68 protein-coding genes, 1 rRNA gene, 3 pseudogenes and 1 other annotated feature (1 of these 73 cut by a window edge) are annotated in these 56,623 nt (G+C 45.1%); of the genes and pseudogenes, 70 read left to right on the top strand and 2 right to left on the bottom strand.

Features of this window, described 5'->3' with window-relative positions; genetic code table 11:
* From clpC to C400_RS0118700, 67 genes and pseudogenes are all read left to right on the top strand, one after another.
* Positions 1–633, top strand: the final stretch of a protein-coding gene (gene clpC / locus C400_RS0119040) for an ATP-dependent protease ATP-binding subunit ClpC (protein ID WP_016818634.1). The gene continues 1,812 nt to the left of window position 1, outside the view; only the last 633 of its 2,445 coding nucleotides appear in the window; its start codon lies beyond the left edge, outside the window; its stop codon occupies positions 631–633.
* A 241-nt stretch (positions 634–874) separates the two neighbouring features.
* Positions 875–2,248: a DNA repair protein RadA gene (gene radA / locus C400_RS0119035; protein WP_013373291.1), complete on the top strand. Its 1,374-nt coding sequence runs from the start codon at positions 875–877 to the stop codon at positions 2,246–2,248.
* A gap of 12 nt (positions 2,249–2,260) precedes the next feature.
* Positions 2,261–3,337: a DNA integrity scanning diadenylate cyclase DisA gene (disA, locus tag C400_RS0119030; RefSeq protein WP_013312183.1), complete on the top strand. Its 1,077-nt coding sequence runs from the start codon at positions 2,261–2,263 to the stop codon at positions 3,335–3,337.
* Between the two features lie 54 nt (positions 3,338–3,391).
* Positions 3,392–4,138, top strand: coding sequence for a CDP-diacylglycerol--serine O-phosphatidyltransferase (gene pssA, locus C400_RS0119025; RefSeq protein WP_016818635.1), 747 nt, complete (start codon positions 3,392–3,394; stop codon positions 4,136–4,138).
* A 190-nt stretch (positions 4,139–4,328) separates the two neighbouring features.
* Entirely contained in the window at positions 4,329–5,414 is a 1,086-nt protein-coding gene (locus tag C400_RS0119020) for a PIN/TRAM domain-containing protein (RefSeq protein WP_017427900.1), read from the top strand.
* Positions 5,415–5,484: 70 nt separating this feature from the next.
* A complete protein-coding gene (ispD, locus tag C400_RS0119015; RefSeq protein WP_017427899.1) occupies positions 5,485–6,183 on the top strand; it encodes a 2-C-methyl-D-erythritol 4-phosphate cytidylyltransferase in 699 nt (232 codons plus the stop codon).
* Positions 6,180–6,656, top strand: a complete 477-nt coding sequence (gene ispF / locus C400_RS0119010; RefSeq protein ID WP_016818638.1) for a 2-C-methyl-D-erythritol 2,4-cyclodiphosphate synthase — start codon at positions 6,180–6,182, stop codon at positions 6,654–6,656. Before ispD ends, ispF begins: the two co-directional genes overlap by 4 nt.
* A 39-nt stretch (positions 6,657–6,695) precedes the next feature.
* Entirely contained in the window at positions 6,696–8,156 is a 1,461-nt protein-coding gene (gene gltX / locus C400_RS0119005; protein ID WP_017427898.1) for a glutamate--tRNA ligase, read from the top strand.
* Positions 8,157–8,637: 481 nt separating this feature from the next.
* Complete coding sequence (gene cysE / locus C400_RS0119000; RefSeq protein WP_013373284.1) at positions 8,638–9,318, top strand: serine O-acetyltransferase; 681 nt, start codon at positions 8,638–8,640, stop codon at positions 9,316–9,318.
* Between the two features lie 24 nt (positions 9,319–9,342).
* Positions 9,343–10,746, top strand: a complete 1,404-nt coding sequence (gene cysS / locus C400_RS0118995) for a cysteine--tRNA ligase (protein ID WP_017427897.1) — start codon at positions 9,343–9,345, stop codon at positions 10,744–10,746.
* Positions 10,743–11,201: a Mini-ribonuclease 3 gene (locus C400_RS0118990; protein WP_017427896.1), complete on the top strand. Its 459-nt coding sequence runs from the start codon at positions 10,743–10,745 to the stop codon at positions 11,199–11,201. Before cysS ends, C400_RS0118990 begins: the two co-directional genes overlap by 4 nt.
* A 55-nt stretch (positions 11,202–11,256) precedes the next feature.
* Complete coding sequence (rlmB, locus tag C400_RS0118985) at positions 11,257–12,003, top strand: 23S rRNA (guanosine(2251)-2'-O)-methyltransferase RlmB (protein ID WP_013373281.1); 747 nt, start codon at positions 11,257–11,259, stop codon at positions 12,001–12,003.
* A gap of 4 nt (positions 12,004–12,007) precedes the next feature.
* A complete protein-coding gene (locus tag C400_RS0118980) occupies positions 12,008–12,529 on the top strand; it encodes an NYN domain-containing protein (RefSeq protein ID WP_016818643.1) in 522 nt (173 codons plus the stop codon).
* 162 nt (positions 12,530–12,691) lie between these two features.
* Complete coding sequence (gene sigH, locus C400_RS0118975; protein ID WP_016324748.1) at positions 12,692–13,336, top strand: RNA polymerase sporulation sigma factor SigH; 645 nt, start codon at positions 12,692–12,694, stop codon at positions 13,334–13,336.
* Between the two features lie 333 nt (positions 13,337–13,669).
* A complete protein-coding gene (gene rpmG, locus C400_RS26955) occupies positions 13,670–13,819 on the top strand; it encodes a 50S ribosomal protein L33 (protein WP_013373278.1) in 150 nt (49 codons plus the stop codon).
* A 20-nt stretch (positions 13,820–13,839) separates the two neighbouring features.
* Positions 13,840–14,031, top strand: a complete 192-nt coding sequence (gene secE / locus C400_RS0118970) for a preprotein translocase subunit SecE (protein ID WP_013312170.1) — start codon at positions 13,840–13,842, stop codon at positions 14,029–14,031.
* Positions 14,032–14,053: 22 nt separating this feature from the next.
* Positions 14,054–14,587, top strand: coding sequence for a transcription termination/antitermination protein NusG (gene nusG, locus C400_RS0118965; protein WP_007432596.1), 534 nt, complete (start codon positions 14,054–14,056; stop codon positions 14,585–14,587).
* Positions 14,588–14,660: 73 nt separating this feature from the next.
* Complete coding sequence (gene rplK / locus C400_RS0118960) at positions 14,661–15,086, top strand: 50S ribosomal protein L11 (RefSeq protein ID WP_007432595.1); 426 nt, start codon at positions 14,661–14,663, stop codon at positions 15,084–15,086.
* Between the two features lie 87 nt (positions 15,087–15,173).
* Entirely contained in the window at positions 15,174–15,866 is a 693-nt protein-coding gene (rplA, locus tag C400_RS0118955) for a 50S ribosomal protein L1 (RefSeq protein WP_016818644.1), read from the top strand.
* Between the two features lie 68 nt (positions 15,867–15,934).
* Positions 15,935–16,086, top strand: a sequence feature (ribosomal protein L10 leader region).
* Positions 16,087–16,159: 73 nt separating this feature from the next.
* Complete coding sequence (gene rplJ / locus C400_RS0118950; RefSeq protein ID WP_016818645.1) at positions 16,160–16,663, top strand: 50S ribosomal protein L10; 504 nt, start codon at positions 16,160–16,162, stop codon at positions 16,661–16,663.
* Positions 16,664–16,731: 68 nt separating this feature from the next.
* Positions 16,732–17,097, top strand: a complete 366-nt coding sequence (gene rplL / locus C400_RS0118945) for a 50S ribosomal protein L7/L12 (RefSeq protein WP_013373275.1) — start codon at positions 16,732–16,734, stop codon at positions 17,095–17,097.
* A gap of 156 nt (positions 17,098–17,253) precedes the next feature.
* Positions 17,254–17,868, top strand: a complete 615-nt coding sequence (locus tag C400_RS0118940) for a class I SAM-dependent methyltransferase (RefSeq protein ID WP_016818646.1) — start codon at positions 17,254–17,256, stop codon at positions 17,866–17,868.
* A gap of 343 nt (positions 17,869–18,211) precedes the next feature.
* Positions 18,212–21,757 (top strand): DNA-directed RNA polymerase subunit beta, encoded by a 3,546-nt coding sequence (rpoB, locus tag C400_RS0118935; protein ID WP_016818647.1) that lies wholly within the window; start codon positions 18,212–18,214, stop codon positions 21,755–21,757.
* A gap of 140 nt (positions 21,758–21,897) precedes the next feature.
* A complete protein-coding gene (gene rpoC / locus C400_RS0118930) occupies positions 21,898–25,512 on the top strand; it encodes a DNA-directed RNA polymerase subunit beta' (RefSeq protein WP_016818648.1) in 3,615 nt (1,204 codons plus the stop codon).
* Positions 25,513–25,732: 220 nt separating this feature from the next.
* The gene (locus C400_RS0118925) at positions 25,733–25,984 is read left to right on the top strand and encodes a ribosomal L7Ae/L30e/S12e/Gadd45 family protein (protein WP_016818649.1); all 252 of its coding nucleotides are present in this window, start codon (positions 25,733–25,735) and stop codon (positions 25,982–25,984) included.
* 144 nt (positions 25,985–26,128) lie between these two features.
* Positions 26,129–26,551 carry a 30S ribosomal protein S12 gene (gene rpsL / locus C400_RS0118920; protein WP_007432587.1) on the top strand — a complete coding sequence of 141 codons (423 nt, stop codon included), beginning with the start codon at positions 26,129–26,131 and terminating at the stop codon, positions 26,549–26,551.
* Between the two features lie 50 nt (positions 26,552–26,601).
* Positions 26,602–27,072 carry a 30S ribosomal protein S7 gene (gene rpsG, locus C400_RS0118915; protein WP_007432586.1) on the top strand — a complete coding sequence of 157 codons (471 nt, stop codon included), beginning with the start codon at positions 26,602–26,604 and terminating at the stop codon, positions 27,070–27,072.
* A gap of 47 nt (positions 27,073–27,119) precedes the next feature.
* On the top strand, positions 27,120–29,198 hold the full coding sequence (gene fusA / locus C400_RS0118910; RefSeq protein WP_016818650.1) for an elongation factor G: 2,079 nt from the start codon (positions 27,120–27,122) through the stop codon (positions 29,196–29,198).
* 92 nt (positions 29,199–29,290) lie between these two features.
* Positions 29,291–30,481 carry an elongation factor Tu gene (gene tuf / locus C400_RS0118905; RefSeq protein WP_013373267.1) on the top strand — a complete coding sequence of 397 codons (1,191 nt, stop codon included), beginning with the start codon at positions 29,291–29,293 and terminating at the stop codon, positions 30,479–30,481.
* A 340-nt stretch (positions 30,482–30,821) separates the two neighbouring features.
* Positions 30,822–31,130, top strand: a complete 309-nt coding sequence (gene rpsJ, locus C400_RS0118900) for a 30S ribosomal protein S10 (protein WP_005544556.1) — start codon at positions 30,822–30,824, stop codon at positions 31,128–31,130.
* Between the two features lie 32 nt (positions 31,131–31,162).
* Positions 31,163–31,786: a 50S ribosomal protein L3 gene (gene rplC, locus C400_RS0118895; RefSeq protein ID WP_013312161.1), complete on the top strand. Its 624-nt coding sequence runs from the start codon at positions 31,163–31,165 to the stop codon at positions 31,784–31,786.
* A 26-nt stretch (positions 31,787–31,812) separates the two neighbouring features.
* Positions 31,813–32,436: a 50S ribosomal protein L4 gene (rplD, locus tag C400_RS0118890; protein WP_013312160.1), complete on the top strand. Its 624-nt coding sequence runs from the start codon at positions 31,813–31,815 to the stop codon at positions 32,434–32,436.
* Positions 32,436–32,726 carry a 50S ribosomal protein L23 gene (gene rplW / locus C400_RS0118885; RefSeq protein WP_013373266.1) on the top strand — a complete coding sequence of 97 codons (291 nt, stop codon included), beginning with the start codon at positions 32,436–32,438 and terminating at the stop codon, positions 32,724–32,726. Before rplD ends, rplW begins: the two co-directional genes overlap by 1 nt.
* 30 nt (positions 32,727–32,756) lie before the next feature.
* The gene (gene rplB / locus C400_RS0118880; protein ID WP_016818651.1) at positions 32,757–33,587 is read left to right on the top strand and encodes a 50S ribosomal protein L2; all 831 of its coding nucleotides are present in this window, start codon (positions 32,757–32,759) and stop codon (positions 33,585–33,587) included.
* Positions 33,588–33,659: 72 nt separating this feature from the next.
* The gene (gene rpsS / locus C400_RS0118875) at positions 33,660–33,938 is read left to right on the top strand and encodes a 30S ribosomal protein S19 (RefSeq protein WP_007432579.1); all 279 of its coding nucleotides are present in this window, start codon (positions 33,660–33,662) and stop codon (positions 33,936–33,938) included.
* Positions 33,939–33,973: 35 nt separating this feature from the next.
* A complete protein-coding gene (gene rplV / locus C400_RS0118870; RefSeq protein ID WP_007432578.1) occupies positions 33,974–34,306 on the top strand; it encodes a 50S ribosomal protein L22 in 333 nt (110 codons plus the stop codon).
* Positions 34,307–34,319: 13 nt separating this feature from the next.
* Entirely contained in the window at positions 34,320–34,985 is a 666-nt protein-coding gene (gene rpsC, locus C400_RS0118865) for a 30S ribosomal protein S3 (protein WP_007432577.1), read from the top strand.
* Between the two features lie 2 nt (positions 34,986–34,987).
* The gene (rplP, locus tag C400_RS0118860; protein ID WP_007432576.1) at positions 34,988–35,422 is read left to right on the top strand and encodes a 50S ribosomal protein L16; all 435 of its coding nucleotides are present in this window, start codon (positions 34,988–34,990) and stop codon (positions 35,420–35,422) included.
* Positions 35,412–35,609 (top strand): 50S ribosomal protein L29, encoded by a 198-nt coding sequence (rpmC, locus tag C400_RS0118855; RefSeq protein WP_007432575.1) that lies wholly within the window; start codon positions 35,412–35,414, stop codon positions 35,607–35,609. Before rplP ends, rpmC begins: the two co-directional genes overlap by 11 nt.
* Positions 35,610–35,659: 50 nt before the next feature.
* Entirely contained in the window at positions 35,660–35,923 is a 264-nt protein-coding gene (gene rpsQ / locus C400_RS0118850; protein ID WP_007432574.1) for a 30S ribosomal protein S17, read from the top strand.
* A gap of 34 nt (positions 35,924–35,957) precedes the next feature.
* Positions 35,958–36,326, top strand: a complete 369-nt coding sequence (gene rplN / locus C400_RS0118845) for a 50S ribosomal protein L14 (protein WP_007432573.1) — start codon at positions 35,958–35,960, stop codon at positions 36,324–36,326.
* A 36-nt stretch (positions 36,327–36,362) separates the two neighbouring features.
* Positions 36,363–36,717, top strand: a pseudogene (gene rplX / locus C400_RS0118840) (50S ribosomal protein L24).
* Between the two features lie 31 nt (positions 36,718–36,748).
* On the top strand, positions 36,749–37,294 hold the full coding sequence (gene rplE / locus C400_RS0118835; RefSeq protein WP_007432571.1) for a 50S ribosomal protein L5: 546 nt from the start codon (positions 36,749–36,751) through the stop codon (positions 37,292–37,294).
* A 75-nt stretch (positions 37,295–37,369) separates the two neighbouring features.
* A complete protein-coding gene (locus C400_RS0118830; RefSeq protein WP_010348808.1) occupies positions 37,370–37,555 on the top strand; it encodes a type Z 30S ribosomal protein S14 in 186 nt (61 codons plus the stop codon).
* 32 nt (positions 37,556–37,587) lie between these two features.
* Positions 37,588–37,986: a 30S ribosomal protein S8 gene (gene rpsH, locus C400_RS0118825; protein ID WP_007432570.1), complete on the top strand. Its 399-nt coding sequence runs from the start codon at positions 37,588–37,590 to the stop codon at positions 37,984–37,986.
* 33 nt (positions 37,987–38,019) lie between these two features.
* Positions 38,020–38,562 carry a 50S ribosomal protein L6 gene (rplF, locus tag C400_RS0118820; RefSeq protein ID WP_016818652.1) on the top strand — a complete coding sequence of 181 codons (543 nt, stop codon included), beginning with the start codon at positions 38,020–38,022 and terminating at the stop codon, positions 38,560–38,562.
* A gap of 114 nt (positions 38,563–38,676) precedes the next feature.
* Positions 38,677–39,045: a 50S ribosomal protein L18 gene (gene rplR, locus C400_RS0118815; RefSeq protein ID WP_007432568.1), complete on the top strand. Its 369-nt coding sequence runs from the start codon at positions 38,677–38,679 to the stop codon at positions 39,043–39,045.
* 27 nt (positions 39,046–39,072) lie between these two features.
* A complete protein-coding gene (gene rpsE / locus C400_RS0118810; protein WP_013373261.1) occupies positions 39,073–39,570 on the top strand; it encodes a 30S ribosomal protein S5 in 498 nt (165 codons plus the stop codon).
* A gap of 12 nt (positions 39,571–39,582) precedes the next feature.
* A complete protein-coding gene (rpmD, locus tag C400_RS0118805; protein ID WP_013373260.1) occupies positions 39,583–39,768 on the top strand; it encodes a 50S ribosomal protein L30 in 186 nt (61 codons plus the stop codon).
* 43 nt (positions 39,769–39,811) lie between these two features.
* Positions 39,812–40,252 (top strand): 50S ribosomal protein L15, encoded by a 441-nt coding sequence (gene rplO, locus C400_RS0118800; RefSeq protein ID WP_013312149.1) that lies wholly within the window; start codon positions 39,812–39,814, stop codon positions 40,250–40,252.
* Positions 40,252–41,550 carry a preprotein translocase subunit SecY gene (gene secY / locus C400_RS0118795; RefSeq protein WP_013373259.1) on the top strand — a complete coding sequence of 433 codons (1,299 nt, stop codon included), beginning with the start codon at positions 40,252–40,254 and terminating at the stop codon, positions 41,548–41,550. Before rplO ends, secY begins: the two co-directional genes overlap by 1 nt.
* Positions 41,551–41,640: 90 nt before the next feature.
* Positions 41,641–42,283: pseudogene (locus C400_RS0118790) on the top strand (adenylate kinase).
* 5 nt (positions 42,284–42,288) lie between these two features.
* On the top strand, positions 42,289–42,828 hold the full coding sequence (locus tag C400_RS0118785; RefSeq protein ID WP_038978280.1) for a M24 family metallopeptidase: 540 nt from the start codon (positions 42,289–42,291) through the stop codon (positions 42,826–42,828).
* 9 nt (positions 42,829–42,837) lie between these two features.
* Positions 42,838–43,146 (top strand): KOW domain-containing RNA-binding protein, encoded by a 309-nt coding sequence (locus tag C400_RS0118780; protein WP_013373256.1) that lies wholly within the window; start codon positions 42,838–42,840, stop codon positions 43,144–43,146.
* 2 nt (positions 43,147–43,148) lie between these two features.
* The gene (infA, locus tag C400_RS0118775; RefSeq protein ID WP_006212898.1) at positions 43,149–43,364 is read left to right on the top strand and encodes a translation initiation factor IF-1; all 216 of its coding nucleotides are present in this window, start codon (positions 43,149–43,151) and stop codon (positions 43,362–43,364) included.
* 118 nt (positions 43,365–43,482) lie between these two features.
* Positions 43,483–43,596, top strand: coding sequence for a 50S ribosomal protein L36 (gene rpmJ / locus C400_RS0118765; RefSeq protein ID WP_003333770.1), 114 nt, complete (start codon positions 43,483–43,485; stop codon positions 43,594–43,596).
* A gap of 21 nt (positions 43,597–43,617) precedes the next feature.
* Complete coding sequence (gene rpsM / locus C400_RS0118760) at positions 43,618–43,986, top strand: 30S ribosomal protein S13 (protein ID WP_007432560.1); 369 nt, start codon at positions 43,618–43,620, stop codon at positions 43,984–43,986.
* 19 nt (positions 43,987–44,005) lie between these two features.
* Positions 44,006–44,401 (top strand): 30S ribosomal protein S11, encoded by a 396-nt coding sequence (gene rpsK / locus C400_RS0118755; RefSeq protein ID WP_007432559.1) that lies wholly within the window; start codon positions 44,006–44,008, stop codon positions 44,399–44,401.
* Between the two features lie 135 nt (positions 44,402–44,536).
* Positions 44,537–45,481 (top strand): DNA-directed RNA polymerase subunit alpha, encoded by a 945-nt coding sequence (locus C400_RS0118750; protein ID WP_013373254.1) that lies wholly within the window; start codon positions 44,537–44,539, stop codon positions 45,479–45,481.
* A 34-nt stretch (positions 45,482–45,515) separates the two neighbouring features.
* The gene (rplQ, locus tag C400_RS0118745) at positions 45,516–45,881 is read left to right on the top strand and encodes a 50S ribosomal protein L17 (RefSeq protein ID WP_013373253.1); all 366 of its coding nucleotides are present in this window, start codon (positions 45,516–45,518) and stop codon (positions 45,879–45,881) included.
* A 151-nt stretch (positions 45,882–46,032) separates the two neighbouring features.
* Positions 46,033–46,818, top strand: coding sequence for a tRNA pseudouridine(38-40) synthase TruA (gene truA, locus C400_RS0118740; protein ID WP_017427894.1), 786 nt, complete (start codon positions 46,033–46,035; stop codon positions 46,816–46,818).
* A 183-nt stretch (positions 46,819–47,001) separates the two neighbouring features.
* Positions 47,002–47,439 carry a 50S ribosomal protein L13 gene (rplM, locus tag C400_RS0118735; protein ID WP_013373251.1) on the top strand — a complete coding sequence of 146 codons (438 nt, stop codon included), beginning with the start codon at positions 47,002–47,004 and terminating at the stop codon, positions 47,437–47,439.
* 20 nt (positions 47,440–47,459) lie between these two features.
* Positions 47,460–47,852: a 30S ribosomal protein S9 gene (gene rpsI / locus C400_RS0118730; protein WP_013373250.1), complete on the top strand. Its 393-nt coding sequence runs from the start codon at positions 47,460–47,462 to the stop codon at positions 47,850–47,852.
* A 1,161-nt stretch (positions 47,853–49,013) separates the two neighbouring features.
* Positions 49,014–49,706: a phosphoadenylyl-sulfate reductase gene (locus C400_RS0118715; RefSeq protein WP_017427891.1), complete on the top strand. Its 693-nt coding sequence runs from the start codon at positions 49,014–49,016 to the stop codon at positions 49,704–49,706.
* A gap of 55 nt (positions 49,707–49,761) precedes the next feature.
* The gene (sat, locus tag C400_RS0118710; RefSeq protein ID WP_016818657.1) at positions 49,762–50,931 is read left to right on the top strand and encodes a sulfate adenylyltransferase; all 1,170 of its coding nucleotides are present in this window, start codon (positions 49,762–49,764) and stop codon (positions 50,929–50,931) included.
* A gap of 68 nt (positions 50,932–50,999) precedes the next feature.
* The gene (gene cwlD / locus C400_RS0118705) at positions 51,000–51,776 is read left to right on the top strand and encodes an N-acetylmuramoyl-L-alanine amidase CwlD (protein ID WP_017427890.1); all 777 of its coding nucleotides are present in this window, start codon (positions 51,000–51,002) and stop codon (positions 51,774–51,776) included.
* A gap of 59 nt (positions 51,777–51,835) precedes the next feature.
* Positions 51,836–52,942 carry an Mrp/NBP35 family ATP-binding protein gene (locus C400_RS0118700; RefSeq protein WP_017427889.1) on the top strand — a complete coding sequence of 369 codons (1,107 nt, stop codon included), beginning with the start codon at positions 51,836–51,838 and terminating at the stop codon, positions 52,940–52,942.
* 34 nt (positions 52,943–52,976) lie between these two features.
* Here the strand turns inward: C400_RS0118700 and gerD are convergent, their stop codons facing one another.
* Together gerD and pdaB are read right to left on the bottom strand one after the other, a co-directional pair.
* A complete protein-coding gene (gene gerD / locus C400_RS0118695) occupies positions 52,977–53,708 on the bottom strand; it encodes a spore germination lipoprotein GerD (RefSeq protein WP_016818660.1) in 732 nt (243 codons plus the stop codon).
* A 106-nt stretch (positions 53,709–53,814) separates the two neighbouring features.
* Entirely contained in the window at positions 53,815–54,594 is a 780-nt protein-coding gene (pdaB, locus tag C400_RS0118690; protein WP_016818661.1) for a polysaccharide deacetylase family sporulation protein PdaB, read from the bottom strand.
* A 95-nt stretch (positions 54,595–54,689) separates the two neighbouring features.
* On the opposite strand from pdaB, the pseudogene C400_RS0118685 reads away from it, so the two are divergent.
* From C400_RS0118685 to C400_RS28070, 3 genes and pseudogenes are all read left to right on the top strand, one after another.
* A pseudogene (locus C400_RS0118685) lies at positions 54,690–55,305 on the top strand (stage II sporulation protein M).
* 195 nt (positions 55,306–55,500) lie between these two features.
* A complete protein-coding gene (locus C400_RS0118680) occupies positions 55,501–55,731 on the top strand; it encodes a hypothetical protein (RefSeq protein WP_013312131.1) in 231 nt (76 codons plus the stop codon).
* 366 nt (positions 55,732–56,097) lie between these two features.
* Positions 56,098–56,623: ribosomal RNA gene (locus C400_RS28070) — 16S ribosomal RNA — on the top strand; the annotation flags it as partial.

Raw genomic sequence — 56,623 nt, 5'->3', positions numbered from 1 at the left:
AAGGTACGTCGTAAGCCTTACTCTGTTGTGTTGCTGGATGAAATTGAAAAAGCACACCCGGAAGTATTCAATATTCTGCTGCAAGTGTTGGAGGATGGACGTCTGACGGATTCCAAAGGACGTGTTGTTGACTTCCGTAACACACTCATCATCCTAACATCCAACGTTGGTGCACAGGCAATCAAACGTAACTCCACGCTTGGTTTTACAGCTGTTGTGGACGCTGGGGCGGATTACGATAACATGAAAGGCAAAGTGATGGATGAGCTGAAGAAAAGCTTCCGTCCTGAGTTCTTGAACCGGATAGACGAAATTATCGTTTTCCATTCTCTCGAAGAAAAACATATTGCCGAAATTGTTTCACTCATGTCCGAAGAGCTGCGTAAGCGTCTGAATGAATATGAGGTGGACTTCGAGTTGACAGACAAGGCTAAGAATTTCCTTGCCAAGGAAGGCTTCGATCCAGCGTATGGTGCGCGTCCATTGCGTCGTGCAATCCAGAAGCATATTGAAGATCGCCTGTCCGAGGAACTGTTGACTGGAAACATTTCTAAAGGCGACTCTCTCTATATTGATGAAGAGAACGGTGCATTGACAGTAACGAAAAAGGATAATGTATCCGCGAAGTCCTAAAGCAGTTTAGTAAATAAAACATTAGAAAAGGGTGTCTCGCAGGCTGGAAAGCTATTGCGAAGGCACCCTTTTTGTGATTGAACACCTTGAAAGGGTAGGGTAAAAGCTTTGGGAAAGTTTGTGATATTGCTTTACGTCCGCCAAGCTTCAATGGTAAACTTTTATTGTTACAGCTCTTTCAGGTGCTGTGTGAAGATAAATTTGACATCATCGTTGTCAAGAAGGAGCCAGGGAATAAAGTATGGCTAAAGTGAAAACTAAATTTTCCTGTACAGAATGTGGCTATGAATCGCCTAAATGGTACGGAAAATGTCCTGGATGCCAGGCATGGAATTCCATGGTCGAAGAAACGGAAAGCGTTGTAAAAACTCAAGGAATGGGATCTTCCCTTCTTACTCATAGCACAAAAGACAAACCGCTTCCTATTATTGAAGTGGAGAGTGGCAAAGAAACACGAATTTTGACGGGAATTGGTGAATTAAATCGTGTACTCGGTGGAGGTGTGGTGCCAGGTTCACTTGTTCTGGTGGGTGGTGACCCGGGGATCGGTAAGTCTACGCTTATGCTGCAAACCTCTAATGAGCTGGCTTTAACTGGTTTAAAGGTACTCTACGTGTCTGGTGAGGAATCCGTCCGCCAAACGAAGCTACGTGCAGATCGCCTCGGTGCTTTGTCTCCCAGTCTGTACGTATTATGTGAGACGAATTTGGAGACGATTGAAGAAGCAGTGGACAGCTTGAAGCCGGAGTTTTTGGTCATCGACTCGATACAGACTGTATATTTGCCTGAGGTGACAAGTGCGCCTGGTAGTGTAGCTCAGGTGCGCGAGTGTACTTCACGATTTATGCGGATTGCCAAGGGATTAGGTATTGCTACAGTACTGGTAGGGCATGTGACCAAAGAAGGCGCTATTGCAGGTCCGCGTTTGTTGGAGCATATGGTCGATTGTGTACTTTATTTTGAAGGAGAGCGCCATCATACGTATCGGCTGTTGCGTGCGGTTAAGAATCGTTTCGGTTCTACGAATGAAATTGGTATTTTTGAAATGGCCGAAAGTGGTTTGCGTGAGGTGGCGAATCCTTCTGAGCTCTTCCTGTCCGAACGGCCACTGGGGGTGGCTGGTTCCACAGTCGTTGCCAGTATGGAGGGAACCCGGCCTGTGTTGGTTGAATTGCAAGCATTAATTGCGGCTACGCATTTTCCATCTCCACGCCGAATGGGTACGGGGATTGACCATCATCGGATGGGATTAATCATTGCCGTATTAGAAAAGCGGATGGGCATGTTTTTGCAAAACCAGGACGCTTATCTCAATGTTGCTGGAGGCGTAAAGCTGGATGAACCAGCGGTGGATTTAGCCATAGCGGTGAGCATTGCTTCCAGCTTTAGGGATGCTCCTACCAAGCCGTACGATGTGATTTTTGGTGAAGTAGGACTGACAGGCGAGGTGCGGGCTGTATCCCGAGCAGAACAGCGAGTGCGAGAAGCAGAGAAATTAGGTTTCAAACGGGTGATCATGCCCGAGAAAAGCTTGAAGGGCTGGACACATCCAAAAGGGATACAAATTATAGGAGTTGGAACGGTGGCAGATGCACTGGCAGCCGCATTAGATTAGGGGGCATTGAGGATGAAGGAAGCGAGCCAACTGGATAAAATGAACGATTTGCTACGGCTTGTGGCACCGGGAACTCCCTTTCGCGACGGATTGGAAAACGTTTTGCGTGCCAAAACGGGTGCTCTTCTGGTCGTTGGCTATAGCCCGGAAGTAATGGAAGTCGTGGATGGCGGTTTCTCTATTAATTGTGACTTTTCGCCGAACTATTTGTATGAGCTGGCTAAAATGGACGGCGCAATCATATTGAGTGAGGATTTAAAACGAATTTTATATGCCAATACGCAATTGATTCCCGATTCTTCCATTTCGTCCATAGAAACAGGGATTCGGCATCGGACGGCGGAACGAGTTGCAAAGCAGACTGGCAAACTGGTTGTGTCTATTTCCCAGCGTCGTAATATTATTACGTTGTATCAGGGGACTTTACGGTATGCGCTCAAGGAAATCGGGGTTATTTTAACGAAAGCTAATCAGGCTATTCAGACGTTAGAAAAATATAGATCCGTATTGGGGCAAGCCTCAACGAATTTAACTGCATCTGAATTCGAAGAACTGGTTACCATGCCGGAGGTCGTTAATGTCATTCAACGGATCGAAATGGTGCTGCGCATCAAAATGGAGATCAAACGATTTATTAACGAGCTCGGGAATGAGGGCAGGCTGATTAGCATGCAGATGGAGGAGCTTGTCAGTAATATCGAGGAAGAAGCTTGGTTGCTGTATAAGGATTATGCCAAAGACGACAGCGACGAGAAGATCCGTGAAATTATATTGGGACTCAAACGTTCTACGGACGACGAATTACTGGATGTGAATCATATAGTACGTTTATTAGGCTACCCTTCTTCAGCAGCGACATCAGAAGAATATATTGCTGCACGCGGATATCGGGTGCTGAACAAAATACCTCGTTTGCCAAATGTGATTATTCATAATCTGGTAGAGCGGTTTGGACGTTTTCCACATGTCATCACTGCAACGATAGAAGAACTGGATGAAGTGGATGGTATAGGAGAGGTTCGTGCACGTACGATTAAAGAAGGGCTTAAACGTTTACAGGAACAAGTTTTTATTGACAGACAAATGTAAATGTAATACAGTGAAAGGATTATAATGGAACAATTCATACATTGAGGTGAAGAGATGATTACCAAATCAATTCCGAACATGTGTACCTTGGGTAACTTGTTTCTCGGAATGATCGCCATTTTATTGGCCGTAGACGGAAAATACAGTCTTGCCGCTATTATGGTTATTGTCGCCATGTTGTTGGACGGACTGGATGGAAGGATGGCCCGGGCTTTGAATGCCCAGAGCGAATTCGGTAAAGAACTGGACTCCTTATCAGATATGATATCTTTTGGTGTTGCTCCCGCAGTTATTATGTACATGGTTGCTTTTCATGATGCGAATTCGGCTTTGGCTTGGACGGTTACAGCCATTTTTCCGATGTGCGGAGCATTGCGTTTGGCTCGATTTAACGTACGTCCCGGTGTACCAGGTTATTTCACAGGTTTACCCATTCCGGCAGCAGGTGGCGTATTAGCCACGTTGTCCTTATTCCATAACGAGATTTCATTGTTATACATGTCGATTGCCATGTTGCTAGTCTCTTATTTGATGGTTAGCTCCATGAGATATCCAAATTTCAAAAAGGTCGGCCTTCCGAAAAAAGCGATCTGGGTTGCTCCGTGGGTCGTAATTGCAGCGGTGGTTCTAGCTGTTAAATTTCCTGATCAGCTGTCGAAGCTGATTTTTGTACCACTGGTGCTTTATGCGTTGTACGGTATGAAGCTGAACATTCGGAAGTTATCACGCAGACGTGGACGTGAGCGGGATCGTTCTAAACAGGAAGAACAGGACGATCAATATCGTCATTCGCAACGTTAGTGTCAGACAAGGACTACAAGAAGCATTTATTTCCTTGATTCATTCAAGGGGATAAATGCTTTTTTTATGCATAAAAAGTGAAAACACAGGGTTAGTTATGTGGGAAATGGACCATACTGGTAAGGGAAGTGCTATGTATCCAATAAATAGCAGACTGTTGAAAAGAAAATAAAGGAGGTATAGAAACTCAATGTGGAGAAAGGCTATTTTAACTTTTACAGGATTGTGCGGCGCGTGGTTTGGCTATACGTTATACCAGCGGATAGGAGGCTTAGTAACGTGGATGCCACAATGGTTGAGTGATGGTTCTTTACCAGGAATGGCTGTTTGGATGTTAGCGGGAGCGGTGGTATTTATGGTTGGCTGCTCATTCGCAGGGGCGTCCGTGGCGAATCGATTGCAGCAGGGTATTGAAGGTTTGGTACGAATTCCGATGAATGAGATGATGGCAGGTGTCATGGGGCTAGCAGTGGGGCTGATCCTTTCCTTGGCAGTTTATCCACTCTTTTCAGGGTTAGGGGCACCTGGTTTACTTATCCAGACCGCGGTTACCTTGGTATGTGGATATGTGGGGTTGATGGTTGGGCTAGAAAAACGGGACGAGTTGTCATCCTTTTGGAGTTCAGGCTTTTTTGGTCGGGGAACGGATGTAGAAGAACGCAAGCTGGAGGAACATAAAATTTTGGACACCAGCGTCATTATAGATGGGCGTATTGCGGATATCTGCAAGACAGGTTTTATTGAAGGGACCATTGTGATTCCTGAATTTGTGTTGGAGGAGCTTCAGCATATCGCAGATTCTTCAGATTTACTTAAGCGTAATCGTGGGCGGCGGGGTCTGGATATTTTGAATAAAATCCAAAAAGAGCTAGATGTGAATGTGCTGATTTATGAGGGAGATTTTGAGGAAATTTCAGAGGTCGACAGTAAGCTGGTTAAGCTTGCAAAGGTGTTGCAGGGTAAGGTTGTAACTAATGATTTTAACCTGAATAAAGTATGCGAACTTCAAGGTGTGTCTGTGCTGAACATCAATGATTTGGCGAATGCAGTGAAGCCTGTCGTACTGCCCGGTGAGGAGATTATGGTGCAGATTATCAAAGATGGCAAGGAGCATGGGCAAGGTGTCGCTTATCTGGATGATGGTACGATGATTGTTGTGGAGGGTGGACGTGACTATATTGGATCTCTCATGGAAGTACTGGTCACGAGCGTACTTCAGACCTCTGCGGGCCGCATGATCTTTGCTAAACCGAAATTATTGGAAAAAGCTCAATAAACGAGGTATGATGAAGTAGATGTGTTATCATACGGATCGTCCAAGTACGATCAGGGCAGGAGTTATTTGAATGAACAATCAGGTAGGAGTCGTGATTGTGGCGGCCGGGCGCGGCTCCCGTATGGGAACGCAGGAGAGCAAGCAATTTCTGCTTTTGCGAGACAAGCCCATCTTCATACATACACTTGAAATATTCGCAGCAATGCCTGAAGTGGATGAAATGGTGATGGTTACTGGAACTGGAGATGTGGAACGCTGCAGAGACTGGATTCATCAATACAAGATTGGTAAAAATGTACGGGTGGTGGCTGGTGGCAGTGAACGCCAGCATTCGGTTTATCGCGGTTTGCGCCACTTGCGAACAGATTGGGTGATGGTGCATGATGGTGTGCGGCCATTGATTCAACCTGAGCTTGTACGTTCATGCCTGGAGGCTGCTCAGCGTACTGGTGCTTCTGTAGCGGCAGTACCTGTAAAGGATACGATCAAGCAAGTGAACGGGGATGGTATCATTACAGCAACGCCGGATCGCCGAAGTCTGTGGACTATTCAAACGCCACAGACTTTTCGTCTTTCCGATCTGCTGCGGGCTTATGAGGAAGCGGAGCAGACAGGATTTTTGGGGACAGATGATTCCATGCTGGTGGAGCGAATAGGCATTCTAGTTACTGTCGTTCAGGGCAGCTACAAGAACATCAAAATTACTACGCCTGAGGATTTGGAGATGGCGGCGTTATGGGTAAAGACAGAGGGAGAGGATATCAAATGATTAGAGTGGGGCAAGGATTTGACGTCCACCAGCTGGTGGAAGGAAGGCCATGCATCATCGGAGGCGTAAATATTCCGTATGAAAAAGGTTTGCTGGGTCATTCCGATGCAGACGTGCTGCTGCATGCCATTAGCGATGCTATCCTGGGTGCGCTTGGCTTGGGAGACATCGGAAAGCATTTTCCAGATAATGACCCTGAATTTAAGGACGCGGATAGTCTTAAGCTACTGGAGCATGTGTGGGGGCTGGCTAAAGAGCGGGGATACCGATTGGGGAACATCGATTCTACAATTATTGCGCAGAAGCCCAAGATGGCATCGTACATCCCGCAGATGAATGAAATCATCGCCCGGGTGCTGGAAGCAGAGGAGTCATCCCAGGTAAATGTCAAGGCGACGACGACGGAGCAACTCGGGTTTACCGGGCGAAGCGAGGGAATCGCGGCTCAGTCGGTTGTCTGTCTAATCAAGTAAATGCTATCATCTTGAGTAATTCTATTTGGAGGAGATTATATGAGCACGGAAGTTCGTGTACGCTATGCACCAAGTCCAACAGGACATCTGCATATTGGAAATGCCAGAACGGCATTATTTAATTATTTGTTTGCCCGCAATCAAGGCGGGAAATTTATTATTCGCATTGAAGATACAGATGTGAAGCGCAATATTGAGGGCGGAGAAGAAAGCCAGCTTAAATATTTGAAATGGTTGGGTATGGACTGGGATGAAAGTATAGACGTGGGCGGCGAGTTCGGACCTTATCGCCAGACCGAGCGCTTGGACATCTACAAAACATACTGGCAGGACTTGCTGGATCGCGGTTTGGCATACCGCTGTTATTGTACGGAAGAAGAACTTGAACGCGAGCGTGAAGAACAGATGGAACGTGGGGAGACACCGCGTTACTCAGGAAAACACCGTGATTTAACAGAAGAACAGTGCCAGGCATTTGAAGCAGAGGGCCGTGTACCGAGTATTCGATTTCGCGTACCAGAAGATCGTGAATATACGTTTGATGATATTGTTAAAGGTCAAATTACGTTCAATTCCAAAGAAAGCGGCGATTTTGTTATCGTCAAAAAAGACGGTATTCCGACATATAACTTCGCTGTAGCGGTTGACGACTATTTGATGAAAATATCACATGTACTACGGGGTGAGGATCATGTATCCAATACACCGCGGCAGTTGATGATTTTTGAAGCTCTCGGCTGGGAGCCTCCACGCTTTGGTCATATGACGCTGATCGTAGGCGAGGATCACAAAAAGCTCAGCAAACGAAATGAATCCATTATTCAGTTCATGGAGCAGTACGATAAGCTGGGCTATCTGCCGGAAGCTATATTCAACTTTATTGCATTGTTGGGCTGGTCTCCGGAAGGCGAGGAAGAGATCTATGATCGGGAACAATTAATCTCGATTTTCGATCCTAATCGTTTGTCCAAAAGCCCAGCTGTATTTGATACAAACAAGCTTGCTTATTTGAATAATCATTATATTAAAAAAGCTGATCCTGAACGGATTGCCAGCATGGCAATTCCACATTTGCAGGCAGCAGGACTGTTGCCGAATGATTTATCGGCTGAACAACAGGATTGGGCTAAAGCTCTTGTCCGCTTATACCAAGAACAAATGACTTCAGCGTCTGATATTGTGGCGTTGTCTGAGTTGTTTTTCCGTTCACATCTGGAGTTGGATGCTGATGCGGCGGCTGTTCTGGCTGAAGAACAGGTTCCTGATGTACTTAGAGCCTTTGCAGCTAAGGTTGAAACGAGCGAGGAATTTACAGCTCCACAAATGGCCAAGCTGATCAAAGAAGTCCAAAAGGAAACTGGTTTTAAGGGGAAACAGCTGTTCATGCCGATTCGTGTGGCCCTTACAGGTCAAACTCATGGACGGGATCTGAACGAGACCATCTATCTACTTGGACGTGACAAGGTATTGGACCGTCTTAAGGCACAAATTAAAGGCTGATATTTCTTGTCAATTTGTTGTCTTTTCGCTATAATGACTCCATTGATATGGATTGATACTTACGTGTAAAGGCTGCGAACAGGAGAAGTACACTGCATAAGGGCATCTGCCAGAGAGGACGGTCGAGGGGAAACCCCAGGCTGAGAACCGTCTAGATGACCTGCGGAGGAAATGCGCCTGGGAGCCGTGCGCCCGAACCCTCGTTAGCCTACAATGCTAATGTGGCAAGGGCTTGCCGATTCGTTCCCGTTACAGGACGCCAAAGACGGACTTTTCTGCTTTTTTTGTAGCAGATATGTTCGAAGCAGAGTGGGACCACGTATATGCGTCTCTGCAGCCTAGGCTGCAGAGACGCTTTTTCATTTTTATCAGATTCAGACTCGCTGTAGACTGAAAATTGTCGAAGAATGCTGGTGACTACGAAAATTGGCGAAATGTGAAGTGTGATGCGGCAAGGATATGGAGGGAATAGGAGGGCGACATGTTCAGGCATTTCAAATCCGATATTCAAACTGTTTTGGATAATGATCCGGCCGCCCGGAGTAAGCTGGAAGTCATTTTTACGTATTCTGGCGTTCATGCCCTTTGGGCACACCGAATTGCACATTGGTTTTATTTGCGAAAGTGGTGTACTCTAGCCCGTGTTATATCCCAGGTATCGAGGTTTATGACAGGAATTGAAATTCATCCTGGCGCTCGTATTGGAGATCGGCTGTTCATTGACCACGGCATGGGTGTTGTCATTGGCGAAACCTGTGAAATTGGCGATGATGTCGTATTGTATCAGGGGGTTACTCTTGGAGGAACTGGAAAAGAGAAAGGGAAGCGCCACCCCACCATTGGGAATAATGTCGTTATAGGCTCCGGTGCAAAAATATTGGGTTCATTTACGATTGGGGCGCAATCCAATATTGGCTCCAACTCGGTTGTGCTAAAAGAAGTTCCGCCAAACAGTACGGTAGTGGGTATCCCCGGGCGAGTGGTCAGACAGGATGGCAGACGTCCAGATCGACTTAGTCACCAGTTGCCTGACCCGGTCGTCGATTCCATACGGTCTCTTCAAATGGAAATAGAACGATTACGAGCAGAATTGTCTGATTTGAAGGAGGAGCAATCTGCTCAGAAACATCAGGTGACCCAAGAGAATAAATTACAAGGATAATTTTCATGAGGGAGGAACATAACGATGTCGCTTCAAATTTATAATACAATGACGAGGAGCCGGGAGCCTTTTGTGCCACTGGAGCCTGGAAAGGTTAAAATGTATGTATGTGGTCCTACAGTGTATGATTACATTCATATTGGTAATGCACGACCTGTAATTGTGTTCGACGTGGTACGCAGCTACTTGGAGTATTTGGGCTATGATGTAAACTATGTGGTGAATTTTACGGACGTTGATGATAAGTTGATCCGCAAAGCTCGGGAACTTAATATGGAGGTTCCGGCAGTTGCCGAGAAGTTTATTGCTGCCTATCATGAGGATCTGACAGGATTGAATGTTCCTGCTGCCAGCATAAATCCTCGTGTAACCGAAAGCATGGATCTGATTATTGATTTTATCAAGGACCTGGTAGACAAAGGCTATGCTTACGAGAATGATGGTGATGTCTTCTACCGGACCAAAATGTTCAAAGACTACGGACAGCTGTCAGGCCAAAAATTGGAGGAACTCCAGTTTGGGATTCGCATCAATGTGGATGAACGCAAGGAGAATGCCGAGGATTTTGTACTCTGGAAAGCAGCGAAACCGGGAGAAATTTACTGGTCAAGTCCTTGGGGGGATGGACGCCCAGGCTGGCATATCGAATGCTCTGCTATGGCTCGTCACTATTTGGGGGATACACTGGATATTCACGGAGGCGGACAGGATCTGCAATTTCCGCATCATGAATGTGAATGCGCACAATCCGAAGTGATTACGGGTAAACCATTATCTCGCTACTGGATGCATAACGGATATATTCGCATAGATAATGAAAAAATGTCGAAATCACTCGGTAACGGTATTTTGGTTAAAGATCTGCGTGCTCGTCACAAGCCCGAAGCTTTACGTTATTTTATGCTGTCGACACATTACCGCAACCCTTTGAACTACAACCAAGTGACGATGAGTCAGGCGGAGAATAGTGTCGAACGGATTGCCAATGCAGTCGCCAATGTAAAGCATCGTTTATCCATGGCTTTGAAAGGTAATGAAGAAGTATCGGCTGAGCTGCAAATGAAGCTTGACGGGATATTACAGCAATTTGGCGAAAAAATGGATGATGATTTCAATACGCCTGATGCGATTACTGCGGTGTTCGAATGGGTCAGCGAAGCCAATCTTTTGTTGCAGCGTGATGTTGTCAATCAGGCGGAATTGCAAGCGGTGCTGCATACCTTCTATTCGATGAATACGGTGCTTCGCATTTATTCGGAACCGAGTGAAGAACTGCTGGATGACGAAATTGAGCAGTTAATTGCAGAACGTGTCGAAGCTCGTAAAACCAAAAACTGGGGTAGAGCTGACGAAATTCGTGATCTGTTAGCTACTAAAGGCATTGTGCTTGAAGATACGGCGCAGGGTATGCGGTGGCGGCGGAAATGAGTAATAAGCCACTGAACTCAGAAGCTGTGGAAGGCGCAGGAAACTGGTTTCCGTATCCTGCGTCCAAGCCGGCTCGCTTGATGCCCCCCATTGCGTTAGCTTACATTGGTGATGCAGTGTATGAGGTGGCTGTCCGGCAATATCTGTTGGCACAGCCCAACCTGCGTCCCAATCATTTACATCGACGAGCTACAAAATTTGTCTCCGCCAAGGCACAGAGCCGTATGTTGGGATTGCTAGAAACGGTGCTGACGGATGAAGAACGTGATATTGTCCGACAAGGAAGAAATGCCAAATCAGGGAGCCTGCCCAAAAATGCTGATGTGCTTGAGTATCGGCATGCCACGGCGCTGGAAGGCTTGATTGGTTATCTTTATTGTGATGGACATTTGGACAGATTGAGAGAGTTGATTACGTACGGAATTGCACAAATGGAAAATGCAGAAAAATCATAAATTGGAGACGGATTGAACGAATTGATATCGACCGTTTTCCGGGAGGAAACTAGAGATGGAAGAAGAATGGATTGCCGGTAAGCATTCGGTAACAGAGGCGTTGCGTTCAGGCAGGACGATAAATAAGATATGGATTGCGGATAATGCACAAAAGCATTTGACACTGCCGATTACAGCTGAGGCGAAAAAAGCAGGAATCATTGTTTTGCAGGTAGACAAGCGTAAGCTCGATCAAATGGTTCCAGGCATTCAGCATCAGGGAGTGGTCGCGCAAGCTGCACCTTTTGCCTACGCTGAGGTGGAGGACTTGCTTGCTAGTGCTCGCGCTAAGGGAGAAGAGCCGTTTTTGATTTTGCTGGATGAGATTGAAGACCCTCATAACTTGGGCTCTATCCTTCGTACGGCGGACTGCACTGGAGCACACGGTATTATAGTGCCGAAAAGGCGTTCAGCAGCTGTAACTGTAACGGTGTCTAAAACATCGGCAGGTGCTGTGGAGTACGTCCCGGTGGCGCGTGTGAGCAATTTGGGACAAACCATTGACCGTCTTAAAGAAGAAGGTGTATGGGTAGTTGGCACGGATGTTACAGCAACCGATCCCGTCTTTGGGAATGGAGTATTCACCGGTCCCGTAGCGATTGTCATTGGTAACGAAAATAAAGGAATGGGCCGTTTGATCCGCGAGAAATGTGATGTACTCGTCAAGCTGCCAATGGCGGGACAAATCAATTCCCTCAATGCTTCTGTAGCTGCAGGTGTCGTCATGTACGAAGTTTTGCGCGGACGACAGGCACGGAGCTAACGATATGGCTGACACGCGGGATGTTCTGCTTGTGGACGGTTACAACATGATTGGAGCCTGGCCCGAACTTTCCGCACTGGTACAATCTGGTATGCAGGAAGCGAGGGACAGACTTCTTGAACGACTGGCGGATCATCAGGCGTATTCGGGCAGAAGAGTCATCGTCGTATTTGATGCTTACAGGGTGCCAGGATTAGGTAAAACCTTTGCCCAGAGCAAAGTCCAGATTTATTTTACGAGAGAAAAAGAGACAGCCGATGAGTGCATCGAGCGATTAGTTCGTGAACTGAGCAGCAAGAGGAGAAGCATTTACGTAGCGACAAGTGATCAGGTAGAGCAGCATGTGGCCTTTGGCCAGGGAGCACTCAGAGTATCGGCACGAGAATTACTGATCGAGATTGAGGAATCTGAAAGGGAAGTCCAGAAGCGAATCCAGCAGGATAACGCCAAATTGTCCCGCAATTCGCTGGATGGCAAGCTGAGTCCGGAGCTTCGAAAGTTGTTTGAACGCTGGAGAAGAGAATGATCCAGTAATTGGGATACTCTCCATTTTGAAACCATTGACAATTTTGTTAGCGCTCTTCTTTTTTAGGTTGTTGTGGTTGACGGTATCAGGTTACATCGCGTATACTTGTCGTATATTTGAGAGAGTAACGGGTACCTTGCGTTGCAGCCGGAGGGATTGTTAGTGAGTGTGGACCTCAAGGATATCATGTTGTCAAAGTTTGATTACAAAAATGATGAAGACATTGTCGGAGCAGTCCATGAAGGTGATGGGGAAGCGCTGGAGTTTCTGATTAACAAATATCGAAACTTTGTGCGGGCCAAGGCCAGATCCTACTTCCTGATTGGGGCTGATCGCGAGGATATTATTCAGGAGGGCATGATTGGTCTCTACAAATCCATCCGTGATTTTAAGGGAGACAAGCTTGCTTCGTTCAAGGCTTTCGCCGAGTTGTGCATAACACGACAGATTATTACGGCAATTAAGACGGCTACACGACAAAAGCACATTCCTCTGAACTCTTACGTATCTCTGGACAAGCCCATCTATGATGAAGAGTCAGACCGGACGTTGCTCGATGTGATTTGCGGAACACAAGTAAGTGATCCTGAAGAGCTGATAATCAATCAGGAAGAGTTTGTGGGTCTTGAGGACAAAATGTCCGAGATTCTGAGCGAGCTAGAACGCAAGGTACTTATGTTGTATCTGGACGGTCGTTCGTATCAAGAGATTGCTGAAGATCTGGATCGTCATGTGAAATCCATTGATAACGCGCTGCAACGGGTCAAACGTAAACTTGAAAAGTATCTGGAAGTAAGGGATAGTTGAAAGTAGAGGCTGACATGGAAAAGGCTCGAGTTTGAGTCTTTTTTTTATTCGTTTTGGGTATGCTGTGCAGGTTTATAAGTGTTGTAAATGATTTATACTAAAAAAGATGAATAATAGATATCGCTTTGATTTTGAAGCAGTATTTCAGAGAATAGCTTCAAAGGATGGACAGATGTAAAAATGCACCACAACCGGGACTGCGAAATGTATGCAAACATTCGTTGACATGGAAAACCCCGTGTGATAAAGTGTTTTAGGTAGGCCTAAATTCGCGGTTTTTTTAGGATCAATTATGAGACTTCCGGTGTTGGATGTCTTCGGGAGGTGCACATCATGCGGGTAATTATTACTTTGGCTTGTACAAATTGCAAACAAAGAAATTACACAACGACGAAAAACAAGCGTAATCACCCCGACCGCATGGAGATGAAGAAATTCTGTAAGTCCTGTAACGAACAGACTTCTCATCGGGAAACCAGATAGTTTTTGGAGGTGTAGTCGGCGTGAAACGCAGTTTCAAGTCTCTGTTTTCCTTTTTCTCTGAAAGCTGGGCTGAACTCAAGAAAGTTCGCTGGCCCAATCGTAAAGAACTGACCAACTATACGCTGATTGTCATAGGGACGATTGCGTTCGTCACGATTTATTTTTGGGTTCTCGATATCGGCATTTCCGCTGTGATCGAAGCGATTATCTAGGAAGGGTTCCAGGTGGCTTGATATGGAAAAAAGATGGTACGTCGTTCATACCTATTCAGGGTATGAGAACAAAGTCAAAGCCAATTTGGAAAAACGCGTTGAGTCCATGGGCATGGAAGACAAGATATTCCGTGTTCTTGTTCCTATGGAAGAAGAACTGGTAACCAAGGACGGTAAGAAAAAAACCGTTATGCGTAAAGTCTACCCTGGTTATGTCTTGGTCGAAATGGTCCAAACCGATGATTCTTGGTATGTTGTACGCAACACACCAGGTGTTACGGGATTTGTAGGATCGACAGGCTCGGGTTCCAAGCCGACGCCATTGCTTCCAGAAGAAGTTGAACAGATTCTGAAGCATATGGGCATGGTAGAGCCGAAACCGAAGATTGAATTCGATGTTAAGGAATCCGTGCGAATTAAAGTTGGTCCTTTTGCGAATTTTGTGGGCTCCGTGGAAGAAATTTTGGTTGAGAAGAGCAAGCTTAAGGTTCACGTCAACATGTTTGGACGGGAAACCCCGCTTGAGTTGGATTATACTCAAGTGGAGAAAATATAGATTTTTCTTACAGGTTTCTTGTGGGAGGATCAATAGGTCCGTCTACCACTATTGAGTCAAGGAGGTGTCATCCATGGCAAAAAAGGTAATTAAAATGGTAAAACTGCAGATCCCTGCAGGGAAAGCTAATCCAGCGCCTCCAGTAGGTCCAGCTTTGGGTCAAGCAGGTGTCAACATTATGGCATTCTGTAAAGAGTTCAATGCTCGTACTGCTGATCAAGCAGGCCTGATTATCCCGGTTGAAATTTCGGTATTTGAGGATCGTTCTTTTACGTTCATCACCAAAACTCCACCGGCTGCTGTTCTGTTGAAAGTTGCTGCTAAAATCGAAAAAGGTTCCGGTGAACCGAATAAAACGAAAGTTGCAACTGTAAATCGCGCTGCTGTTCGTCAAATTGCAGAGCAAAAAATGCCTGACCTTAACGCAGCTTCCGTAGAATCGGCAATGCGTATGGTTGAAGGTACTGCTCGCAGCATGGGTATCACCATCGTAGATTAATTTTATTAATCTACGTGTGCCGGCGGTTTGACTGTCCGGTAAGTGTGGGAGGAATATCCGCTAATACCACATAAGGAGGAAAAGATAATGGCTAAACATGGTAAGAAGTACCTTGAAGCTGCTAAGCTGATTGACAGCGAAGCAACTTATGAGCCTTTGGAAGCCGTTGAATTGGTGAAAAAGGCTGCAACTGCTAAATTCGACGAAACCGTTGAAGCTGCAGTTCGTCTGGGCGTAGATTCCCGTAAACAAGACCAGGCTGTTCGTGGTGTTGTTGTCCTGCCACATGGTACGGGTAAAACACAACGTGTTCTGGTATTTGCAAAAGGTGACAAAGTGAAAGAAGCGGAAGCGGCTGGCGCTGATTTTGTTGGCGATCAAGATATGATCAACAAAATCCAACAAGGCTGGTTCGAATTCGACGTCTGCGTTGCGACACCTGATATGATGAGTGAGGTTGGTAAACTGGGTCGTTTGCTCGGTGGTAAAGGTTTAATGCCTAACCCTAAAGCAGGCACAGTTACTTTCGACGTTGCCAAGGCTGTTCAAGAAATTAAAGCCGGTAAAATCGAATACCGTCTCGACAAAGCAGGTCAAATTCACGCACCAATCGGCAAAGCATCTTTCAGTGCTGAGCAACTGAACGAGAACCTTAAAGCCTTGATTGAAGCCTTGAACCGTGCGAAGCCAGCGGCTGCTAAAGGTGTATACCTGAAAAACATCGCTATTTCTTCGACTATGGGACCAAGTGCACGTGTGAACACATCTGTTTACAGATAATATTTCGGTTGACACGTTCAATCAAATTTGTTATTCTGTAAAAGTTGTGAGTCCTTGTGACTGACCGTTAAAGTTGAATATGCTTACCGTAGACAGTAGGTGCTTTCGGGCTTAATTTCCTACCGAGGTGTTATGATAGAACGTTTCATGCGACGGGCTTGTCCCGTCCATGTGGATTTATCAAGCCTTCGTACTCTACGGAGGCTTTTTTCATGCTCATGAAAACGACTTTGGTAGAACGCCAGAATGGGTGTTTCTAACAAAGTAGATAAATTGATCAGGAGGTGTACAGTTTGGCAAATGCAAAGGTGATTCAAGCAAAACAAGAAGCTGTTGAAGTTGTAGCTGCAAAATTGCGCGAGAGCGTAACAACTGTAGTTGCAGACTATCGCGGTCTGAATGTTGCCCAAGTAACTGAGCTGCGTAAGCAGCTTCGTGAAGCCGGAATCGAATTTCAAGTGCTGAAAAACACACTGCTCCGCCGTGCAACTGCGGCAGCAGAATTGACTGAACTGGACGCAGTATTGACAGGTCCTACTGCAATCGCGTTCGGCAAAGATGATGCAGTGTCTGCAGCTAAAATCTTGAACGATTTCGCTAAGAAAAACAATGCATTGGAACTGAAAGGTGCAGTTGTAGAAGGTCGTGTAATCGGTGTTGAGGAAATCAAAGCGCTGGCAGAACTGCCATCCCGCGAAGGTCTCCTTTCCATGCTCCTCAGCGTGCTTCAAGCTCCTATGCGCAACTTCGCGCTTGCGGTTAAAGCTGTTGCAGATAAAGAAGAGCAAAGTGCATAAGTTGGGATTTAAACCTGCTGTATAGCAGTTAAGAACAAAAAAATACGAATTTAAATGGAGGTTCAACCATGAGTAAAGAGCAAATCTTGGAAGCAATTAAAGGTATGTCCGTATTGGAACTGAACGATCTCGTGAAAGCAATCGAAGAAGAATTCGGCGTAACTGCAGCAGCTCCAGTAGCTGTAGCAGGTGGCGCAGCAGGTGGCGCAGCAGAAGCTGAGCAATCCGAGTTCGACGTAATCTTGACAAGCGCTGGCGCTTCCAAAATCAACGTTATCAAAGCAGTTCGCGAAATTACAGGTCTTGGCCTGAAAGAAGCAAAAGAACTGGTTGACAACGCTCCAAAACCATTGAAAGAAAAAGTTGCAAAAGAAGAAGCTGAATCCGTTAAAGCAAAATTGGAAGAAGCAGGCGCTTCTGTAGAAGTAAAATAATTGACTGCTCTTTAGCAGACAATGAATTAAAACAAACCCCTTGAGGTGATCTTCAAGGGGTTTGTTGCTGTAAAGCGGTAGTACAAACAGGTCTGAAATATTATTCTAAAGGCTATGATGTTAGTATAACCGTACAACCGAAAGAGGTGGGCGTGAATGGCTGATCATTATTACTCCAGACGGCCAGAGACGGCACATGAACGGCGAAGTCTAGAGACGGTGCTGCGTGGACGTTCCTATCGATTTGCCAGCGATTCAGGCGTTTTTTCAAAGCAGGGGATTGATTATGGGAGTCGTGTGTTGATTGAAGCTATGCAACTTCCTGCAAATGCCTCGGTATTGGATGTAGGATGTGGTTACGGGCCGATTGGTTTGACGGCGGCTACGCTTGTCCCGGACGGACACGTTACAATGGTTGATATTAACGAGCGAGCCGTTCAACTAGCGATAGAGAATGCGGAGCGTAATGGAATTAAAAATGTCACCATTAAGCAAAGTGATTTGTTTGCAGAAGTGCAACACGAACGTTTTGACGTGATCTTGACGAATCCTCCTATACGTGCAGGGAAAGAAACGGTTCATACCATATTTGAGCTTGCGTATGAGCATTTAAATGAGGGTGGAGCTTTATGGGTCGTCATTCAGAAAAAGCAGGGTGCTCCTTCGGCGAGCGCTAAAATAGAGAGCCTTTTCGGTCATGTGGAAGAAGTTACGAAGGATAAAGGTTATCGGATTTTAAAGGCTGAAAAAAGTTTTAGAAAAATGCAATAGGACCATTGACTTGAATCCTGGTCTGTGATATCATTATAAAATGTCAGTATTAGGATGCCCTCCATGGCTTTAGTTTGTTGAAATGTCAATAGATTTATGCGTAACAGGGTATAGTATTTATATCTCTTACGTATAATATAACCATTTTGGGCAAATCTACAAGTGATGAAGATCTTCCGGTATGAGGATTCTGCAGATACGTCGCTCTTTTTTCGAATGCATTCGAGTAAGGGCTTTTCTGTATTTGTAAGATCGAATCATCTGTATGTGTCTTATTATAAGGTCACAAACAGAGGTTCGCAATGTATTTTTAAAGTGAGTAGACATGAGGGGTGAGTTTAAGTTGGCAGGACATCTTGTTCAATATGGTCGACGCACTCGGCGCAGTTATGCACGTATTAATGAGGTACTCGAGGTTCCCAACCTGATTGAGATCCAACAAAAATCCTATGATTGGTTTTTGGAGGAAGGATTACGGGAAATGTTTCGGGATATTTCTCCAATTCAAGATTTCACAGGAAATCTGATTCTGGAGTTTATCGATTACTCTCTCGGAGAACCCAAATATACCGTTGACGACGCAAAGGAACGCGACGTTACGTATGCAGCACCGCTTCGGGTAAAAGTCCGGCTTATTAATAAAGAAACCGGGGAAGTGAAAGAGCAGGAAGTATTCATGGGAGACTTCCCGCTGATGACTGAAACGGGTACGTTTATTATTAACGGTGCGGAACGGGTTATTGTCAGCCAGTTGGTTCGCTCTCCCAGCGTCTATTTCAGCACAAAAGTCGACAAGAATGCGAAAACAACATACACCGCAACGGTAATTCCTAACCGGGGGGCTTGGCTCGAACTGGAGATGGATGCGAAGGATATTATCTATGTCCGGATTGACCGTACCCGTAAAATTCCGGTTACGGTGTTGCTGCGTGCGCTTGGCTTTGGCACTGATGCTGAGATTCTGGATTTGCTCGGCAATGACGAATATATCCGCAACACACTTGATAAAGACAACACGGATTCCACGGAGAAAGCGCTGATTGAAATTTATGAGCGTCTTCGTCCGGGTGAGCCACCGACATTGGATAACGCAAAGAGCTTGCTTGTTGCACGCTTCTTTGATCCAAAACGGTATGATCTGGCCAACGTAGGCCGTTACAAAATCAATAAAAAGCTTCACATCAAAAACCGTCTGTTCAATCAACGTCTTGCTGAGACACTGATTGATACGACAACTGGTGAAATCATCGCTGAAGCAGGACAAATGGTAGACCGTCGCCTGTTGGACGAGATTTTGGCACAACTAGAAGAGTCGGTTGGACATCGTACGTATCATGTTGCTAGTGGCGTATTGGAAAGCAACGATATTCCGCTTCAAACGATCGATGTATTCTCACCGATTGAAGACGGTAAAGTAGTAAAACTGATTGCCAATGGAAATATCGATAAATCGGTTAAAAACATTACGCCTGCCGATATTATTTCCTCCATCAGTTATTTTATTAACTTGCTTCACGGAATCGGAAGTACAGACGACATTGACCATTTGGGTAACCGTCGTTTGCGTTCTGTAGGTGAGTTGCTGCAAAATCAGTTCCGTATTGGTCTGTCTCGTATGGAACGCGTGGTACGCGAAAGAATGTCAATTCAGGATGCTAATGTAATCACGCCACAGGCGCTGATTAACATACGTCCGGTCATTGCGTCGATTAAAGAGTTCTTTGGTAGCTCCCAGCTGTCTCAGTTCATGGATCAGACAAACCCGCTTGCTGAATTAACGCACAAACGTCGTCTGTCTGCACTCGGACCCGGCGGTTTGACGCGCGAACGCGCGGGCATGGAAGTGCGTGACGTCCATCCGAGTCACTACGGCCGTATGTGTCCTATCGAGACACCAGAGGGACCAAACATTGGTTTGATCAACTCTTTGTCCACTTTCGCACGTATCAACGAGTACGGATTTATCGAAGCTCCTTATCGCTGGGTAGATCCGAAAACCGGAAAAGTTACAGATCAGATTGATTACCTGACTGCTGATGAAGAAGATAACTACATCGTTGCTCAGGCAAATGCGGAATTGACGGAAGAAAACACCTTTAAGGATGAAATCGTTATTGTCCGCTATAACAAGCAGTCTGATAACATTATTCCGATGGCAAGTAGCCGTGTTGATTACATGGACGTATCGCCTAAACAGGTCGTATCAGTCGCTACTGCACTGATTCCGTTCCTGGAGAATGATGACTCGAACCGCGCATTGATGGGTTCCAACATGCAGCGGCAGGCTGTTCCACTACTGATTCCGAAAGCGCCTTTGGTAGGAACAGGGATGGAACATAAGTCTGCAAAAGATTCTGGTGTTTGCGTTGTGTCCAAGTACAACGGGGTAATTGAACGTTCTTCGGCTAACGAAATTTGGTTGCGTCGTATTGAAAATGTAGATGGTACTGAAGTAAAAGGCGATATTGTTAAGTATAAATTACACAAATTTATGCGTTCTAACCAAGGAACATGCATCAACCAGCGTCCAATCGTAAACAGAGGCGATATTGTCAAGGTTGGCGATATTCTAGCGGATGGTCCATCCACAGAAATGGGCGAGTTGGCATTGGGACGTAACGTTGTCGTAGCGTTCATGACTTGGGAAGGTTACAACTACGAGGATGCGATCTTGCTGAGCGAGAAGCTGGTTAAAGAGGATGTATACACCTCGATCCATATCGAGGAATACGAATCCGAGGCTCGTGATACGAAGCTTGGACCAGAAGAAATCACTCGTGATATTCCGAATGTTGGTGAAGAAGCACTTCGTAATCTAGATGAGCGCGGCATCATTCGCATCGGTGCGGAAATTGCCGCAGGTGACATTCTTGTTGGTAAAGTAACACCTAAGGGTGTGACTGAGCTGACAGCTGAAGAACGTCTCTTGCATGCAATCTTTGGTGAGAAGGCGCGCGAGGTTCGTGATACTTCCTTGAGAGTTCCTCACGGAACCGACGGGATCGTTGTAGATGTTAAAGTATTTACACGTGAAAATGGCGATGAGCTGCCACCGGGTGTAAACCAGTTGGTACGCGTATACATTGCTCAAAAACGTAAAATTTCTGAAGGCGATAAAATGGCTGGACGTCACGGTAACAAGGGTGTCGTTGCCCGTATTCTGCCTGAAGAAGATATGCCATTCTTGCCGGATGGCACCCCAGTGCAAGTCGTACTGAACCCGCTGGGCGTACCTTCACGGATGAACATCGGACAGGTGCTTGAAGTGCATCTGGGTATGGCTGCAATGCGTCTTGGTATTCATGTGGCAACTCCAGTATTCGATGGTGCCAAGGAGTATGACGTATTTGATACGATGGAAGAAGCGGGTATGCAACGCAATGGTAAAACGGTGTTGTATGATGGACGTACAGGTGATCGTTTTGAACGTGAAGTTACTGTCGGTGTCATGCACATGATCAAACTGGCGCACATGGTCGACGATAAGATCCATGCCCGTTCTACAGGTCCTTACTCTCTCGTTACGCAACAGCCGTTGGGTGGTAAAGCCCAATTCGGTGGTCAGCGCTTCGGGGAGATGGAAGTATGGGCACTGGAAGCCTACGGTGCAGCATACACGCTTCAGGAAATTTTGACTGTGAAATCCGATGATGTGGTTGGACGTGTTAAAACTTACGAATCCATCGTCAAAGGTGAAAATGTCCCTGAACCGGGTGTTCCTGAATCATTCAAGGTCTTGATCAAAGAGCTGCAAAGCTTGGGTATGGACGTGAAGATTCTGTCTGAAGACGAACAAGAGATCGAAATGAGAGAGCTTGATGATGAAGATGACACAACTGGCGATAAGCTGAGTTTGAATCTGGAAGGCTCTGAGGTTGGCGTAGAGTAATTTGACTGCTGACTGACTCATATCAGCTTTGTTATATGCCTCGATCCATTTTTGGATGGATCAGGCTTCTTGATACCGCCCGGTGCTGCCGGGCGGTATCAAACCTAAAAACTCAGGATTTGGTTAAGGAGGGTTGCTCCTTGTTGGACGTTAACAATTTCGAATATATGAAAATCGGGCTTGCTTCCCCCGAAAAGATTCGTTCTTGGTCCCGCGGAGAAGTCAAAAAACCGGAGACGATTAACTATCGTACGCTTAAACCGGAAAAAGAAGGACTATTTTGCGAGAAAATTTTCGGACCTACGAAAGATTGGGAATGTCACTGTGGTAAGTACAAACGTGTACGCTATAAAGGTGTTGTCTGTGACCGTTGTGGAGTAGAAGTTACTCGCGCTAAGGTTCGCCGTGAGCGTATGGGCCACATTGAGTTGGCAGCTCCTGTATCGCACATTTGGTACTTCAAAGGCATTCCGAGTCGTATGGGTCTTGCTCTTGATATGTCTCCAAGATCTTTGGAAGAGATCATTTACTTCGCATCTTATGTTGTAACCGATCCAGGAGATACGCCTTTGGAGAAAAAGCAACTCCTGTCCGAGAAAGAATACCGCAGCTATCGTGAGAAATATGGCTACGGATTCCAGGCAGGAATGGGTGCTGAAGCGGTTAAAAAGCTTCTTCAAGATTTAGATATAGACAAAGAATTGGAATTTTTGAAAGAAGAGCTGCGTACAGCTCAAGGGCAACGTCGAAACCGTGCGATCAAGCGCCTTGAAGTTATTGAGGCATTCCGTAACTCTGGCAACCAACCGGATTGGATGATCATGGACGTACTGCCTGTTATTCCTCCTGAGCTTCGTCCAATGGTACAGTTGGATGGTGGACGTTTTGCTACTTCTGACCTTAATGATCTGTATCGTCGTGTTATTAACCGTAATAACCGTCTGAAACGCTTGTTAGATCTGGGTGCGCCAGATATTATCGTGCAAAATGAAAAACGGATGCTGCAGGAAGCTGTTGACGCTCTGATTGATAATGGTCGTCGTGGTCGCCCTGTTACAGGTCCGGGTAATCGTCCTTTGAAATCCCTCAGCCACATGCTGAAAGGTAAACAAGGACGTTTCCGTCAAAACTTGCTCGGTAAACGTGTTGACTACTCCGGTCGTTCCGTTATCGTAGTAGGTCCGTACTTGAAGATGTACCAATGCGGTCTGCCAAAAGAGATGGCGCTGGAGCTGTTCAAGCCTTTTGTTATGAAAGAACTTGTTAACAAAGGTTTGGCACACAACATTAAGAGTGCGAAGCGTAAAGTAGAGCGTGTGAGTGCTGAAGTATGGGATGTGCTCGAAGAAGTAATCAAAGAACATCCGGTTCTTCTAAACCGTGCCCCTACGCTGCATAGATTGGGTATTCAAGCGTTTGAACCGATCTTGGTTGAAGGTCGTGCGATTCGTTTGCATCCACTCGTATGTACGGCGTATAATGCCGACTTTGACGGTGACCAAATGGCGGTTCACGTTCCGTTGTCTGCAGAAGCTCAAGCGGAAGCTCGTTTGCTCATGCTGGCATCCGGCAATATTTTGAATCCAAAAGACGGCAAGCCTGTTGTTACCCCTTCCCAGGATATGGTCCTCGGTTCATTCTATTTGACTATGGACAACAAGGAAGAAGAGGGAAGCAACATGATCCTTCGCAACCCGAATGAGGCTATCTCGGCTTATCAACGTGGAACAGCGGGTCTTCATGCTCGTGTAGCTATTCCGGTTAAGGCTTTGAATAAAACTAGCTTTACAGAGAAGCAACAGGATGCAATGTTGATTACAACCGTGGGTAAAATTATCTTTAATGAGATTTTCCCGGCAAGCTTCCCGTACATCAATGACGCTACTCGTGCCAACCTGCTCTATGGTACTGCTGAAGAGTTCTTTGTTTACGATAAGGGTGTAAACCTCACTGAAGCCATCCAGAACGCTCCGCAAGCTAGTGGAGTGGGCAAGGATTACCTTGGTAATATCATCGCCCGTTGCTTTGAGATTTACCATACGACAGAAACTGCTGTGATTTTGGATAAAATCAAACAGCTTGGCTTTACGTATTCTACTCGTGCAGGTGTGACGGTTGCTGTGGCAGACGTAGTTGTACCTCAAGAGAAACAGGATATTCTTAAAGCGTCTGATGATAAAGCACAAGTCGTGACCAATCAGTACCGTCGTGGTCTGATTACGAACGAAGAACGCTATGATCGGATTATTGATATTTGGTCCAAGGCCAAAGACGATATTACAGACATTTTGATGAAATCCATGGATCGCTACAACTCTATCATGATGATGGTTGACTCCAAAGCGCGTGGTAACAAATCGCAGATTACCCAGCTTGGCGGTATGCGTGGACTGATGGCGAATCCATCGGGTCGTATTATCGAGCTCCCAATTAAATCGAATTTCCGTGAAGGTCTGACAGTACTCGAGTACTTCATCTCCACTCACGGAGCGCGTAAAGGTTTGGCGGATACAGCGTTACGTACGGCTGACTCCGGTTACCTGACTCGTCGTCTCGTTGATGTGGCACAAGATGTTATCGTGCGCGAAGATGACTGCGGAACGGATAAAGGCTTTACAGTAAGCCGCATCCAAGACGGTAAAGAAGTCATTGAGGACCTGTACGATCGTCTGGAAGGTCGTTATTGTTTCGAAACCGTACGTCATCCTGAGACGGGTGAGATCTTGGCTAGACGCAACGAATTGATTGACTCCAACAAAGCTGAGGCGATCGTCAAAGCTGGTGTGGATAAAGTTCAAATTCGTTCCGTGCTAAGCTGCCGTGCCAAACATGGCGTCTGCAAAAAATGTTACGGCCGTAATCTGGCTACTGGCAAACACGTTGAGATTGGTGAAGCGGTTGGTATTATCGCGGCTCAATCCATCGGTGAACCAGGGACACAGCTCACCATGCGTACGTTCCACACAGGTGGTGTAGCGGGCGACGATATCACACAAGGTTTGCCTCGTATCCAGGAGCTTTTTGAAGCACGTAATCCTAAAGGTCAGGCAACCATCAGTGAAATTGACGGTGTAGTTAAAGAAGTTCGTGAAGGGAAAGACCGTCGCGAAATCGACATTCAGGGTGAAGCTGAAACAAAAACCTATTCGGTCACTTATGGTTCACGTTTGCGCGTAAGCGAAGGAATGACTGTTGAAGCTGGGGACGAACTGACCGATGGTTCGATTGACCCTAAAGAAATGCTGCGTATTAAAGGTATTCGCGGGGTGCAGAACTATATCCTTCAGGAAGTTCAACGTGTTTACCGGAACCAAGGTGTTGAAATCAACGACAAGCACGTAGAAGTTATGATTCGTCAAATGTTGCGTAAAATTCGTATCATTGATGCGGGTGACACAACACTACTTCCAGGTTCATTTGTGGATGTGCATGAGTATGAAAATGCAAACAAGATAGCGATTCTCAGCGGCCAAGAACCAGCGGTAGCCAAACCGGTTCTCCTTGGTATTACCAAGGCCTCTCTGGAAACGGACTCCTTCTTGTCAGCAGCTTCCTTCCAGGAAACTACTCGTGTCCTGACAGATGCAGCTATCAAAGGAAAAGTCGATCAGTTGCTTGGATTGAAAGAGAATGTAATTATCGGTAAATTGATCCCTGCGGGAACAGGTATGAATCGTTACCGTAGCGTGAAATTTGCCCAGCCTGAAGAGGGGCAATCCTCATCTGAGGAACTCGAACCCATTTCAGCTGAGTAGTAATATAAAATAATATGATAAGCCCGGAACACCGTAGATATAAGCTTTGGTAAAGGCTGTAGCAACGGTGCTCCGGTACTTCTTATAAAAATGTAACGTATTACTTTGTTTAAATAGATTATAGTTGATAATTGTCTTGACATTGTTCATAGTCAATGCTAATATAGCAAAGGTGCGTGAGCAGCCTATATGCTATTGGGTCTTTTCGGAGGAATGAGATATGTCTAAAGAACAGGGACTGCAAGATGCTCATGTCAAAATCGGTACCAAACAAACCATTCGTATGGTAGAAATGGGCTTCGCCTCGGAAGTATATGTGGCAGAAGATGCAGATCAGCGTTTCACTTCCAACATCATTGATTTGTGCAACAAGCACGGGGTCAAAGTGACTCTCGTAGATACAATGAAAAATCTCGGAGCTGCATGCGGGATTGAAGTGGGAGCCGCGATGGCTGCTATCGTAAAACAATAGGGTAAGGAACGTTTTTGTCTAGGGAATCGTTATTCTTGGCGGCAAAGACTTTTCATTTGTTCTTTTATGAACCGCCTGGGTCTGTGGGCTTAGATAAGGTTTGTAAAGTAACAGCAAAAATTGAGGAAGGGGGTGGCAACCAACATGCCAACTATTAACCAACTGGTTCGTAAAGGACGTCAAGCCAAAATCGAGAAATCGAAATCACCGGCTTTGCAAAAAGGTTTTAATGCCTTGAAACGTGAAGCTACCGACATCAGTGCCCCGCAAAAACGCGGAGTTTGCACTCGTGTAGGTACTATGACTCCGAAAAAACCAAACTCCGCACTTCGTAAATATGCTCGTGTTCGCTTGACGAACCGTGTAGAGGTGACTGCTTACATTCCAGGTATTGGACATAACCTTCAAGAACACAGCGTAGTGCTGATTCGTGGCGGTCGTGTAAAAGACCTTCCGGGTGTGCGTTACCACATCGTTCGAGGTGCTTTGGATACTGCAGGCGTAAACAACCGCATGCAAGCTCGTTCCAAATACGGCGCAAAACGCCCTAAAGCTAAAAAATCCTAATGAATATAAACCGCGTATGCAGGTTTAACATGTAAGAAAGGGGGATATCCATGCCACGCAAAGGTCCAGTTACCAAAAGAGACGTGTTGCCAGATCCGGTATACAACAGCAAGTTGGTTACTCGCTTGATCAACCGCATCATGCTCGACGGAAAACGAGGCGTTGCTCAAAGCATTCTGTATAATGCGTTCAAGCTTATCCAAGAACGTACGGGTAATGACCCGATGGAAGTATTTGAAGCAGCTATCAAGAATATCATGCCAGTCCTGGAAGTTAAAGCACGCCGTGTCGGCGGTGCCAACTACCAAGTACCAATCGAGGTAAAACCAGAAAGACGTACGTCCCTGGGATTACGTTGGCTCGTAAACTACTCCCGCAACCGCGGCGAGAAAACTATGGAAGAGCGTTTGGCGGCTGAGATTATCGATGCTTCCAACAACACAGGCGCTTCCGTGAAGAAACGTGAAGACACGCACAAAATGGCTGAAGCGAACAAAGCGTTTGCTCACTATCGTTGGTAGGATTCAGCTTAAAAAAATAACTTCAATTTTGAAGGGAGACCCATTTCATGGCAAGAGAGTTCTCCTTGAAAAATACACGTAATATCGGGATCATGGCTCATATTGACGCGGGTAAAACCACAACAACAGAGCGGATCTTGTTCTACACAGGCCGTACGCACAAAATCGGTGAAGTTCACGAAGGTGCTGCGACAATGGACTGGATGGAACAAGAACAAGAGCGCGGAATCACGATTACTTCCGCTGCGACGACCGCTGCCTGGAAAGGTCACCGCGTCAATATCATCGACACCCCGGGGCACGTTGACTTCACTGTTGAAGTTGAACGTTCCCTTCGTGTATTGGACGGAGCAGTTGGTGTTTTCAGTGCGAAAGAAGGCGTTGAGCCTCAGTCTGAAACCGTATGGAGACAGGCTGATCGCTATGGCGTTCCACGGATCGCATATGTAAACAAAATGGATATTATCGGTGCCGACTTCTTGAACGTTGTAGCTGATATGCGTGATCGCCTTCAAGCGAACGCAGTTGCTATTCAACTTCCAATCGGTGCAGAAAATGACTTTTTAGGTATCATCGATATTGTTGAACAAAAGGCTCATATGTACAAAGATGACCTTGGTCAAAATATCGAAGAAGCCGAAATTCCTGCGGACTACAAAGACAAAGTTGAGGAACTCCGTAACGAATTGATCGAGAAGGTTGCTGAACTGGATGAAGATTTGACTATGAAATACCTTGAAGGCGAAGAGATCACGGTTGAAGAAATTAAAGCCGCTCTCCGTAAAGGTGTTGTAGAAGTTAAGATCTTCCCAGTTATCTGTGGATCTTCTTACCGTAACAAAGGTGTTCAGCTGATGCTGGATGCAGTTGTTGATTACCTGCCAGCTCCTATTGATGTACCAAGTATTCAAGGTCATCTGGAAGATGGAACGGAAGTTGAACGTCATTCTTCTGATGAAGAGCCTTTCTCCGCATTGGCCTTCAAAATCATGACGGACCCTTACGTTGGTAAATTGACATTCTTCCGCGTATATTCCGGTGTTCTTCAATCCGGTTCTTACGTATTGAATGCAACAAAAGGCAAACGCGAACGTATCGGACGTATCCTTCAAATGCACGCGAACAGCCGTCAAGAAATCACTGAAGTATACTCCGGTGACATTGCGGCAGCCGTAGGTTTGAAAGATACAGGTACAGGTGATACACTGTGTGATGAGAAGAATCCTGTTATTCTCGAATCCATGAACTTCCCTGATCCGGTTATCGAAATCGCGGTTGAGCCTAAAACCAAAGCTGACCAAGACAAAATGGCAGTTGCACTCGGTAAGTTGACCGAAGAAGATCCAACTCTACGCGCTTCAACTAACGAAGAAACTGGCCAAACTATCTTGGCAGGTATGGGTGAGCTTCACTTGGACATTATCATTGACCGTATGCGTCGTGAGTTCAAAGTGGAAACCAATGTTGGTAAACCACAGGTAGCATACCGTGAAACATTCCGTGCTCCAGCACGTGTTGAAGGTAAGTTTGTTCGTCAATCCGGTGGTCGTGGTCAATATGGTCACGTATGGGTTGAGTTCGAACCGCTTGAAGCAGGTACTGGTAGCCAGTTTGAAAGCAAGGTTGTCGGTGGCTCTGTTCCAAGAGAATACATCGGACCTGCACTTGCTGGTATTGAAGAGCAAATGAAGAACGGTGTCCTTGCAGGCTTCCCGCTTGTGGACGTTAAAGCTACAATTGTGGATGGATCATACCATGATGTCGATTCCAATGAAATGGCATTTAAAATTGCCGGTTCAATGGCGCTGAAAGCAGCGAAAGACAAATGTAAACCTGTATTGCTTGAGCCGATTATGAAAGTTGAAGTAACGGTTCCAGAGGAATACATGGGAGACGTAATGGGTATGCTGAACTCCCGTCGTGGTCGGATTGAAGGTATGGATTCCCGTGGTGGTGCCCAAATTATTCGTGCAATGGTTCCATTGTCCGAAATGTTTGGATATTCCACTACACTTCGTTCCGGTACACAAGGACGCGGTGTGTTCTCCATGGAGCTTCATCACTATGAAGAAGTTCCGAAGAGCATTGCTGAAGAGATCGTTGCCAAAACCAAAGGCGGCGAGTAATACAGTGTATTAGCTGATCGGATACTCTAGGTTTTCCAAAAGGTTTCCGACAGCCTAAAAATAAAACATGTTATTGAGGAGGAATTGTTCAAATGGCAAAGGCTAAGTTTGAACGTAACAAACCGCACGTTAATATCGGTACAATTGGTCACGTCGATCATGGTAAAACAACTTTGACTGCTGCAATCACAACTGTACTTTCCAAAACTTACGGTGGTGCTGCTGTAGCATTCGATCAAATCGATAAAGCTCCAGAAGAGCGCGAACGCGGTATCACAATCTCCACTGCACACGTGGAATATGAAACACCTAACCGTCACTATGCACACGTTGACTGCCCAGGTCACGCCGACTATGTTAAAAACATGATCACTGGCGCTGCACAAATGGACGGAGCTATTCTGGTTGTATCCGCTGCTGACGGTCCTATGCCACAAACTCGTGAACACATCCTCTTGTCCCGTCAAGTAGGTGTTCCATACATCGTTGTATTCCTGAACAAATGCGACATGGTTGAAGACGAAGAGTTGCTGGAATTGGTTGAAATGGAAGTTCGCGACTTGCTGAGCGAGTATGACTTCCCAGGCGACGACACTCCAATCACTCGTGGTTCCGCTCGTGAAGCACTGCAAAACCCAGATGGCGACTGGGCTAAGAAAATCGTTGAAATGTTCGAAACAATCGACACATACATCCCAACTCCAGAACGCGACACTGACAAGCCTTTCCTTATGCCTGTCGAGGACGTATTCTCCATCACTGGTCGTGGTACAGTTGCTACAGGCCGTGTAGAGCGTGGTACAGTTAAAGTGGGCGACGAAATCGAAATCATCGGTATTCAAGAAGAATCCCGTAAATCCGTAGTAACAGGCGTAGAAATGTTCCGTAAATTGCTTGACTCCGCTCAAGCTGGTGACAACATCGGCGCACTGCTTCGCGGTGTAGATCGTGCACAAATCGAGCGTGGTCAAGTATTGGCTAAGCCAGGTTCTGTTAACCCACATACAGAATTCTCTGCTCAAATCTACGTTTTGACTAAAGAAGAAGGCGGACGTCACAAACCTTTCTTCACTGGTTACCGTCCACAGTTCTACTTCCGTACAACTGACGTAACTGGTATCATTACTTTGCCAGAAGGTTCCGAAATGGTAATGCCTGGTGATAACATTACGGTTACTGTTCAACTGATCAGCCCAATCGCGATTGAAGAAGGAACTAAGTTCTCCATTCGTGAAGGCGGACGTACAGTTGGTGCAGGCGCTGTAGCAACAATCTCTAAATAATAAGGCTTCGAGCCTTGAATATAGCAACATTGTACTGGAACGAGTAACATTGTATTGGAACGAAGCAAAACGAGCCCCTGCCATGGTGCGGGGGCTTTTCTCTTGAGGAAAATCGCGAGCTGCGAGCACAATTGTTATCTTTGAAAATAAGATACATTGTTTTTTTTGTTTTTGCTTGCAATAGGCAGAAGTATTCGATATAATAACTAATGTTGTTTGTGACTGTGCGATGATGTGAGAGGTTACTGACACACCCGGCCCCTTTGCCATGGGAGGGCTGTCGGAAAATTTTCACGGAGTATGTCCGATACCAAATTGGGCGATAGAAGGAGGGACTAAAATGGCAAAGCAAAAAATTCGTATTCGTTTGAAAGCTTACGATCACAGAATTCTTGATCAATCCGCTGAGAAGATTGTTGAAACAGCTAAACGTTCGGGTGCAGGTGTTTCCGGACCAATTCCGCTGCCAACTGAAAAACAAATCATTACTATTCTCCGTGCGGTACACAAGTACAAGGATTCTCGGGAACAATTCGAAATGCGCACACACAAGCGTTTGATCGACATTGTTAATCCGACTCCACAAACTGTGGATGCCTTGATGCGCTTGGACCTGCCGTCCGGTGTAGATATCGAAATTAAATTGTAATATGTAATCAGGAAAAGAAAAGAGGTGTCAACATGAAAGGTATCTTAGGAAAAAAACTCGGAATGACTCAAGTGTTTACCCCTGAAGGTAACGTACTTGCTGTTACGGTTATCGAAGCTGGTCCTTGTGTTGTTCTGCAAAAGAAAGATCTGGAAAACGATGGATACGAAGCTATCCAACTCGGGTTCTCTGATAAAAAAGAAAAAAGATCCAATAAACCTGAAGCAGGGCATGCTAAAAAAGCAAATACTGCACCTAAGCGCTACGTTCGTGAACTTCGTGGCATCGACCTTGCTGCGTACGAGGTTGGCCAAGAGCTGAAGGCTGATGTCTTCACAGAAGGCGAATTCGTTGACGTAACAGGTATTTCTAAAGGTAAAGGTTTTGCCGGCGTTATCAAACGTTGGGGACAAAGCCGCGGACCAATGGCACACGGCTCGCGCTACCACAGAGGTCCAGGTTCTATGGGTTCCATTCAAGCTAACCGCGTTCCTAAAGGTAAACACCTGCCAGGACACATGGGACATGAAACGGTAACAATCCAACGCCTTGAAGTTGTTAAGATCGATACAGAACGCAATGTATTGCTCGTGAAAGGTTCCATTCCAGGACCTAAAAACAGCTTCGTTAAAGTATTAGAAACGGTGAAAAAATAATTAACTGAAGAAAGGAGGAACACGAAATGCCAAAAGTAGCACTATTTAATATTAGCGGCAGCCAAGTTGGCGAAATTGAATTGAACGATGCAGTGTTCGGTATCGAGCCGAATAAACACGTTCTTCATGACGCTGTTGTTATGCAATTGGCTTCCCTGCGTCAAGGTACTCACAAAGTAAAAGGACGTTCTGAAGTACGTGGCGGCGGACGTAAACCTTGGAAACAAAAAGGTACTGGTCGCGCTCGTCAAGGTTCGATTCGTGCACCACAATGGGTTGGCGGCGGTACTGTATTCGGTCCGACTCCACGCAGCTATGCTTACAAATTGCCTAAAAAAGTTCGTCGTCTGGCGATCAAATCGGCACTGTCATCCAAAGTGATTGAGAATGAAATCATCGTATTGGACGCTCTTACACTGAACGGACCTAAAACGAAAGAATTCGCAGCCATTTTGAATAACCTTAAAGCAGATCGTAAAGCATTGATTGTAGCTCCTAGCTATGATGATAATGTAGCGCTGTCCGCTCGTAATATTCCTGGTGTGAAGTTTGTAGCCGCAGACGGCATTAATGTTCTTGATGTGCTCGGACACGACAAACTGATCATTACGAAGGAAGCAGTTCAGAAGGTAGAGGAGGTGCTCGCGTAATGAAGGATCCTCGTGATATTATCAAGCGTCCGATTATCACCGAACGTACGGCTGGTATGATGAATGACTTGAAATATGTTTTCGAAGTTGACATTCGTTCCAACAAAGTCGAAGTTAAGAAAGCAATCGAAGCGATTTTTAACGTGAAAGTAAGTAACGTTAACACACTTCGTGTTCCTGCAAAACCAAAACGCTACGGACGTCATTCCGGCTATACGAGCGAGTGGAAAAAAGCGTTCGTAACGCTGAGCAAAGACAGTAAGCCACTTGAGTTTTTTGAAACAGTATAATTGAATCTGTAAAGTAAGGAGGGAAACTCAGTGCCAATTAAAAAGTATAAACCGACGTCCCCGGCCAGACGTGCAATGTCTGTATCTACTTTCGAGGAGATCACAACAAATCAGCCCGAGAAATCGTTGCTGGCACCTCTGAGCAAGCAAGCTGGACGTAATAACCAAGGTAAAATTACAGTTCGTCATCATGGCGGCGGACATAAACGTAAATACCGTATTATTGACTTCAAACGTAACAAAGATGGAATACCGGGCCGCGTTGCTACGATCGAATATGATCCAAACCGTACGTCCAACATCGCACTTATCCACTATGTGGATGGTGAAAAACGTTACATCATCGCTCCTAAAGGTCTGAAAGTAGGAGATGTAGTGGTATCCGGTCCGGACTCCGATATTAAAATCGGTAACTCCTTGCCATTGGAAAACATTCCAGTAGGTACGGTTATCCACAATATCGAATTGAAACCGGGTAAAGGTGGCCAACTTGTTCGTGCTGCTGGTACGGAAGCCCAACTTCTTGGTAAAGAAGAGAAGTATGTTACAATTCGTTTGACTTCTGGTGAAGTGCGTCGCATTCTGAAAGTTTGCCGTGCTACAATCGGATCTGTAGGTAACGAAGACCACGAGCTTGTTAAGATCGGTAAAGCTGGTCGTAGTCGTTGGTTGGGACAACGTCCTGAAGTTCGCGGTGTTGTTATGAACCCTAACGATCACCCACACGGTGGTGGTGAAGGTCGCGCTCCAATCGGACGTAAATCTCCAATGTCTCCATGGGGTAAACCAACCCTTGGTTACAAGACACGTAAAAAAGGCAAAGCATCTGATAAGTACATCGTTCGTCGTCGTACTAAGTAATAAAACGTGCGCTTAAGTCGCACGTTAACATATTAAAGAACGACTACGTTTTAACGAAGGGAGGATTCACAAATGGGTCGCAGTCTCAAAAAAGGACCATTTATTGATGGTTACCTGTTGAAAAAAGTAGAGGTTTTGAACGAGTCTGACAAAAAAGTCGTGATCAAAACTTGGTCCCGTCGCTCTACAATTTTCCCGCAATTTATCGGACACACGTTTGGTGTATATGATGGTCGTAAACACGTGCCTGTATACGTAACGGAAGATATGGTTGGACACAAATTGGGCGAATTCGCTCCAACGCGTACGTACAAAGGCCATACGGATGACGATAAGAAAACAAGAAGATAATCAACACAGCGTAGTGTTTGAGAGGAGGTAACTCAATGGAAGCAAAAGCACATGCTAAATCCGTGCGGATTTCCGCTCGCAAAGTGAAACTTGTTATCGATTTGATTCGTGGCAAGCAGGTAGGTGAGGCGATTGCAATTCTTCGTCACACTCCGAAATCCGCTTCTCCAGTCGTTGAGAAATTGCTGAATTCTGCTATCGCAAATGCAGATCACAACTACTCCATGGACGTAAATAAATTGGTAGTGTCTGAGGTTTTTGTAAACCAAGGTCCTACAATGAAACGGTTCCGCCCGCGTGCAATGGGTCGTGCAAGCCGCATCAATAAACGCACCAGTCATATTACTCTGGTGGTATCTGAAAAATAAGGAGGGAAAACGTGTGGGCCAAAAGGTAAATCCCGTCGGACTCCGAATCGGTATTATTCGTGATTGGGAATCCAAATGGTATGCAGGCAAAGATTTCGGTGATCTTTTGCTAGAAGACGTTAAGATTCGTGAGCATCTGAAGAAAAGATTGAAAGACTCCGCTGTATCCCGTGTTGAAATCGAGAGAGCAGCTAACCGTGTCAACGTAACGATTCACACTGCGAAACCAGGTATGGTTATCGGTAAGGGTGGTTCCGAAGTTGAAAATCTGCGTAATGAAATCACTAAAATCGCAGGCGGTAAAAAGGTACACATCAATATCTCTGAAATTAAAAATCCTGAACTGGATGCAATTCTTGTTGCTGAAAGCATTGCACAACAATTGGAACGTCGTGTTTCTTTCCGTCGTGCGTTGAAACAAGCAATTCAAAGAACTATGCGTTCCGGTGCAAAAGGAATTAAAACTCAAGTAGGCGGACGTCTTGGCGGTGCCGAAATCGCTCGTTCCGAAGGATACAGCGAAGGAACTGTTCCACTGCATACGCTTCGTGCTGACATCGACTACGGTACAGCAGAGGCTCATACTACTTATGGCCGTCTTGGCGTAAAAGTATGGATCTATCGTGGAGAGGTTCTTCCTCCAGCTAAGAAACAAGCTCCTCAGGAAGGAGGCAACTAATCATGTTGGTACCTAAACGCGTAAAACATCGTAAACAACAACGTGGTCATATGAAGGGTCGTGCAAAAGGCGGTACTACACTGAATTTCGGTGAGTACGGTTTGCAAGCTACTGAACCAGCATGGATCACTAACCGTCAAATCGAAGCTGCTCGTATTGCGATGACTCGTTACATCAAACGTGGTGGTAAGGTTTGGATTAAAATATTCCCTGACAAACCAATTACTCAAAAGCCTCTTGAGGTTCGTATGGGTAGTGGTAAAGGTAACGTAGAAAAATGGGTTGCAGTAGTGAAACCAGGTAAGATCATGTTTGAACTTGCTGGTGTACCGGAAGAGATTGCTCGTGAAGCAATGCGTCTTGCCGCTCACAAACTGCCAATCAAAACTAAGTTTGTGAAACGTGAAGAATTGGGTGGTGAAGCAAATGAAGGCTAGTGAATTCCGCAACCTTACCACTGCTGAAATCGAACAAAAGATCTCTGGTTTTAAAGAAGAACTTTTCAACCTTCGTTTTCAACTCGCTACCGGTCAGCTTGATAACCCGACTCGGATCGGTGCTGTGCGTAAGGAAATTGCTCGTGCTAAAACTGTGATCCGTGAAAGAGAACTTGGGATTAGCTAAGATATTAGACCGGGTGGAAATTCCGCCTGTAATTAGGAAGGAGGCCAACAATGAGCGAACGTAATGCCCGTAAAGTATTAGTCGGTAAAGTAGTCAGCGACAAAATGGATAAAACGATTGTGATTGCTGTAGAAACTTACAAAAAACATGATCTCTATCATAAACGCATTAAAGTGACTAAAAAATTCAAAGCTCATGATGAAAACAACACTGCACAAATCGGTGATACTGTTAAAATCATGGAAACTCGTCCTTTGTCCAAAGACAAAAACTGGAGACTGGTCGAAATCGTTGAAAAAGCTGTTATAATCTAATGTAGTGTAGTTTTTCCGAAAGGAGGATAAATAAATGATTCAACCATTTACACGTTTGACTGTAGCTGACAATTCCGGCGCGAAGGAACTGATGTGTATCCGTGTGCTCGGTGGTACGGGACGTCGTACAGCTCAAATTGGTGACCTGATCGTTTGTTCCGTAAAACAAGCAACACCAGGCGGCGTTGTCAAAAAGGGTGATGTAGTAAGAGCGGTTGTCGTTCGCACTAAACGTTCTATCCGCCGTAAAGACGGTTCCTACATCGGATTTGATGAGAACGCAGCAGTGGTCGTTAAAGAAGACAAGAGCCCACGCGGTACTCGTATTTTCGGACCAGTTGCTCGCGAACTTCGTGACAAGGACTTCATGAAAATCGTTTCCTTGGCTCCGGAAGTGATCTAAATTCACCTTAAAATGTGCCCGTAGGAGGTGTACGAAATGCCAAAAGTGAAAAAAGTTCTGGAATCCCATAACAACAAGCTGCACGTCAAAAAAGACGACACTGTTCTGGTGATTACAGGTAAAGATAAAGGTAAAAAAGGTCGCGTTATCGCTGCTTACCCTCGTCAAAACCGTGTGCTTGTGGAAGGTGTTAACATGATTAAAAAACACCAAAAGCCTAATCAGCTGAATCCACAAGGCGGCATCATCGAGAAAGAAGCTCCGATTCACGTTTCCAACGTTATGCACATTGATCCGAAGAGCGGAAAAGTAACTCGTGTGGGTTACAAGGTTTTGGACAACGGAAAAAAAAGTGCGCATTGCAAAACGTTCAGGCGAAGTGATCGACTAATTATTTTTTGAAGAAAGGAGGACTATGATTCATGGCAACAACAAGAATGAAAGAACGTTTCTTGAAAGAAATCACTCCTGCTTTGATGCAGAAGTTCAACTATACAACAGTGATGCAAGTGCCTAAAATCGAGAAAGTTGTAATCAACATGGGTGTTGGCGACGCAGTCCAAAACTCCAAAGTGCTTGATTCGGCTCTCAACGACATGCAGCTGATCGCTGGTCAAAAACCAGTTATCACTCGCGCGAAAAAATCTATCGCAGGTTTTAAATTGCGTGAAAACATGCCGATCGGTGTAAAGGTAACACTTCGTGGCGAGCGTATGTATTATTTCTTGGACAAATTGTTCAACATTACACTTCCTCGCGTACGTGACTTCCATGGTGTATCAACAAAAGCTTTCGACGGACGTGGTAACTACACGCTTGGTCTGAAAGAACAGTTGATCTTCCCGGAAATCGAGTATGATCAAGTTGATAAAGTTCGTGGTATGGACATCGTTATCGTAACGACTGCCAAGACTGACGAAGAGTCCCGTGAGCTTCTGACTCAGCTGGGCATGCCTTTCGCGAAATAATGTTGGCATAACGTTTCGGGCGTCTGATTTAAAGACACCCTGTTCTCCGAAACTATTTAGGAGGTGTCAGGCTAAGTGGCAAAAACTTCAATGAAAGTCAAACAACAACGCGCACCAAAGTTTAAAGTTCGTGCTTATACTCGTTGCGAACGTTGTGGTCGTCCACATTCGGTGCTGCAAAAGTTTAAGATCTGCAGAATTTGCTTCCGTGAATTAGCTTATAAAGGCCAGATTCCTGGCGTGAAAAAAGCAAGCTGGTAAAAAGTCCTGTTTGGGAAGGAGGTTTATACACAATGACTATGTCTGATCCAATTGCAGATATGCTTACTCGTATTCGTAACGCGAACACTGTTCGCCACGAAACAGTAGAAATGCCTGCATCTACAATGAAAAAACAAATCGCCGACATCCTGAAACGTGAAGGATTCATTCGTGATGCGGAATTTGTTGAAGATAGCAAACAAGGGATCATCCGTATTTTCTTGAAATACGGTGCGAACAACGAGCGTGTTATCACAGGTTTGAAAAGAATCAGTAAACCAGGTCTTCGCGTTTACACGAAGAGCAATGAGATTCCACGCGTATTGGGTGGACTCGGGATCGCAATCATTTCAACATCCAAAGGTATCATGACGGACAAAGAAGCGCGTCAGTCCAAAGCCGGCGGAGAAGTGGTTTGCTACGTTTGGTAATTTAACGTTTAAAAGATAGGAGGTGCAACAGATATGTCCCGTATTGGTCGTAAACCAATCACAGTACCAAGTGGTGTTGACGTGACTTTGAACAACACAGTGATCACAGTTAAAGGTCCTAAAGGAACATTGACTCGTGAGCTTCATAAAGACATGTCCGTTACTGTGGAAAATAATGAAATTAATGTAGTTCGTCCTTCGGACAATAAACTTCACCGCTCTTTGCATGGAACAACCCGCAGCGTTGTCAATAACATGGTAAGTGGTGTAACTGAAGGTTTTTCAAAATCTCTGGAGCTGGTTGGGGTCGGATATCGTGCAAGCAAATCCGGAGATAAAATCGTTCTGAACGTTGGATACTCTCACCCGGTTGAAATTACACCGGAAGCGGGCATCGAGTTCGAAGTTCCTTCGAACACTAAAATTATCGTTCGCGGAATTGATAAAGAGCGTGTAGGTGCCTATGCTGCTAAGATTCGTTCCGTTCGTGAACCTGAACCGTACAAAGGTAAAGGGATTAAATACGAAGGCGAGCGCATCATCCGTAAAGAAGGTAAAGCCGGTAAGAAGAAATAAGTTTCTTACCGACTTTTGTGCGGTCTTTCTACTGGAAAGACTTGTACTCTTTTTTACCCAGTGCGTCTTAGTATAAAGTTTTAAAAGGCAAACTGAAGGGAGTGAAAACTTGAGATGATTACAAAACAAGATAAAAATAAAGCACGTGTCAGAAGACATCTGCGTGTACGTAAGAAAATCGAAGGTACGGCTGTACGTCCTCGTTTGAACGTATTCCGCTCTTCCAAGCATATCTACGCACAACTGATTGATGATGTTGCTGGTGTAACATTGGTTTCTGCATCCACTATGGATAAAGAACTGAGCAGCGAAATCAAAAACGGTGGTAGTGTAGAAGCAGCTCGCAAGGTTGGCGAACTCGTTGCTAAACGTGCGAAAGAAAAAGGCCATGCTAACATCGTATTTGATCGTGGTGGATACTTGTATCATGGACGGATTCAAGCTTTGGCTGATGCAGCTCGCGAAGCAGGCCTTGAATTCTAAGACATTTCTCAAAAGGAGGTTAACGACTTGCGTGTAGATCCGAATACTTTGGAACTGACTGAAAGAGTAGTAAATATTAATCGTGTAGCTAAAGTTGTCAAAGGCGGACGCCGTTTTAGCTTCAGTGCTCTGGTAGTAGTGGGCGACGGCAACGGCTGGGTAGGCGCTGGAATCGGTAAAGCGGGCGAAGTACCTGATGCGATTCGCAAAGGTATTGAAGATGCTAAGAAAAACCTGGTTCACGTTCCACTCGTAGGCACAACAATTCCTCACCTTGTTACAGGTAAGTTCGGTGCTGGCCGGGTTCTGTTGAAACCGGCATCGGAAGGTACTGGGGTTATCGCTGGTGGTCCAGTTCGTGCAGTTCTGGAACTTGCTGGTGTAGGTGATATCTTGACAAAATCTTTGGGTTCTTCGAATTCCATGAATATGGTCAATGCGACTTTGGAAGGTTTGTCCCGCTTGAAACGCGCTGAAGATGTTGCTAAATTGCGCGGCAAATCCATCGAAGAGCTGCTGGGCTAAGGAGGGAATATCATGGCGAAATTAGAAATTACCCTCGTTCGTTCGTTGATCGGCCGTCCTGGTACTCAGAGAACGACTGTTAAAACGCTCGGCTTGCGTAAAATCAACCATAAAGTAGTTCAACCCGACAATGCAGCGATTCGCGGGATGATTAATCAAGTTAGCCATTTGGTTTCTGTTAAAGAAATCGAGGCTTAAGCAATAAAGTATTTTAACAATAATCAAGGAGGTGCAACGAACGATGAAGTTACATGAGCTTTCCCCAGCTCCAGGCTCCCGCAAAGAACGTAAACGTTTGGGTCGTGGTCCTAGTAGCGGTACGGGTAAAACTTCTGGTCGTGGTCATAAGGGTCAAAACGCTCGTTCCGGCGGTGGTGTACGTCCGGGCTTCGAGGGTGGTCAAAACCCACTGTATCGTCGCTTGCCTAAACGCGGTTTCGTAAATCCTACTCGTAAAGAGTATGCGGTTTTGAATATCGAAGATTTGAACAGTTTTGCAGCGGGTACAGAAGTAAGCCCTGAGTTTTTGCTGAACAATGGTATTGTGAAGAACGCGAAATCCGGAATTAAAATTCTGGGTAACGGTGAAATCACTGTGAAATTGACAGTTAAAGCGAACAAGTTCTCTCAATCTGCGGTAGAGAAAATTGAAGCTGCCGGCGGTAAAACCGAGGTGATCTAATGTTCAAGACCCTGAAAAATATATGGCGGGTTGAGGATCTTAGAACCCGAATCCTGTTTACCCTGTTTATACTCTTTGTATATCGTATTGGCTCCTTCGTGCCGGTTCCCGGTGTGAATAAGCAAGTCTTTACTTCTCAGGATCAGGCAGGAAGCGAGTTGTTTGGACTCCTTAACACCTTCTCAGGGGGCGCGTTGTATCAGTTTTCGATCTTCGCCCTCGGGATTATGCCATATATTACAGCGTCCATCATTGTACAGTTGCTGTCAATGGACGTGATTCCGAAACTTGCGGAATGGGCTAAACAAGGAGAGCATGGTAAAAAGAAATTGGCTCAAATTACACGGTATGGTACTGTAATACTGGGCTTAATCCAAGCATTCGGAACGTCGATTGGATTTAATCGACTGTACGGTGCAGCGATGATTCCAGGTGCTACTTTTGCTGATTATCTGGTTATTGCCATTGTGCTTACTGCAGGAACTACGTTCCTTATGTGGCTCGGTGAGCAAATTACCGAAAAGGGAATCGGTAATGGTATCTCTATTGTAATCTTTGCAGGGATCGCGGCAGGTATTCCAAGACATATTCGGACGATTGTAGAATCTCAGTTTATTCAAGCAGATCAGCTGTTTATGAATATTCTGAAGGCAATTATCATTGCCTTGGTGGTTGTTCTGATTATCGTTGGTGTTATCTACATCCAGCAAGGTATTCGGAAAATTCCAGTACAATACGCAAAACGTGTAGTTGGCAACAAAATGTACGGTGGCCAGAATACGCATATTCCGATGAAAATTAATGCGGCAGGCGTTATTCCGGTAATCTTTGCGGTATCATTGCTGCAATTCCCGACAATTATTGCGAGTTTCTGGGCAGATCATGCTTGGGCTAAGTGGATTACCACTTACTTGTATTATGACAAGCCACTGGGCATGGTTTTGTATGTCGTAATGATTATCGGTTTCACATTCTTCTATACCTTTGTACAGATGAATCCGCAGCAAATGGCCGACAATATGAAGAAAAACGGCGGTTATATCCCAGGCATTCGCCCAGGTAAAGCCACGGAGAAATACTTGACACGAGTAATGTCACGTTTGACAATGACAGGAGCTTTGTTCCTGGCAGTCATATCCGTTTTGCCGGTATTCTTCGGTTCGCTTTCGGGCTTGCCTCGTTCCGTGCAAATTGGCGGTACTTCATTGCTCATCATTATTGGTGTAGCATTGGATACGATGAAGCAAATCGAAAGCCAACTGATCAAACGCCATTACAAAGGCTTCATCAACAAATAGGCAATAGGTACCGGCATAGGATGTTCGCATGCTTACCGGCACCTTTTGTGCTGTTTCTTGTGTAGGGGTCGTCTTGAGGAGTGACAGATTGTGAATATTTTGATCATGGGGCTCCGGGGCTGGTAAAGGTACACAAGCAGATGTCATTGTGAAGGAGTTCGGCATTCCTCATATCTCGACAGGTGATGCGTTTCGCCTAGCGATGAAACAGGGAACACCTATTGGCATTAAAGCCAAAGAGTATATTGACAAGGGTGAACTTGTTCCGGATGATGTAACAATCGGTATCGTTGAAGAACGGCTGCAGCAGCCTGATTGCAAGAAAGGTTTCTTGCTGGACGGTTTTCCAAGAACTTTAGCTCAAGCTGAAGCCTTGGATCAAATTTTGGGCCGTTTGAATACGAAGCTGGATGATGTCATCAACCTGAAAGTGGATCGTGACAACTTGTTGGCACGAATCACAGGACGGCGAGTTTGTAAAAGCTGCGGAGCTAGCTATCATATTGTCTTTAATCCTCCTAAGGTTGAAGGCATTTGCGATAAAGACGGTGGTGAACTCTATCAGCGTCCTGACGATAACGAAGATAGCGTAAGAACACGACTTGACGAATATAGTAATAAAACAGCACCACTCCTCACGTTTTATGAGAACCAGAATCTTCTGCGTCATATTGACGGAGAACAGGATATTGATGTGGTTTCCCAAAATATCGTGTCCTTGTTGCGGGGTTAGCTGTAATGATCATTTGCAAGTCGGGGACGGAATCAAGCTTTATGAGGAAAGCTAGGAAAATGAATTCGGCAACGAGTTATTTCTTAGTAGGACACATCGAGCCCGGTATTACGACCGGTGAACTTGATCATTTAGCTGATCGGTATATTCGCAGTCAGGGAGCTGTGCCGTCTTTTAAAGGTTATAACGGTTTTCCTGCTAGCATTTGCGCTTCAGTCAACGAACAACTGGTGCACGGATTTCCCGGCAAACGCAAGTTAAACAAAGGCGATGTCATTACGAAAACTCGCCAGTTTACAATGTCGCATGCCATTCGGCAATATATTGAGAATCCAAACCGTGGTATTCCTGAGCAGGGGCCGAGGCTGAAAACCGGCATTGTGCTGGCTATTGAATCAATGATTCCAATAGGTGCTCGCCTTGTAGGGACGCTGGAAGACAACTGGACGGTCGTTACGATGAACGTAATCTCTTGTACTCATTTTGAGCAAGTGGCGACGGGCGAAGCGGACGGCATGGACATTTTCACGAAACTGAGTGCGTAGGTGATTGGAATGAATCAGCAAGGAAACCTGCAAATCGGTCAGCTGGTGAAGATTCTGAAGGGCAGAGGTGCCGGACAGATTGCGGTTGTCGTTTCAATAGCAGATAGCAGGTTTGTGTATATTGCGGATGGGGATAAACGAAAGTTTGATCAAGCGAAGAAGAAAAATGTTCTTCATTTGGTGCCTCAGCCAAAGATTAGTAGCGAGATTGTAAATAGTTTAAACGAAAGCGGTCGGGTGACGAACGGAAAACTGCGGCATGCAGTGAAAACTTTCCTGGACTCGTCCGAATACCAAGCTGAAGAGAAAGGAGACTGACTTTGGCCAAAGAAGATGTCATTGAGGTTGAAGGTACGGTAATCGAGCCACTGCCGAACGCTACGTTCAAGGTAGAGCTGGAGAACGGTCATCAAATTCTTGCTCATGTTTCCGGAAAGCTGCGGATGCACTTTATCCGTATTTTGACAGGCGACAAGGTGGTTGTACAGTTATCGCCTTACGATTTAACCAAAGGCCGTATAACGTACCGCAAGTAATTCATGCAGGTTTTTATTAAACGTATGTCATTTAAAAAAACTTGTTTTGCTCGGCAAAACGATGTGAATGTTCACGAAGCGAGTTTTACCAGGGTAAAGCTTGGAGGAGGTAATCAACATGAAGGTAAGACCTTCTGTAAAACCTATTTGCGAGAAATGCAAAGTCATTCGCCGCAAAGGGAATGTAATGGTTATTTGCGAAAATCCGAAACACAAACAAAAACAAGGTTAATAGAAGGGGGTGTAGCGTAAAATGGCTCGTATAGCTGGTGTGGATTTGCCACGTGACAAACGCGTTGAGATCGCCTTGACTTACATTTTCGGAATCGGTAAGACGACTTCTCAGAAAATTTTGAAGGAAACAGGCATCAGTGCAAACACGCGTGTTCGTGATTTGACTGAAGATGAAGTGAGCAAATTACGTGAAACGATCGACAAAGAAGTTAAAGTAGAAGGCGATCTGCGTCGTGAAATTTCCTTGAATATTAAACGTCTGACTGAGATTGGCTGCTACCGTGGTGTTCGTCACCGTCGTGGATTGCCTGTTCGCGGACAACGTACTAAAACTAATGCTCGTACCCGTAAAGGTCCTCGTCGGACTGTAGCGAACAAGAAGAAATAAGAAGGGAGGATAACATTCAATGGCTAAACCGAAAAAAGTTGTACGCACAAAACGCCGTGACCGTAAAAATATCGAGAGTGGCGTGGCACACATCCGTTCCACGTTCAACAACACGATCGTTACGATCACAGATCCACACGGTAACGCAATCTCTTGGGCCAGCTCAGGCGGCATGGGATTCCGTGGTTCCCGTAAATCTACTCCATTCGCAGCGCAAATGGCCGCAGAAACTGCTGCTAAAGCTGCTATGGAACACGGCATGAAGACAGTCGAAGTCATGGTTAAAGGACCTGGTGCAGGTCGCGAAGCAGCAATCCGCTCTTTGCAAGCTGCTGGTCTGGAAGTTAACCTGATCAAAGACGTAACTCCGGTACCTCATAACGGATGCCGTCCTCCAAAACGTCGTCGCGTCTAATGAGATTTCTCCTCTGCGTGTAGTATAGATCCGGCACAAACTGCCAAGAATGGATGTTTAGGTATACTGCATGATAGACTATGGATAAGGTGAATGTTTCATATAGGAGCGACGTTTTGAAGGAGGGATATTGCAGTGATAGAAATCGAAAAGCCGAAAATTGAGACGGTTGACGTCAATGATGATGGCACCTATGGAAAATTCGTAGTAGAACCGCTGGAACGCGGATACGGTACGACGCTGGGGAACTCGCTTCGCCGTATTCTGTTATCCTCGTTACCGGGGGCAGCAGTCACATCGGTTCAGATCGATGGGGTTCTGCACGAGTTTGCAACGGTTCCCGGTGTGAAGGAAGACGTAACGGAGATCATTCTGAACTTGAAAGCTTTATCGCTTAAAATCCACTCAGATGAAGAGAAAGTACTCGAAATCGATGCGGAAGGCGAAGGAGTTGTAACGGCAGGTGATATCCGTGCGGATAGTGATGTGGAAATTCTTAATCCGGATCTTCACATTGCAACGCTCGGACCGGGTTCGAGACTTCACATGCGTATTTTTGCCAATCGCGGTCGCGGTTACGTTAAGCAGGATCGGAATAAACGTGATGACCAGCCGATCGGCGTCATTCCCGTCGACTCCATCTACACTCCGATTGCACGCGTGAACTACGGCGTAGAAAATACGCGTGTCGGCCAGGTTACGAATTATGACAAGCTGACACTTGAGGTTTGGACAGACGGAACTATTCGTCCTGAAGAAGCTGTGAGCCTTGGAGCCAAAATTTTGACCGAGCATGTGATGCTATTCGTGGGTCTCACGGATGAAGCAAAAGATGCAGAAATTATGGTCGAAAAAGAAGAAGACAAGAAAGAAAAAGTTCTTGAAATGACGATCGAAGAGCTGGATCTCTCCGTCCGTTCCTATAACTGCCTTAAGCGCGCTGGTATCAATACGGTACAAGAACTCACGACTAAATCTGAAGAAGATATGATGAAGGTCCGTAACTTGGGTCGCAAATCTTTGGAAGAAGTACAAGAGAAGCTCGAGGAACTTGGTTTAGGACTTCGTACGGAAGAATAGCACAGCAACGTTTTTGTGAAGGAGGGGAAACTACATGGCATACCAAAAATTGGGCCGTAATTCCAGTGCCCGTAAAGCTTTGTTTCGTGATTTGGTAACCGATCTGTTCTTGTATGAGCGTATCCAAACTACTGAGGCTAAAGCGAAAGAAGTTCGTTCTATTGCTGAAAAACTGATCACCAAAGCGAAAAAAGGAGATCTGCACGCACGTCGTCAAGTGGCTGCGTTCGTTCGCCGTGAAACTTTGGATGGTGAGCAGGATGCAATCCAAAAGCTGTTTAGCGAATTGGCTACACGTTACAATGAGCGTCCAGGTGGATACACTCGTATCTTGAAACTGGGACCTCGTCGTGGCGACGCCGCTCCAATGGTATATCTGGAATTGGTTGACCGCGCGTAAACAGGCGAAGATGAGGGAAGGGTGGACAGAATCGGCTTGATTCTGAACAACCCTTTTTTTCTCTTGGAGGAGTCCTTGAGGGGCTTCTCCTTTGTTATGTTCGGTTTTTTCCTGCAAGACCAGAGAATACCCCTGCAAAGGTGTGAGAAGCATGCGGAACTTGTGCATGAAGGTGAACTATGATGGAACCCACTATGATGGCTTTCAGACACAGCCTAGTGGTAACACCATTCAGGACTGTCTTGAAAATGCTATATACTCATTGACGGGCGAACGTCTTAAAATTACGGGCTCAGGACGTACAGATGCAGGTGTGCATGCATACGGGCAGGTATTCAATTTTCATACTGAATCGCCGATTCCGATACATCGCTGGTGTCTGGCACTTAATGCCTGGCTGCCTCGTGATATCATCGTTACAGATGCGAGAGAGGTGCCACTGTCCTTTCATGCACGCCGCATGGCGAAGCGGAAGACGTATCGGTACAGTATTAATGCGAATCGGTTTCCAGACATCTTTCACCGTCGTACACAGGCCCATCATCCAACGAGTCTGGATGTAAGAGCGATGGAAAAGGGGTTGGCTCATTTAGTGGGCACCTTTGACTATACTTCGTTCGCATCTCGACGTTCCCAAAAGATGAATCATGTTCGCACTATTTACGAAGCCTATATAACGGTAGACCATTCCTTTTCACGTCCAGGGTCGGACGATCAGGGAATTATTCATACTTATATTACAGGTAGCGGATTTTTGCAGCACATGGTTCGGATTATAATGGGGACTTTGCTGGAAGTGGGAGAAGGCAAAAAATCGCCGGATGATATTCCTTCCATTTTGGAAGCAAAAAACCGTTCAAAGGCTGGCCCTACAGCCGTTGGACACGCTTTAATGCTCTGGAATGTAGAGTACGAAGAAAACATCAAAAAACATTGATTTTTCCCTTGCAGAATTGATGGTTATCCTGTAATATAAAAGTTGTGTTTTCTTAATGGCTTTCCCACAGCCCCAATTAAGATAATCACTTTATAGCAACATCTAATCCATCGATAATGCAGCAACTTAACGAACGAAGATAAATGATGATTTCTGTTAACGAACTTAAGGAGGATACTTTTCATGCGTACTACGTATATGGCGAAGCCAAATGAAGTTGAGCGCAATTGGCACATCATTGATGCCGAAGGCAAAACGCTCGGCCGTCTGGCAAGCGAAGCGGCTGCGTTGATTCGCGGCAAACACAAGCCACAGTTTACACCACATGTGGACACAGGTGATTTTGTTGTTGTAATCAATGCGGAGAAAATCGTATTGACCGGTAAAAAAATGGAGAACAAAAAATACTATCGTCACTCCCTGCACCCAGGTGGTCTGAAAGTAACAGTTGCACAAGATATGGTTAAGAACAAACCTGAACGTATGTTGGAATTGGCTGTTCACGGTATGCTTCCTAAAACTCGTCAAGGCGACAAAATGAAGCTGAGACTTAAAGCTTACAGAGGTACAGAGCATCCACATGCAGCACAAAAACCTGAAGTTTACGAACTTCGCGGATAATTAAAAGGGAGGACAGTTTCATGGCACAAGTACAATACTATGGGACAGGTCGTCGTAAACATTCGGTAGCTCGTGTTCGTCTCGTACCGGGTGAAGGACGCATTGTCATCAATAAGCGTGATATTAATGAATATTTCGGTTTGGAAACTCTCAAACTGATCGTAAAACAACCACTGAATCTGACAGAAACACTTGGTAGCTATGACGTACTCGTTATCGCTCATGGTGGTGGTATCTCTGGTCAAGCAGGCGCAATTCGCCACGGTATTTCCCGTGCTCTGTTGAAAGCAGATCCAGAATTCCGTCCAGCTTTGAAAAAAGCAGGATTCTTGACTCGTGACCCACGTATGAAAGAACGTAAAAAATACGGCCTCAAAGCCGCTCGTCGTGCACCACAGTTCTCGAAACGTTAATATTTCGAATACAGAAGAACCTTTTCCTTATGGAAAGGGTTCTTTTTTATTTAGATCATTTGCTGCACATTAACTACATGTGGATAAATGGATCTACACTAGAATTTTATGGCTACGTCTGCCCTGCGATACATAAAAAGGTGCATATACTATCTGGAATACGTAAGTTATCCACGATGTAACTAAGATCGGTATACTTATGCACAAATATAGTTTGCTATTTCAACACAGTTTATCCTGTAATGTTCACAACCTGTGACTAATTAAAAAGATCAGGGAACTTTTGCAGAGCAATCTTTAGCTTGGTACTGCCCATCTCCTCGGCTTCCGTAATTGCAGCGATGATGATGTGAGTATTTTTAACCATTGAGAATGGGCTAAAATAGGGCTCCAGTTACGTTAAGGGCTATCTGTATATCTGAATGCTTTAATTTCTCAGGGAGGGCCTCTGTGAGCGCTATAGGAGTGTTGAGAGGCTTATTATCGATCTGGGTGCCATTTCTTTGTAATATTCCTTAATAGAAGCACGATTAGCATCAGAGCTCCCGATTTAGTAGTGGGATTCTTCGGATGTAAACCTTATAGTCAGAGCTGGTTTACCTTGAGCTGAGCACGACCACGTATGCTTCATCTTTGAATGCAAATGTAAATATGACGAACGAACCCTAATTATATTTCCTTGACCAAATCCAAGGATAATCATGGCTCTAAGGAAGGGCGCTTTTATCCTCAGATATTTTTACCTGATCATAATAGCCATAGCTATCCAGGATTACGATGACAGCCGAGTAGTGGGTATATCTTTGTCTCGGGTGGAGTAGAGGAAGCATTTTCGCTAACCTAAAATACTTACGTTCAGGCATACCCTCTGCTATGACTAGTTACTTTTAGTTATTAAGCAATCTAAGGCAATTTTTAAACGTTTGGTATAAGAATATTTTATATATAGCCACTGAACTTGGTTGAATATGCAGGAGAGCGTTTAAGAATGCTGACAGAACAACGTTCCTGCTTCATGCGGGATGATAAATGTTTACAGTATGACGATTTTGCTTGGATTGACAATGAATATGAAAGTTTTATACTGTACTTAATCTTATTAGTTTAGTCGGCATTGAAGTATCACTTGTTTATGAATCTTCATATGGAGGCGCATTGATAATGAATTTATTGGAGAAAGAAGCGTTGATTAGAGTCAAGGCAAGTGAACTGGAAGAGGCCACGCCTGAAGAAATTATTCAATATGCTGTTCAGACATTTCCCAACCTCACCTTTGCTTGTAGCTTCGGAGCAGAAGATGTAGTACTAGTAGATATGCTACAAAGAATTAGCCCTTCTACCGATATTTTTTACTTGGATACCGACTTTCATTTTCAAGAAACTTATGATACGCGTGATCAGATGAAAGCTAGATACAATTTGGATTTTGTTAGAGTCTCTCCCTTAATCACTCCAGAAGAGCAAGCTGCGGAGCATGGAGAGGAGCTGTGGAAATCAAATCCTAATGCATGCTGTGGTATACGCAAGGTTGAGCCGCTGACACGCATTCTGTCTCAATACGATGCATGGATTACCGGTATCCGTCGCGATCAGGCTCCTACGCGTGCGAATGCAAAAAAGGTAGAGTATGATGAAAAGTTTGGTCTCGTTAAATTTAACCCCTTGGCAAGCTGGACTTCCGAGGATGTATGGAACTATATTCGCACTCATGATGTATTGTATAATCCATTGCATGACCGTAATTTTCCCAGTATTGGCTGTGAGCAATGTACACGTGAAGTCCTGCCAGGTGAAGATCCACGTGCTGGCCGTTGGTCAGGCAATGAGAAAACGGAGTGTGGGCTCCACCAATAAAAAATGGTATGTAGGTAGCTCTGAGACTTATTTATGAAAAGAAAGGAAGTGCATCATGACTGCAATTCTTCCGCATGGCGGAACGCTCGTTGATAGAATTATAACTGGACCGCAGCAAGAAGCACTGTTGCAGGCTGCAGGTGAATTGTTTCCTATCCCTGTAAACTCATGGACGATTTCTGATCTGGATTTAATTGGAGTAGGTGCCTTTTCTCCATTGACGGGATTTATGAATGAGTCAGATTATCGTTCAGTGGTAACGGATATGCGTCTTGCTGATGGTACAGTCTGGAGTATTCCCATTACTCTTGCAGTAGTAGAAACCATAGCCAGTGAACTGAAACTAGGTCAGCAGGTGGCTTTGGTGGGGGAAACAGATGGTATCATCTATGCTGTACTTGATATTGAGAGTATTTATCAGGTTGACCAGGCAGAGGAAGCCAGATGTGTATTCAAGACGGCTGACCCGGCCCATCCTGGCGTAAATAAATTGTTAGATCGACCTGCTACCTATGTAGGTGGAACGGTGCAAGTGCTGAATCGACCCAAACCTACTCAATTTAGCGAATTTTATTACACACCAGCACAGACACGTAGCCATTTTGCTGAAAAGGGCTGGAAGACAGTAGTCGGTTTTCAAACAAGAAATCCGGTACATCGGGCACATGAGTACATTCAAAAAAGCGCGATGGAAATTGTGGATGCTTTATTTCTAAATCCACTTGTTGGAGAGACCAAGTCAGATGACGTTCCAGCAGATGTGCGTATGAAGAGCTATCTAGTGTTGCTGGACAACTATTATCCGGCTGATCGAGCCTTTCTGGGGGTCTTTCCTGCTGCCATGCGATACGCTGGTCCTAGAGAGGCCATTTTCCATGCTATTGTGCGGAAGAACTTCGGCTGCACTCATTTTATTGTCGGAAGAGATCATGCGGGTGTAGGGGACTATTACGGTACCTATGAAGCGCAGGAAATTTTCAAGCACTTTACACCTGAAGAGCTGGGGATTACCCCGTTGTTTTTTGAACACAGCTTTTACTGCACCCAATGTGGAAATATGGCCTCAAGTAAAACATGCCCACATCCCAAGGAGCATCATTTGACGCTCTCTGGCACCAAAGTGAGGGAATTATTACGCTCCGGGGTTTGTCCGCCACCGGAATTTACACGCCCAGAAGTCGCTCAAGTGCTGATTGAAGGTATGAAAGAATATGTTCATGCCTGAGTTGTACTAACTACACGCCTCGTCCCATATAGATTATTAGTATCTGTATAGGACGGAGGCGTTTTGTTATGCAAAAAAACAATCGTAAAAAAGAGGTCACACTGTGGATTCGCTATCAGACGCTGCAAAAAATGCTGTTAGGCTGTTGTCTCGCTGTTCTATTCATCATGCTGACATTGTATGAGATACCTGCTTCGAGAGCATGGATTCATTGGAGTCTACCGCTTACTGGTAAGGTAATTGCTATAGATGCCGGACACGGAGGACCTGATGGAGGAGCAGTTAGCAAAGAGGGAGTCATTGAAAAGGATATTAACTTGGCGATCGCTTTTTATTTGCGGGATTATTTGCAGCAAGCAGGAGCTGTTGTCGTCATGACACGCGAGGATGACCGCGATCTGGCGCAGCAAGAAACAAAAGGCTATTCCAGAAGAAAAACGGAGGATTTAAAGCAACGGGTACGTATGATTGAGGAGCAGCAAGCGGACCTCTTTTTAAGTATTCATATGAACAGTATCCCGTCGAGCCGTTGGAGTGGAGCCCAGACCTTTTTCGTACCTAATCATGCAGATAACGAGAATTTGGCATCCTTAATTCAGGAAGAAATCAAGCGCAACCTGGAAAATACGGACAGAGTAGCTAAGACCGTAAACACCGTCTATTTATTAAAGGCACTCAAAATGCCAGCAGCTCTTGTAGAAGTCGGATTTTTGTCCCATCCAGAAGAAGCCAGACGACTCAGTGACGAGAACTATCAGAGACAAGTGGCTGCATCTATATATAAAGGTATTTTGCGTTACAGTGCCGGGGAAAAGGGAACCTCATCAGCACCTGAAGTCAGATAGTGGTATACTGTAAGTGTTTACCACTACGTAAATCAATAAAGCAGAGGTGCTGATTATTCATGCAATCGAGAGAGCAAGTTATAGAGCTACTTCAGCAAGTGCGAGAGCCTCAAACGGGACGCCGTTTGGTTGACCTGCATTTTATTCGGGATGTGGTTGTTAAAGAGGATCGGGTATCATTGACTGCTATTACCCTGGATAGCCAAGAAGAGACTCGAACGGAACTGGATCGGGAAATCCGGCAGACGTTAGAAAAGGCGGGATTAAGTCACGTGCATATTCGTATTCGTGAGGCATCTGAGTCTGAAAAGTCAGCTATACAAAATGGAGAGGATACCGAGGAGGTAGCTGATCCGGTTTTGACCAAAGGACATGCTGTCGGTATGGAAGAACATGAGCTGCTTCATCCAGCATCTGGCGTACGATTTATTGCCATTGCAAGCGGAAAAGGTGGTGTCGGAAAATCGACAGTAGCTGTGAATTTGGCGGCAGCTCTAGCCAGACAGGGTAAGCGAGTGGGTTTAATTGATGCTGATATCTATGGATTCAGTGTGCCGGATATGCTTGGGGTAGAGGACGTACCTTCTGTCGAAGATGGTATCATTCAGCCAGTGGAACGATTTGGTATCAAAATCATGTCCATGGGCTTTTTTGTGAGAGAAAACAATCCTGTTATTTGGAGAGGTCCCATGCTGGGGAGAATGCTTAGACAGTTTTTTAGTGATGTCGAATGGGGCAAGCTGGACTATATGATACTCGATTTACCACCAGGTACTGGTGATGTAGCGCTTGACGTACATCAAATGATTCCGCAGAGTGAAGAAATCATTGTCACTACTCCGCATGCGACGGCAGCTTTTGTAGCTGCACGTGCAGGGGCAATGGCCCTTCAAACGGATCATAAGGTCATAGGCGTCGTGGAGAACATGTCCTATTATGTGTCCTCCACTGGAGAAAAAGACTATGTTTTTGGACGGGGAGGCGGGGCTATGTTGGCAGAAACACTTCATACGAAACTTTTGGCACAAATTCCGCTGGGTATCCCAGATAATCATCCGTCAGAAGCCGATTTTTCTCCATCCGTATATAAATCGGAGTCGGCGACAGGAGCTATTTATAATGATATAGCCGCCCAAATTACCGGGTTGCACATGGAATCTGAATAATAAAAAAGGCTGGTTGTTGAACCAGCCTTTTTTTTTACTGACCTCCTCCTTGACCTCCTTCACCACCACCTTGTTCTCCTTCACCACCACCACCATCTTGCTTTTGATCCCCGGATCCACCTTGCTCTCCGCCTTTTTTCTCAACCTTAGGTTGAAGTTCTTCTTGCACAACAGTTTTGAGTAAATTCATGACCTCAAGCCGAAAAATCGGATTCTGCATAGCATCATGCATGACTGTCATAGATTGTTTGCGATATTCCGGGGTTTTAGTTAAGTCCATATACATCTTGGTCAGTTCTGGCGATTTTAGCATCTCTTCAATTGATTTTTGGTAAGAAGGGTCTTTTATAAGCTGCATATGAAGCTGTTTGCTTTGACTGTTGATGGCTTTGGCAAATTCCCCGGCAAAACGCGGATCAGTCATAATTTTTTCGATTTCTTTTTTATATTCAGGTGAGATCAAAGTATCTTTTACTGCAATTTTCATCTGTTCAGCGGATTGTGTGGACATAAGCATTTTCATTCCCATGCTGCCTCCAGATCCACCTCCTCCACCACTTTGACCGGATTGTCCCTCTTTTTCCCCGGTTAAGGCTTCTTCTACGGCTTTTTTTCCATCATCACTTTTCAGGATATCAACCACCATCGTTTTCATCTCTTTATAACTGTTCTGGGGAGGTGCAGAACCCTGATCCGAGCCGCAGCCGCTCAGTGCAACGCCCAGTACGCATACCATGCTAACAAATCGCAAACGAGTCCAATTCATGGCCGTATTCCTCCTTTATCATGAATGTGGATAGTATGCGGATGATTGGGGAGAAATATGTCGAGTTGCTTTTGGTTTTTAGCTGAGAACGATGTAAAATAACTCCTTAAAGACCCAGAGCTTGATCGCGAACCTCTTTACCTTTTACTGTACCTTGTTGAAGCAGTTCGGATACAGTCACAAATTCATAGCCTTGTGCCCGCAACTTGTCGATAATGATGGGCAACGCTTCATGAGTTTGTTTACAAGAATCACTGGCATGAAGAAGGACGATATCACCGGGATGTGCTTTATTTACAACACGGTCGATTATGACCTGCGTACCAGGGTTTTTCCAGTCCAGGGAGTCAGTATCCCATTGAATGGTTTTGTAGCCTAAAGTGCTGGCAACTTGAAGTACCCTTTTGTCAAAGTCACCATTAGGCATACGGATTAACTTCGGGGATTGTCCAGTCAGCTCGGTTAATGTGGTATGAGCCGTTGAAATCTGCTTACGAATCTCTTCATCGCTTAAGCTGCTATAGTTTTCGTGTTTATGGCCATGACTGCCAATCTCAAATCCGCTTTCTTTAATTTGATTCACGAGTTCTGGGTGTGTTTTGCTCCAAGGGGCAGAAAGAAAAAAGGTGGACTTGGTCACTTTTTTATCTTCGAGAACTTTTAAAATGGGGGCAGTACGCTTATCACCCCAGCTAATGTCGAATGTGAGAGCGATCAGCTTTTTATCCGTAGGCACACTGTAAACGGCAGTTGGCGCTTCCTCGGAAAAAACCGTAACATTATCGGTTTCTACATAAATGACCCCGGCAGTAAAGACGGCCGCTGCCATTACGATCAAGAATCGTTTAATTTTTTTGCCGTTCAATACATAGAAAAAAGAATTCATGGTTAATGCCCCTTTCATCCTAGAAGTGCTTGTTTACTTAAAGCTATGCCAGGGGTTGTCAATTATTCCATTGGACTAATAGGAGGAATCAACAAATGGGACTAAGAGCATTTTTTTATGATTTACGCACGACAAGACGGCTAATTTTGATCGCTGCACTTTTTTTTCTGCGCAAGTATTGTAGTGGGATGGCTAAGAACAGGTGTTATTCAGTCTATGTTGGCACGACAAATGGAGGGACTGGGGGGAGTGGCACAACGATTGCAGAACTCTGAGCATCCACAATGGAGTTTTTTTGTGTTTATCTTTTTCAACAATGCAATCAAATGCGTGCTAGTAATATATACCGGAGCTCTTTTTGGAATCGTACCGTTTATATTTTTGATTGTGAACGGAATGGTTTTAGGTTTTGTAGTACACCTGCAGACAGATATGGGAAGAAGTATGTATGAAATTGTCGTAAAAGGATTATTGCCTCATGGTGTAATTGAATTGCCTGTTTTGATTATCGCCTGTGCCTTCGGTTTGAAGTTTGGGGTCAATATAATATCTACCCTAGGTACAAGCATAGGACTAAAACGCAAAGGTACTGGCCCATCGTGGGAGGTTTTTTTGAAACAAACGTTGACCGTGTCAATATGGTCTGTCATCTTTCTATTTATAGCAGCTGCGATTGAGAGCGGCATAACTTATCGTTTATTGTCGCATTAAAATAATATGGCCAATTATTTATATATTTCCCGAAAATTGAACATAACAAAGGGGAGAGCGTAAAGAAAAGCATTAAAGATTACTTGGAGTAAGTTTGAAACCTTAGCAGTTGAGTTTAAAAACAGGTAAAGTTTGGAACAATTAATTGAGCAAATATAAGTACTATATAATCTGCTGATAAGGGAGTATGGTCATATGTTGGGAATGCTGTTTAACGAAAAAGAATGCAAAGAACTTGACTACGTTCTTCGTAAGGAACTAGATGAAATGCTGCTTGACATGAGTGATACCCGATTGGACCAGGATATCCGTTATGCTATAGCACTTCGATATAAAACAGTTTTCCGCATGTATGCCCGTTTTGCACCCGCCAAGGAACTATCCAAATATGCACGCAGAGGCCGTGTCCCGCAAACCAAACAATAAAAAGATAAAGAAGAACTATATCAAACCGAGATATCAGGAAGTAAATATACTTTCTGATATCAAAAAAAGTATTGACTCTATTCAATATTCATGTTAAATTAACTTTCGTTCCTTTTTGAAGGATTTGCTCGAAAAAAGAATTTAAAAAAACTCTTGCAAAATTCAAAAAGAGATGATATATTATAAAAGTCGCCGCTGAGATACGGTGATGAAGTAAAGTGAGATATAATGAAGGTTTGATCTTTGAAAACTGAACAACGAGTGAGTAAACCGATTTTGTTCGCAAAATCAAACAAAGAGATATTTTATCTCGTCAGTTTCAAAATGAGCTAATCGCTCTTTCTATAAACCAACTTTCGTTGGTCTTTAATGGAGAGTTTGATCCTGGCTCAGGACGAACGCTGGCGGCGTGCCTAATACATGCAAGTCGAGCGGGGTTAGTTAGAAGCTTGCTTCTAACTAACCTAGCGGCGGACGGGTGAGTAACACGTAGGCAACCTGCCCATAAGACAGGGATAACTACCGGAAACGGTAGCTAATACCCGATACATCCTTTTCCTGCATGAGAGAAGGAGGAAAGGCGGAGCAATCTGTCACTTGTGGATGGGCCTGCGGCGCATTAGCTAGTTGGTGGGGTAAAGGCCTACCAAGGCGACGATGCGTAGCCGACCTGAGAGGGTGATCGGCCACACTGGGACTGAGACACGGCCCAGACTCCTACGGGAGGCAGCAGTAGGGAATCTTCCGCAATGGGCGAAAGCCTGACGGAGCAACGCCGCGTGAGTGATGAAGGTTTTCGGATCGTAAAGCTCTGTTGCCAGGGAAGAACGTCTTGTAGAGTAACTGCTACAAGAGTGACGGTACCTGAGAAGAAAGCCCCGGCTAACTACGA

The sequence above is a fragment of the Paenibacillus sp. ICGEB2008 genome (assembly GCF_000307675.1).
GTDB classification, from domain to species: domain Bacteria; phylum Bacillota; class Bacilli; order Paenibacillales; family Paenibacillaceae; genus Paenibacillus; species Paenibacillus polymyxa.
The sequence above is the reverse complement of the archived record's forward strand: the minus strand, read 5'-3'. Positions and strand labels throughout refer to the sequence as shown.

Coding starts and splice junctions, on each gene's coding strand:
- radA (WP_013373291.1), top strand. CDS start 875: ATGGCTAAAGTGAAAACTAAATTTTCCTGTACAGAATGTGGCTATGAA.
- disA (WP_013312183.1), top strand. CDS start 2,261: ATGAAGGAAGCGAGCCAACTGGATAAAATGAACGATTTGCTACGGCTT.
- pssA (WP_016818635.1), top strand. CDS start 3,392: ATGATTACCAAATCAATTCCGAACATGTGTACCTTGGGTAACTTGTTT.
- C400_RS0119020 (WP_017427900.1), top strand. CDS start 4,329: ATGTGGAGAAAGGCTATTTTAACTTTTACAGGATTGTGCGGCGCGTGG.
- ispD (WP_017427899.1), top strand. CDS start 5,485: ATGAACAATCAGGTAGGAGTCGTGATTGTGGCGGCCGGGCGCGGCTCC.
- ispF (WP_016818638.1), top strand. CDS start 6,180: ATGATTAGAGTGGGGCAAGGATTTGACGTCCACCAGCTGGTGGAAGGA.
- gltX (WP_017427898.1), top strand. CDS start 6,696: ATGAGCACGGAAGTTCGTGTACGCTATGCACCAAGTCCAACAGGACAT.
- cysE (WP_013373284.1), top strand. CDS start 8,638: ATGTTCAGGCATTTCAAATCCGATATTCAAACTGTTTTGGATAATGAT.
- cysS (WP_017427897.1), top strand. CDS start 9,343: ATGTCGCTTCAAATTTATAATACAATGACGAGGAGCCGGGAGCCTTTT.
- C400_RS0118990 (WP_017427896.1), top strand. CDS start 10,743: ATGAGTAATAAGCCACTGAACTCAGAAGCTGTGGAAGGCGCAGGAAAC.
- rlmB (WP_013373281.1), top strand. CDS start 11,257: ATGGAAGAAGAATGGATTGCCGGTAAGCATTCGGTAACAGAGGCGTTG.
- C400_RS0118980 (WP_016818643.1), top strand. CDS start 12,008: ATGGCTGACACGCGGGATGTTCTGCTTGTGGACGGTTACAACATGATT.
- rpmG (WP_013373278.1), top strand. CDS start 13,670: ATGCGGGTAATTATTACTTTGGCTTGTACAAATTGCAAACAAAGAAAT.
- nusG (WP_007432596.1), top strand. CDS start 14,054: ATGGAAAAAAGATGGTACGTCGTTCATACCTATTCAGGGTATGAGAAC.
- rplK (WP_007432595.1), top strand. CDS start 14,661: ATGGCAAAAAAGGTAATTAAAATGGTAAAACTGCAGATCCCTGCAGGG.
- rplA (WP_016818644.1), top strand. CDS start 15,174: ATGGCTAAACATGGTAAGAAGTACCTTGAAGCTGCTAAGCTGATTGAC.
- rplL (WP_013373275.1), top strand. CDS start 16,732: ATGAGTAAAGAGCAAATCTTGGAAGCAATTAAAGGTATGTCCGTATTG.
- C400_RS0118940 (WP_016818646.1), top strand. CDS start 17,254: ATGGCTGATCATTATTACTCCAGACGGCCAGAGACGGCACATGAACGG.
- C400_RS0118925 (WP_016818649.1), top strand. CDS start 25,733: ATGTCTAAAGAACAGGGACTGCAAGATGCTCATGTCAAAATCGGTACC.
- rpsL (WP_007432587.1), top strand. CDS start 26,129: ATGCCAACTATTAACCAACTGGTTCGTAAAGGACGTCAAGCCAAAATC.
- rpsG (WP_007432586.1), top strand. CDS start 26,602: ATGCCACGCAAAGGTCCAGTTACCAAAAGAGACGTGTTGCCAGATCCG.
- fusA (WP_016818650.1), top strand. CDS start 27,120: ATGGCAAGAGAGTTCTCCTTGAAAAATACACGTAATATCGGGATCATG.
- tuf (WP_013373267.1), top strand. CDS start 29,291: ATGGCAAAGGCTAAGTTTGAACGTAACAAACCGCACGTTAATATCGGT.
- rpsJ (WP_005544556.1), top strand. CDS start 30,822: ATGGCAAAGCAAAAAATTCGTATTCGTTTGAAAGCTTACGATCACAGA.
- rplC (WP_013312161.1), top strand. CDS start 31,163: ATGAAAGGTATCTTAGGAAAAAAACTCGGAATGACTCAAGTGTTTACC.
- rplD (WP_013312160.1), top strand. CDS start 31,813: ATGCCAAAAGTAGCACTATTTAATATTAGCGGCAGCCAAGTTGGCGAA.
- rplW (WP_013373266.1), top strand. CDS start 32,436: ATGAAGGATCCTCGTGATATTATCAAGCGTCCGATTATCACCGAACGT.
- rpsS (WP_007432579.1), top strand. CDS start 33,660: ATGGGTCGCAGTCTCAAAAAAGGACCATTTATTGATGGTTACCTGTTG.
- rplV (WP_007432578.1), top strand. CDS start 33,974: ATGGAAGCAAAAGCACATGCTAAATCCGTGCGGATTTCCGCTCGCAAA.
- rplP (WP_007432576.1), top strand. CDS start 34,988: ATGTTGGTACCTAAACGCGTAAAACATCGTAAACAACAACGTGGTCAT.
- rpmC (WP_007432575.1), top strand. CDS start 35,412: ATGAAGGCTAGTGAATTCCGCAACCTTACCACTGCTGAAATCGAACAA.
- rpsQ (WP_007432574.1), top strand. CDS start 35,660: ATGAGCGAACGTAATGCCCGTAAAGTATTAGTCGGTAAAGTAGTCAGC.
- rplN (WP_007432573.1), top strand. CDS start 35,958: ATGATTCAACCATTTACACGTTTGACTGTAGCTGACAATTCCGGCGCG.
- rplE (WP_007432571.1), top strand. CDS start 36,749: ATGGCAACAACAAGAATGAAAGAACGTTTCTTGAAAGAAATCACTCCT.
- rpsH (WP_007432570.1), top strand. CDS start 37,588: ATGACTATGTCTGATCCAATTGCAGATATGCTTACTCGTATTCGTAAC.
- rplF (WP_016818652.1), top strand. CDS start 38,020: ATGTCCCGTATTGGTCGTAAACCAATCACAGTACCAAGTGGTGTTGAC.
- rplR (WP_007432568.1), top strand. CDS start 38,677: ATGATTACAAAACAAGATAAAAATAAAGCACGTGTCAGAAGACATCTG.
- rpmD (WP_013373260.1), top strand. CDS start 39,583: ATGGCGAAATTAGAAATTACCCTCGTTCGTTCGTTGATCGGCCGTCCT.
- rplO (WP_013312149.1), top strand. CDS start 39,812: ATGAAGTTACATGAGCTTTCCCCAGCTCCAGGCTCCCGCAAAGAACGT.
- secY (WP_013373259.1), top strand. CDS start 40,252: ATGTTCAAGACCCTGAAAAATATATGGCGGGTTGAGGATCTTAGAACC.
- C400_RS0118785 (WP_038978280.1), top strand. CDS start 42,289: ATGATCATTTGCAAGTCGGGGACGGAATCAAGCTTTATGAGGAAAGCT.
- C400_RS0118780 (WP_013373256.1), top strand. CDS start 42,838: ATGAATCAGCAAGGAAACCTGCAAATCGGTCAGCTGGTGAAGATTCTG.
- rpmJ (WP_003333770.1), top strand. CDS start 43,483: ATGAAGGTAAGACCTTCTGTAAAACCTATTTGCGAGAAATGCAAAGTC.
- rpsM (WP_007432560.1), top strand. CDS start 43,618: ATGGCTCGTATAGCTGGTGTGGATTTGCCACGTGACAAACGCGTTGAG.
- rpsK (WP_007432559.1), top strand. CDS start 44,006: ATGGCTAAACCGAAAAAAGTTGTACGCACAAAACGCCGTGACCGTAAA.
- rplQ (WP_013373253.1), top strand. CDS start 45,516: ATGGCATACCAAAAATTGGGCCGTAATTCCAGTGCCCGTAAAGCTTTG.
- truA (WP_017427894.1), top strand. CDS start 46,033: ATGCGGAACTTGTGCATGAAGGTGAACTATGATGGAACCCACTATGAT.
- rplM (WP_013373251.1), top strand. CDS start 47,002: ATGCGTACTACGTATATGGCGAAGCCAAATGAAGTTGAGCGCAATTGG.
- rpsI (WP_013373250.1), top strand. CDS start 47,460: ATGGCACAAGTACAATACTATGGGACAGGTCGTCGTAAACATTCGGTA.
- C400_RS0118715 (WP_017427891.1), top strand. CDS start 49,014: ATGAATTTATTGGAGAAAGAAGCGTTGATTAGAGTCAAGGCAAGTGAA.
- sat (WP_016818657.1), top strand. CDS start 49,762: ATGACTGCAATTCTTCCGCATGGCGGAACGCTCGTTGATAGAATTATA.
- cwlD (WP_017427890.1), top strand. CDS start 51,000: ATGCAAAAAAACAATCGTAAAAAAGAGGTCACACTGTGGATTCGCTAT.
- C400_RS0118700 (WP_017427889.1), top strand. CDS start 51,836: ATGCAATCGAGAGAGCAAGTTATAGAGCTACTTCAGCAAGTGCGAGAG.
- gerD (WP_016818660.1), bottom strand. CDS start 53,708: ATGAATTGGACTCGTTTGCGATTTGTTAGCATGGTATGCGTACTGGGC.
- pdaB (WP_016818661.1), bottom strand. CDS start 54,594: ATGAATTCTTTTTTCTATGTATTGAACGGCAAAAAAATTAAACGATTC.
- C400_RS0118680 (WP_013312131.1), top strand. CDS start 55,501: ATGTTGGGAATGCTGTTTAACGAAAAAGAATGCAAAGAACTTGACTAC.